Below are 56658 nucleotides of genomic sequence, written 5' to 3' on the forward strand. Positions count from 1 at the left end.
ATGAGCAAAGTCCTGATTATCGGCGCCGGCGGCGTCGGCGGTGTCGTCACCCACAAGTGCGCCCAGCACCCCGAGGTGTTCAGCGAGATCTGTCTAGCCAGCCGCAACCAGGCGAAGTGCCGTGCCATCGCGGCCCAGCTGGAGCGTCCCATCCAGACCGCCGAAGTGGATGCCGACGACGTCGAGGCGCTGGTCGCGCTGATCGAGTCATACGAGCCGGACGTGCTGATCCACGTGGCCCTGCCCTATCAGGATCTGACCATCATGGAGGCCTGCCTGCGCACCGGCGTGCCCTATCTGGATACCGCCAACTACGAGCATCCGGACGAGGCGAAGTTCGAGTACAAGGAGCAGTGGGCCTTCCAGGAGCGCTATGCCAAGGCCGGCAACATGGCCACCCTGGGCTGCGGCTTCGACCCGGGCATGACCAACATCTATTGCGCCTGGGGCCAGAAGAACCTGTTCGATGAGATCCACCGCATCGACATCCTGGATGCCAATGGCGGCGACCACGGCTACCCGTTCGCCACCAATTTCAATCCCGAGATCAATATCCGCGAGATCACCGCCAACGGCCGCTACTGGGAAGAAGGTGAGTGGAAGGAGACCGCACCGCTGGCCGAGAAGCGCTCCTTCGACTTCGACGGCATCGGCGAGAAGGACCTCTACCTGCTCTACCATGAGGAGCTAGAGTCCCTCAGCCAGAACATCAAGGGCCTGCAGCGCATCCGCTTCTGGATGACGTTTTCCGACAAGTACATCACCCATCTCAAGGTGCTCGAGAACGTCGGCATGACCAGCATCGAGCCGATCGAGTTCGAGGGCCGCGAGATCACACCGCTGCAGTTCCTCAAGGCGGTGCTGCCGGACCCGGCCTCGCTCGGACCGCGCACCAAGGGCAAGACCAACATCGGCGTGATCCTCGACGGCATCAAGGACGGCAAGCGTCGCAAGGTGCACATCTACAACATCTGCGACCACGAGGCCTGCTACCGCGAGGTTCAGTCCCAGGCGATCTCCTACACCACCGGCGTGCCGGCAGTGACCGGCGCCATGCTGATGCTGGAAGGCCTGTGGAAAGGCGAGGGGGTGTTCAACGTCGAGCAGCTCGACCCAGACCCCTTCATGGAGCGCATCGGCGACATGGGCCTGCCCTGGCAGATGGTCGAGCTCGACCCCGATGCCGACCCACTGGCCTGAGCACGACATGAGCCAGATCGCCTATCCGATCGATGCTTACCCCTTCGACATTGGGGCCTGCCCGTCGCCCGCCTACGTGGTGGACGACGCCCTGCTGCGCCGCAACCTGGAATTACTGCGGCGAGTCCAGGAGCAGAGTGGCGCACGTATCCTGCTGGCGCTGAAGGGCTTCGCCATGTGGGACACCTTCCCGCTGATCCGTCAGTATCTGGTGGGCACCACGGCAAGCGGCCAGGATGAGGCGCAGCTGGGGGCGGAGACCTTCGGCGGCGAGGTGCACTGCTACTCGCCGGCCTTCAGCGAGGCGGAGATGGCGGTGGTATTGCAGTATGCCGACCACCTCAGCTTCAACTCGCCGGCCCAGTGGCAGCGCTTCCGCGATACCGTCGCGGCCGCGCCGCGGCGGGTCTCCTGCGGCCTGCGCGTCAACCCGGAGTACTCCGAGGGCAAGGTGGCGCTCTACGACCCCTGTGCCCCGGGTTCGCGGCTCGGCACCCGGGCCGTGAACATGGAAGGCGTGGCCCTCGACGGCCTCGAGGGCCTGCATTTCCACACCCTGTGCGAGCAGAACAGTGACGCCCTGGAGCACACCCTGGCCGCCTTCGAGGAAAAGTTCGGTCGGTATCTCGCCGGCCGCACGTGGGTGAACTTCGGTGGCGGCCACCACATCACCCGCCCGGACTACGATGTGGCGCGACTGGTGCGGGTGATCCGCGACTTCAAGGCGCGCCATCCACACCTCACGGTCTACCTGGAACCCGGCGAGGCGATCGCCCTCAACACCGGCTACCTGGTGTGCAGCGTACTGGACATCGTCGAGAACGACGGCCCTATCGCCATCCTCGACACCTCGGCCACGGCACACATGCCCGACGTGCTGGAGATGCCCTACCGGCCGGAGATCATCGGCGCCGGCGAGCCAGACGAAAAGGCCTACACCTACCGGCTGGGCGGGCTGACCTGCCTGGCCGGTGACGTGGTGGGCTATTACAGCTTCGACGCCCCGCTTGCAATCGGCGACCGGCTAGTATTCACCGACATGGCTCACTACACCATGGTGAAGACCACAACCTTCAATGGCATGCGCCTGCCGTCGATCTGCCGGATTGACGAGGCCAGCCGCGAAGTGCACACGGTGAAGTCCTTCGGGTACGAGGATTACCGGCAACGACTCAGCTGAAGGGAGACAAGAGATGACCCAGGTCTTCAAGTTTGGCGGTGCATCGATCCAGGACGTCGCCGCCATCCGTCGGCTAGGCAAACTGCTGACCCATTTCCGGGCGCGCCCCCTGATCGTAGTGGTATCGGCCATGGGCAAGACCACCAATGCTCTGGAGGCCTTGCTGGCTGCAGCGCGGGGCAGCGAGAAGGCCGATTATCATGACCGCCTCGAGACCCTGCGCCGGGACCACCTGGCCACGGTCGAGGCCCTGTTCGGCGCCAAGGCCGGCCCCGTAGCAGAGCGTGTCGAGGCGCTGATCACCGAGCTCGACCAGCGTCATCGCCGGCATGCGAACCGTGAGCGCCCCTTCCACTACGACCAGACCGTCGGTTTCGGTGAGCTGCTCTCCACCACCATCGTCAGTGCCTGGCTCGAAGAGGCCGGCATGGCGACCGAATGGCGGGATGCCCGGGAACTGGTGGTCACCGACGATTGCCATCAGGCGGCCAATGTCGACTGGGAGGCCACCGCGGAGCGGGTGCGTGGCCTGGCGGCAGACGACGGCAGGATCCGGGTCACCCAGGGGTTCATCGGCGGCACCGTCGAGGGCGTCACGACCACCCTGGGCCGCGAGGGCTCCGACTTCAGCGCGGCGATTCTTGCCCATTGCCTTGAGGCGGAAGAGGTCACCATCTGGAAGGACGTGCCGGGGCTCTTCAATGCCGACCCGCGCCGCTTCGACAATGCGGTTCAGCTCGAACGCATCTCCTACGACGAAGCCATCGAACTGGCCTGGCACGGTGCCAAGGTGATCCATCCCAAGACCCTGGGGCCGCTACAGCAGAAATCGATCCCGCTGACGGTGCGCTCCTTCGAGAACCTCGAAGCGCCTCCCAGCACCATAGGGCGGGACACCCGGTTCGACACCCAGACGCCCTCCCTTGTCCTGCGCGAGGAACAGACACTGCTGGAAATCCACCCACGGGACCTCGCCTTCATGGACGAGCCGCGCCAGCACGACATCCTCGGCCGCCTGGTGGAGGCCGGACTGCATGCCAACATGATCGATGCCGGAGCCATGCGCCTCTCGCTCTGCCTGGACGGCCACCCCGAGCGGCTGGAGCCGCTGGTCAGCTCACTGTGTGCCGACTACGCGGTGGTGCGTCACGAAGACCTGACCCTGCTCACCGTGCGCCACGGCGACGATGCACTGCTGTCAGCCCTGAGCGCCGGACGCGACAGCCTCGCCGAACGACGCAACGCCAATACCGCCCAGCGGCTCTTTCCAAGCACCCAGTGCCAGGGTACCTGGCACATCCCCCTGTAAGGCCTGGCCCACCAGAGGGGGTGAGGGAGCGACTATGGCCCTTTCTTGGTTTCATCCCGCACTTGTCACGAAACAACGCCGAGCCACTATAGTGGCCCGGCGTTGTCATGCTGCAGGGGGCGAAATTGGCCATCAGCAATGGCCGGGCATCAGGCGGCGTCGGACTTGCCCCCGGCTGCCGCATGCATCGCAAGGGCGGCATCCAGCATGCGATTGGAGAAGCCCCACTCATTGTCGTACCAGGCCATCACCTTGACCAGGCGACCGTTCACCCGGGTGTGATTGGCATCGAAGGTCGAGGAGTGAGCATCATGGTTGAAGTCGATGGAGACCAGCGGCTGGGCGTTGACCGCCAGTACCGGAGAAGCCTCGGCGGCGTTTGCCACGATCTCGTTGATCTCTTCCCGAGTCGTATCGCGACTGGCGGTAAAGACCAGGTCGACGAGCGAGACGTTGATCACCGGCACGCGCACGGCCAGACCGTCGAACTTGCCTGCCAGCTCCGGCAGCACCAGGCCCACCGCGGCGGCGGCACCGGTCTTGGTGGGGATCATCGAGTGCGTTGCGCTGCGCGCCCGGTAGGGATCCTTGTGGTAAACGTCGGAGAGGTTCTGATCGTTGGTGTAGGCATGAACCGTGGTCATCAGGCCATTCTCGATGCCCACCGCCGCATGCAGCGCCTGGGCCACCGGGGCCAGGCAGTTGGTGGTGCAGGAGGCGTTGGACACCACCTTGTGCTCGGGCGTGAGCACGCCCTCGTTGACACCATAGACCACGGTGGCATCGGCATCGGGGCTGGGCGCGGAGATCAGCACGCGCTCGGCGCCCGCCGCGATGTGCTTGGCGGCGTCCTCGCGCTTGGTGAACAGGCCGGTGCACTCCATCACCAGATCCACGCCAAGGGAGGCCCAGGGCAGCGCCGCGGGATCCCGCTCGGAGAGGATCGCGATGCGCTGACCATCCACGGTCATGCTCTCCTCGTCATGCTCGACGGAGAAGGGAAAGTGACCATGTACGGTGTCATGGCGCAGCAGATGCGCATTAAGGGATGGGTCGCCAAGATCGTTGATGGCGACCACCTCCAGGCGATGGCGATAACCGTTCTCGTAAAGGGCACGCAACACATTGCGGCCGATGCGGCCGAAACCGTTGATGGCGATCTTGAGCGTCATGGCGTTGTTCTCCTCGGTCCAGTAGCGTTCTGTGGGACGTGGCGAAGCCAGTAAGCAGGAGAGCCTTGGTAGAGCCCGGCTCGGACGTGCCTGCGCAATGGGCCACGTGTCATTTACCCCGTAATGTGGACCAGTCATCGACGGGGCTCAAGTACTTTTTAGTAATTTTACAACATGCAGTGCTTCAACCAGCTGTTGGGCGCAAGCACCTCAAACCAAGCGATTAATCAAACCTAGAAGGAGAAAGGCCTCGCTTCACGACCCAAAAGAGGGCTTCAACACTGATCATTATGCAGTAAACTTACCATAAACTGGTATGGTGATCAGATAACAACCAGCATCCACTTGAGGAGCACGATATGTCGGCTACCCCACTGCACACTCCCATCCGTCGCACCAAGATTGTCGCCACCCTGGGCCCAGCCAGCGACCGTGAGGGCATCCTGGAGGCGATGATCGCCGCCGGCGTCGACGTGGTACGCCTTAACTTCTCCCACGGCAGCCCCGATGACCATCGCCAGCGTTTGATTCGGGTCCGCGAGATCGCCGACCGGCAAGGCAAGAGTGTCGCCGTCCTGGGTGACCTCCAGGGGCCCAAGATCCGCATCGCCCGCTTCAAGGAAGGGGCCGTGAAGCTCGAGGAAGGCCAGTCGTTCATCCTCGACATGGGCCTGGGCAGCGATCAGGGCGATGCCAGCCGCGTCGGCTGTGACTACAAGACCCTGGCCGATGACGTCGCCCCCGGCGACCGCCTGCTTCTCGACGACGGCCGGCTGGTGCTCGACGTCAACCGGGTTGTCGACCACCTGATCCACACTAGTGTCGTGGTGGGCGGCACGCTCTCCAACAACAAGGGCATCAACAAGCAGGGTGGCGGTCTCTCCGCTCCGGCGCTCACCGAAAAGGACAAGGCCGACCTCGAGACCGCCGTGGCGATCGGCGTCGACTACCTGGCGATCTCCTTCCCGCGCAGCGCCGCCGACATGCAGGAGGCCCGCGAGCGGCTCGGCGAGGCCGGCAAGGAGATCGGCCTGGTGGCCAAGCTCGAGCGCGCCGAGGCGGTGGCCGACGACGCCACACTGGACGCCATCATCGAGGCCTCCGAGGCGGTGATGGTGGCGCGCGGCGACCTGGGCGTGGAGATCGGCGATGCCCAGCTGATCGGCACCCAGAAACGCATCATCAAGCAGGCCCGCACGCTGAATCGCGCGGTGATCACCGCCACCCAGATGATGGAGTCGATGATCGAGTCCCCGCTGCCCACCCGCGCCGAGGTGTTCGACGTCGCCAACGCGGTGCTCGACGGCACCGATGCGGTGATGCTCTCCGCCGAAACCGCCGCCGGCGACTTCCCGGTGGAGACCGTCGAGGCCGTCAACCGGGTCTGCCTGGGCGCCGAGCGCGAGCGTCGCATCCAGGAGTCCGGCCACCGCATCCACGAGGGCTTCAGCCAGGTCGACGAGACCATCGCGCTCTCCGCCATGTACGCCGCCAACCACCTTTCCGGGGTGGCCGCCATCGCCTGCATGACCGCCTCGGGTTACACGCCGCTGATCGCCTCGCGGATCAGCTCGGGGCTGCCGATCGTCGGCCTGGCCCACAACCCCATAGCCCAGCGGCGCATGGCACTCTATCGCGGGGTCGTCTCGCTGCCCTTCGACACCAGCGAGATGAGCGCCCAGGAGCTCAATGACCGTGCCATCCAGCGACTGGTGGAGCAGGGCATCGCCGACCCCGGCGACCACGTCATCCTCACCCGGGGCGACCACATGAATGCCCATGGCGGCACCAATACCCTGAAGATCCTCGCCGTGGAGGCCAGCCATGAGTGACATCCGCCCACCGCGCAACGTTAAGCGGATCCTGCCGGCCTGCAAGCGCATCGCTCTGGTCGCCCACGACGGCAAGAAGGACGAGATGCTCGAGTGGGCAGGGCGCTGGCAGACTACCCTGGCCCGTCACCAGCTGGTCGGCAGCGGCACCACCGCAACCCGGATCAGCAAGCAGTTGGGCCTCGAGGTGGAGGGCCTGATGAGCGGCCCACTGGGCGGCGACCAGCAGATCGGCGCGCGAATCGCCGAGCAGCGACTCGACCTGCTGATCTTCTTCTGGGACCCCTTCGCGCCGCAGCCCCACGATCCCGACGTCAAGGCCTTGCTGCGCCTGGCGGCACTCTGGAACATCCCGGTGGCCTGCAACCCCGCCAGCGCCGACTTCCTGATCAGCTCCCCCTGGCTCGACCAGGACTACGAGATGACCATCCCCGATGCCGGCGCCTGGATCTCCTCCCGCTCCAGCTGACCGCGCCCGCTGCCAAGGCGTCGACAACGCTACCCACTCATAAGAGGTCGACCATGTTCCAGCTTACCCGCAGCGTCACCTGGCAGGCCCTCAAGGCCCTGCAGGAGAAGACCGCCAACGACCGCATCCGCGACTACTTCGCCGCCGATCCCAAGCGCTTCGAGAAGATGAGCCTGCGCGTTGGTGGTCTTTTTCTCGACTATTCCAAACAGCCGGTCTCAGACGAGGTCCTCGACACCCTGATCGAGCTCGCCGAGCACTCGGCGCTGGTCCAGCGCCGTGCGCAGATGTTCTCCGGTGATATCATCAACGTCACCGAGGACCGTCCCGTGCTGCACACCGCCCTGCGCAATCTCGGCGAAGGGCCGCTGAAGGTCGACGGCCAGGACGTGATGCCGGAGATCCATCGCACCCGTGAGCAGATCCGCGCCTTCTCCGAGGCGGTGCGTAACGGCGAGTGGACGGGCTACAGCGGCCAACGTATCAAGGATGTGGTCAACATCGGCATCGGCGGCTCGGACCTGGGCCCCAACATGGCCTGCCGGGCATTGCTCAAGCACCGCCATCCCGAGCTCAGTTTTCACTTCGTCTCCAACGTCGACGGCGCGCATATCCAGAAGGTGCTCAGCCGCCTCGACCCGGCCACCACCCTGTTCATCGTCTCCACCAAGACCTTCTCCACCCAGGAGACGCTGCTCAACGCTCATACCGCACGCCGCTGGTTCCTGGAGAACGCCGGCCCGGACGCCGATGTGGGGGCGCACTTCATCGCCGCCTCGACCAACAAGGCGGCGGCCACGGAGTTCGGCATCCGCGAGGAGAATGTCTTCGAATTCTGGGCCTGGGTCGGCGGGCGCTACTCGATGTGGTCCTCCATCGGCCTGCCCATCGCCCTGTCGATCGGCTTCGAGGGTTTCATGGAGCTGCTCGAGGGCGCCTACGAAATGGACCAGCACTTCCTGTCGGCACCCTTCGCCGAGAACATGCCCGTTTTGATGGCGCTGATCGGCATCTGGCACATCAATTTCCAGGGCGCCGAGACTCAGGCCATCGTGCCCTACGACCAGGCGCTGCATCAGCTGCCGGCCTTCCTCCAGCAGCTCGACATGGAGTCCAACGGCAAGTCGGTGGATATCTTCGGCCACCCGGTGGACTACAAGACCGGCCCCATCGTCTGGGGCCAGACCGGCTCCAACGGCCAGCACGCCTTCTTCCAGTTGCTCCACCAGGGCACCCGCTACGTGCCCATCGACTTCATCGCCTCGCTGAAGCCCGAGCCCGGCGTCGAGGATCACCACTTCGCGCTGCTCACCAACATGCTGGCCCAGGCCAACGCCTTCATGGAGGGCAGTCAGACCGGCTCTCGCCTGGACCCCTACAGCTGCCCGGGCAATCGCCCCTCCAGCGTGCTGCTGCTCGACGAACTGACACCCAAGAACCTCGGCGCGTTGATCGCGCTCTATGAGCACAAGGTGTTCGTCCAGGGAGTGATCTGGAACATCAATTCCTTCGACCAGTGGGGCGTACAGCTGGGCAAGCGCATCGCCGGCGAGATCAGCGAACGCATCGACGCCCAAAGCCAGGACTTCGATGCTTCCACCCAGGGCCTGCTGGCGCTGGTACGGGAAAATTTCCCCCGCGACAGTGCCACACCACCCTCCCGGAATGCGCAGCGAGGCAAAAGCAAGAGCTGAGGCCTCTCAACCGCGGGCGGCGGCCAGCCACTGCCCAGCATAATGGCCCGCCCAAGCGGCTCCCAGCCAAACGAGGAGACTGGCCACCACGTAGCCCAGGGCCGCCATCTGGTTGCCCTGATGCATGAGAGCCAGGGTTTCCAGGCCAAATAACGAAAAGGTGGTGAAGCCGCCACAGAAGCCACCCACCAGAAAGGGCTGCCAGCGCGCGACCCGACCGTGGGTGCGGCGGGCGGCATAGGCGGCGAAGGCGACGATCAGCCAGGAACCGAGGCCATTCACCGCCAGGGTAGCCCAGGGAAAGGCCGGCCCCGCCAGCGCCAGCGAGACCAGGTAGCGCAGCGAGGAACCCAGGGCGCTGCCCAGCCCCACGGCGCCATAGGCACGCCAGGCGATCACGGCAGGCCTCCCGCCAGCCAGACCCCGACCAGCAGGGCGGCGAACCCGGTCCCCAGAGTCAGGGCGACATAGCCCAGAGCCGCTGCCGTGCGCCCTTTCTGCCAGAGCGTCAGGGTCTGCAGGCTGAAAGAGGATACGGTGGTGTAGCCACCGAGTAAGCCGACGGCCAACAGCGACCATGCCGGCCCTGCCTCGGGGCCGGGCAATCCCAGCGTTCCCGCCAGCATGCCCATCAGCAGGGCGCCACTCAGGTTGACCGCAAGGGTTCCCCAGGGAAAGCCGATTCCCAGGCAACGGCTCACAAGGTCACCCACCGCCAGGCGCGCCATGCCGCCCAATCCCCCGCCGCCGGCCACGGCCAGCAGCAACAATGGGTCGATGCTCATCTACTCCCCAAGCGTTGCAAGAAAGGTCCAAGGGTGGCGGCGGCGATCCGCCAAAAAAAAGCCACCCGGTGAGGGTGGCTAAAGTATCGCATGCTTGCCTTGCAGGGGCAGTGACCCGTGGGTCACCAAGGACAATATTGGCACACTATTGTCGTAATGTACAATACGTGTACATGAAAATAGAGTTTCGGGACCGACTCGTGACCGTGAACCAAAGGCCGTATCATGCTGATACCTGAACGCATCCCCGACATCACATCGACAACACGCCAAGAGACGGAGGTCACAGCGTGAACCCATTGCGAGCCATTCCTGCCATCATCGGCTGGCTACTGATCGCCCTGGTGGCCTTCGCCACCCCTACGCAGGCCCAGCAGGCCGACGCCGGCAGCGAGCCGCCCGCCTACTCAACCCTGGCCGACCTGCTCGAGAACGAGCAGTCACGCCAGCAGTTGATCGACCAACTGCGCGGTATGGCCGGAGACGTCGCCGCCTCGGAGACAGCCGCCGAAGAGAGCGCCGCCATTGCTGAGCCTTCACTACCCCGGCAGTTGGCCCAGGCCACCAGCCGCATCGCCGGTGACATCGGCGGTCAGTTCGGTGATGCCGTTGAAGCGATGGCGGGCCTGTTCACCGGTGGCATCGAGGACAGCACCTTCGACACGGCGGCCTTCACCAGCGCTGCCATGAACCTGGGGCTGGTGATTCTCGCCACCCTGGTGTTCTTCGTCGTGTTCCGGCGCCTGGCCAAGCCGGTATTCACCAGCGTCAGCCAGTGGTCGCTCAACGGTGCCGGCCTCACGCCGGTGCTTCGCCTGATCATCTGTGTGGCCCTGGCCGCCGTGGTGGACGTACTGATCGTGGCATTGGCTTATGTAGGTGGCAACCTGATCGCCACCTTCGCCGTCGGGGAAACCGGCGAACTCTCGACCCGGGCCTCGCTCTTCCTCAACGCCTTCCTGGTGATCGAGCTGCTCAAGGCCGGGGTACGCATGCTGTTCTCGTCTCGCTACGAGGGACTGCGCCTATTGCCCATCTCGGCCGATGAGGCCTCCTACTGGAACCGCTGGCTCGCCCGCCTGATCGGCATGGTCGGCTACGGTCTGATGGTCGTGGTGCCGCTGATCAATGTCTACCTGGCCCCCACCCTGGGCCAGAGTATTGGCACCCTGATCATGTTCGTGGCATTCATCTATGCGGCCACCGTGGTACTGACCAATCGAAAGCGTTTGCGTACCGCCATCAACCAGAAGGCGCGCCGCGCCAGCATGGCGGCGACTCGTGTCTCGCTGCAGTTGTTCGCCCGTACCTGGCACCTCTTCGCCCTGGCCTATTTCCTGATGGTGCTGGTGTTGACCCTCACTCGCCCGGCGGACGCCCTGCCCTTCGTGCTCTTCGCCACCCTCAAGACCCTCGGGGCCGTGGTGGTCGGTATTCTCGCCTCGAGCCTGCTGACCCAGACCATCGGTCGGCGTATTCGCTTAGGTGACGATCTGCGTCACAAGCTCCCACTGCTGGAGCCGCGACTCAACAGCTATGTGCCCAATGCACTGCGCGTGCTGCGCACGCTCATCCTGATCGCTATCGTCATGGTCGTACTCAACGCCTGGGGGGCCTTCGACCTGGCGACCTGGTATGCCTCCGAGGCGGGACGCGGCATGATCGGCAAGGTGATCAGCGTGGCGGTAATCCTGGTGATCGCCGTGGCCGTCTGGCTAGGGCTGGCCAGCCTGATCGAGCACAAGCTCAATCCGGAGACCGGCGACGGCATACCCTCGGCCCGGGCGCAGACCCTGCTTAGTCTATTCCGCAACGCCCTGGCCATTGCCATCATCACCATGACGATGATGATCGTGCTGGCCGAGATCGGCATCAACATCGGTCCGCTGATCGCCGGTGCCGGTGTGCTGGGCCTGGCCATCGGTTTCGGCTCACAGAAGCTGGTCCAGGACATCATCACCGGCATCTTCATCCAGGTGGAAAATGCCATGAACACCGGCGACGTGGTCACGGTGGGCGGTATCACCGGCACCGCAGAGAAGCTCAGCATCCGCTCGGTGGGCATCCGCGACCTCTCCGGCACCTACCACTTGGTGCCCTTCTCCAGTGTGGACACCGTCTCCAACTATATGCGCGAGTTCGGCAATCACGTCGGCGAGTACGGTATCGCCTACCGCGAGAGCATCGACGAAGCTATCGAGCAGCTGAAACTGGCCTTCGAAGACCTCAAGGCCAGCGAAGAGCATGGCCATAAGCTGCTGGAGCCGCTCACCGTTGCCGGCGTCGTGGCCCTGGCCGACAGCTCGGTGAACATCCGGGTGGTTATCAAGACCACGCCGGGCGACCAGTGGGCCGTGGGCCGAGCCTACAACCGCCTGGTCAAGCTGCGCTTCGACGAGGCCGGCATCGAGATCCCCTTCCCGCATACCACGCTCTACTTCGGCGAGGACAAGGAGGGGCGTTCACCGGCTGCCAACGTGAGGGTGCTGGAGCCCAAGGGGCCGCAACGCATGGGAGATGCGCCCCAGGGGGATGATCCCGGGCATGGCATTCAGGAGACCGCCGACCCAGACCATCGCAACCCTTCGGGAGGCGATGTCGAGGAGTCCTGACGACCTGGCAAAACTCTCCGAGTTCAGCGAAAAGCGGGGCTGCCGAAAGGCAGCCCCGTTGACGTTTCGGGTGAAAAACGGGCAACACCTCAGTGGGTAGTCACCAGCATCAGCACGCTGAGCGCCGCCGATACCCACATGGCCGGACGTATCGCCTCCAGGCGCCCGGTGAAGAGCTTGATCAACACGAAGGAGAGGAAGCCGAAGGCGATGCCCAAGGTGATGGAATAGGTCAGCGGCATCAGGATGATCGCCAGGAAGGCCGGAAAAGCTTCGTCGTAGCGGTCCCAGTTGATCTTCGCCACCGGTGCCAACATGAAGAGCCCCACCAGCACCAGAGCCGGTGCCGTGGCGATGCCCGGTACCAGCGAGAGCAGCGGCGAGAGAAACAGAAAGGGCAGGAAAAGCAGGGCGATCGTCACCGCCACCAGCCCGGTTCGCCCGCCCTGGGCGACCCCTGCGCCGGACTCGATGAAGGTCTGGGCCGCGCTCGTACCGAGCGGCGCGGCGATCATCGAGGCGAAGGCATCCACGGTCATCGAGCGCTTGAGGTTGCGGGGGTTACCGTCCTTGTCCTTGAGGTCGGCCGATTCGGAGAGCGCCATGAAGCAGGAGAGGGCATCGAAGAAGTTGGTGAACAGCATCACGAAGATGAACGGCAGGTAGGCCACCTTCAGCGCCCCCCAGATGTCCACCTGCATCACCGCGCTGAAGTCGGGCCAGGCAGCCAGGCCGCTCCACTCCACCATGACCTCCTCGCCCCACAGGCGCCCCATGGGAGCGGCCAGCAGGGTGGTCAGGGCAATGCCGAGGATCAGCGCGCCGTTGAAACGCAGTACCACCATGATGGCCGTGGCCATCATCCCGATGAAGAAGGTCACCAGGCTTGCATCGAAGCTGCCCAGGGTAACCAGGGTAGCATCGCTGCCGACGATGAAGCCGGCATTCTTCAGTCCGATGAAGGTGATAAAGAGCCCGATGCCGCAGGTGATGGCGTAGCGCAGTGAGGCCGGAATCGCCTCGATAATCGCCTGGCGGACGTTGAACATCGCCAGCACAGCGAACAGCACGCCGGACCAGAAGACGCAGCCCAGGGCCACCTCCCAGGAGAGGCCGGCGCCCAGCACCAGGGTGTAGGTGAAGAGCGCATTCATGCCCATGCCGGGAGCCACCAGGATGGGATTGCGCGCATAGAGCCCCATGGCCAGGCTGCTCATGAAGCTGATCAGCACGGTGGCGGAGAGCGCCGCCGAAAAAGGGATACCGGCATCGGAGAGGATCGCCGGATTGACCACGATGATGTACATCGAGGCCAGGAAGGTGGCGATACCGGCGAGCACCTCGGTGCGCAGGGAAGAGCCACGATCGCGTATACGAAAATAGCGCTCGATCCAGCGCCCTTCCGAGGAAGCGGCGGGCGAGGCGGTGGCGGGAGATATCTGTTCCATGACGGGGTCCAGTTGTTGTTGTGGGTGGTGATGAGAAAGGTCGGCCGCCGACTAGGGTATGCAATTCCTGACCGATTGGACAACACCTGTGACACCATCAACGTATACAAAAAGGTCTAATATCTGGCTAACGGAGGACCAGACAGCAGAAGGGGCGCCATCTGGCGCCCCTGTGGAGAGTGAATCACTGGCCGCTCAAGCGGCGGGTCGTTCAGGCCGTCTTGGTCTTTGCCTCGTCCGGCTCCTCGCTTGGCTGGGGCAAGGAAGGCAGCGACTTGTCGAGCAGCTCGACGCTCTGCCGGTAGAAGAGCTGGCTCTTCTGATGCTCGCCCAGGTTGGCATAGAGCCGGGCCAGCTCGGCACAGACCACCCCGCTCGGCCGCTGGCGCTGGCTCGCCTCGAAGTACTCCTGGGCCTTGCCCCAGTAGGCATTGCGCAGCGATAGACGGCCCAGGGTCAACAGCAGGTCCGGGTCGTTGGGCCGCTCCTGCAGCCACTTCTCGGCCAGCACCAGCTGCCTGCGCGCATCCACGTCGAGCAGGCCATAGCGCAGCACCAGGCGGCTGTCCCAATGCTCCTTCAGCGAGTGGCGCAGTAGCCGCTCGGCAATGCCCTCCTCGTTGCCCCGCACCAGCGCCTCGGTGTACAGCACGATCAGGTCGGTGTTGGTACGCAGATGGTCAGGCATGTCGGCCCACAGGTTGCGGACCCGTTCGATATCACCGGGATTGCGCGCTTCCTGGCCGATCAGCTCGCGGTAGGCGCGCTGCTCGAGCTGCTCGCGCTCCTCGCGGGAAATCAGCTGCTGGGCCCCCAGCCGGGGCATCAGGCGACGCAGGCCATCCCAGTCGCTGACGCTGAGGTAGGCCTGTTTGAGCTGCTTGAGCACCTGAGGATGGTTAGGCAGATGGCGGTCCAGACGGGTAAGGATCGCCAACGCCTCCTCGTACTGCTGGCGGTCCAGCATCAGCTGGGCCTGCATCATGCCCACGGCGGTGTCGGCCCCCTCGGTACTCAGATGGGCCCGCTTGAGCAGGGTGTCCGCCTGCTCGTAGCGCCCCTGATAATGCGCCGCCAGGGCTGCCGAAAGGTAGTTGACCAGCGGCGTGCTGGAGTCGTCGGCCGCCTTTACCAGCGACTTCTCGGCCTTCTTCCAGCGGCCTTCGGCCAGTGCCACCAGGCCGCGCACAGTGCGCTTCATGGCGTTCCGGTTGCGGGCACGACTGTTCCACACCTTGAAGCGACTCACCGGTCGCGTCAGGCGCATCAACAGGCGCAGGCCGAAATGCAGCCCGATGAAGACGGCCAGCAGGATGACCAGGCCAAACCAGAAGGAGGTCTGGTAGGAGGTGTCACCCACCCGGACCAACCAGTAGCCCGGCACCGTCATCATCAGCTGGCCGAACAGCGCCCCCAGCGCCAGGCCCAGGACTACGATCAGGATCAGCTTTCTCATGCGTCATCTCCCTGGCCGTCGTCACGACCCTCGAAGCGCCGCTCGATGAAGGTCGCCAGCGCCTGCTGGGAGCCGCTGATATCGGGAAGTTGCGGGCGAATGCTGCGCTGCTTGAGCGCCTCGAGACGCTCGATCACCGCCTGGACACCGCTGGCGCTGGTGTCGTAATAGCCGCGAATCAGCGTCAGGGCCTTGTCGAGGCTGGCCTCATAAAGCTCCTGCTCCTCCTTGAGCAGCGCCAGTTGGGACTGCTCGAGCACCAGGCGCACGCTCTGGCGCAGGTAGGACTCCTGCTCCGGCGAGATCAGCGCCTCCAGGGCCTGATCGTGCTTGCGCACGGTAACCAGATCCTTGAGCTCGCCGCCGAAGCGTGCCAGCTGTTCCTGCCAGCCACCCGAGGGAGTCTCCTCGAGGGCGTCGGCAGCGGCGACCTCTTCGACATCCTGGGCCAGCGGCTGACCGGCGAGCTGCTCCTGCTGGGCATTGAGCGCCAGATAGAGGCCGGTGCGGTCGACCTGCGGCACCGAATCCAGCGCGGCAAGCTCAGAGGCAATCTCGCGGCGCACCGGCACCAAGGCCGGGTTGTCGGCCTCCTGTAACCGCTCGTCGGCGGTGCGCAGCAGGGCGGCGGCGCCCTCCACATCGCGCTCCAGCTGCAGGCGCTGGTTGGCCAGGCGCAGCAGATAGGCGGCTTCGGCATGCAGCCAGTCGCGCTCGTCGGCGCTCTGCTCGCGAGAGAGTTCGTCGAGCACCTTGTCCAGGGTCCCGTTGACGCTTTCGCGATAGTCGGCAAACTCGCTTCGCAGGTCGGAGATAGCCGAGTCGAAGGCCGCGTCACGCTCGCTCTCAGCGCTCTCGAGTCGTCCCTGCAGCTCGCCGAAGTCCGACTGGAGCTCGCCGATATCCGACTGGCTGGCCACATCGCCGGGCAACGAGGCCAGGCGCTGCTGCTGGGAGTCGAGCTTCTGCCAGGCCTGCCAGCCGAACAGCACTACACCGATGGCCAGCAGGATCACCAGCACCAAGGCGAGGATCCCGGCCTTGCCGCCGCCCTTGCCACCGTCACCGGAAGAATCACCAGCAGTTCGTCCGCGCGCACCACTGGCCGCGCCGCCGCCCGAAGAGGCAGACGATGTATCGCCAGGGGCGCTGCCGGACTTGGTAGAGGTGTCGGACTTGGTATGGGTGTCGGACTTTCCGGACTTGTCGGCGCTGCCACCAGGAGTCGCTGGCTTGGCACTGGTCGCCTGACCAGCAGCGGGATTGTCCGCCGTAGACTTGTCTGCGCCGGGCTTATCCGCTGAGGCCTTCTGAGCGGCGGGCTTGTCGCTGCCGGATGCCGGCTTGTCGACCCTTTCCGGACGACTGGCGGAGTTGTCGGCCGCGGCGGGAGGCGACTCGCTGCTCCCGGACTCGCGAGTCGCAGCGGGCGCCTCCGCAACGTCCTGTTTACCCTGTGGCGCGTTACCCTGTGACGCACCCGCGGCCTGCTTGTCGCCGCCCTTGTCATAACGCCGCGATCGGCGCCTGCCGGAAGCGGCCGACTTACCGGCTTCACTCCCCGCACTCGCCGACTCCGCGCCGGAGGGTGCCTGCTGTTCTTCTTGATCGTGTGGTTGCTTGCTCATCTGTCGCTAGCCCTTTTCGAGATCATCATGATCGACATCGGCCTCCTCCGGGGCGCTGCTCCTGGCGACCGCTACCGCCAGGGCGGCAGGCGTGGCGCCCGACGCCACGACGGGGACATTAAACCCCAACCTGCCGGCCAGTGTAGCCAACCGAGCACTGGAAACGATTAGCGGTTGGTTCAAGGCGGCTTCTGTGCACCATCTTGCCAGATGTTCAAGGATTTCTCCGCTGCTGACCACCAGCGCACGATAATCGCCATTTGCCAATCGCGTCTGCATGGCGGGGACAGGGTCGAGAAGACGGCGACGATAGACCGCCAATCGGGTCACCCGAGCACCGCGAGACGCCAGAGTATCGGCAATCAGCGGACGTCCTCCTTCGCCGGCGACCAACAGCACACGCTGCTCGTCGAGGGCATGCAGCGAGGCCAGCTGCAGCAGCGCCTCGCTGGTGTCCTCTCCGGCCGACGGCGACGGCACATGGACCCGCACTCCCAGCCGCCGGTTCAACAGGGCGGCGGTGGAGGCCCCCACGGCATAGTAGTCGATACCGACCGGAAGCTGCGGCCAGTAGCGATCCAGCGACTCGACCAGGCACTCGGCCGCGAAAGGGCTCACCACTATCACCTTGCGGAAATGATCGATGTCCAGCCAGGTGGTGCGCATCGCCGACGTTTCCGACAGCGGCTCGAGGTGCATGACATCCAGGCGCTTGACGGGAAGGCCCCGAGCCTCGATGGCTGCGGCCAGCGGGCCAGCTCGCTCGCCCGGCCGGGAAATCAGTACCGGTAGCTCCGCCATCAGACGGCGCCGTAGACCTCGGCGAGGATCTCGCCGGCACCCTGCTCGAGAAGCTCCTCGGCGACACGAATGCCCAGGGCCTCCGGCTCATATATGGAACCACGCCCCTCGGCACGCAGCACCCAGGTGCCTTCCGGATTGCCCACCAGGGCGCGCAGCCACAGGGTCTGGCCGTCATCCTCGAATACCGCATGCCCGCCGATGGGCACCTGACAGCCACCCTCCAGCCGGGTGTTCATGGCGCGCTCGGCGCGCACGCGGGTCGCGGTGGTTGCATCATCCAGAGGGGTGAGCAGCGCGAGCAGTTCGGGGTCGTGCAGGCGACACTCGATACCCAGCGCGCCCTGGCCGCAGGCCGGCAGGCAGGTCTCGGGAGGCAGCTCCATAGTGATGCGGTCGTCAAGCCCCAGCCGCCGAAGGCCGGAGGTGGCCAGCAGGATGGCATCGAATTCGCCGTCGTCGAGCTTGCCCAGGCGCGTCTGAACGTTGCCACGCAGACTCAGCACCTCGAGGTCCGGGCGTGCCTCGCGCATCTGCAGGCCGCGACGCAGGCTCGAAGTGCCGATGCGTGCGCCCTCGGGCAACGCGTCCAGGGAAGCGTAGTGATTGGAGATGAAGGCATCGGTGGGCTCGGCGCCCTCGAGGATCACCGAGAGCCCCAGGCTCTCGGGAAAGTGCATGGGCACATCCTTCATGGAGTGCACGGCGATATCGGCGCGACCGTCGAGCATCGCCTCCTCCAGCTCCTTGACGAAGAGCCCCTTGCCGCCGACCTTGGCCAACGGCGTATCGAGGATCTTGTCGCCACGAGTGGACATGGCCACCAGCTCCACCTTCAGGCCGGGGTGGGCGGCCATCAGTCGGTCGCGGACATGCTCGGCCTGCCACATGGCCAGTTGACTCTTGCGGGTGGCGATACGCAGGGTATTGATGGCTTGCACGTGGTTCTCCCGTACCGGGTTGACTGCCGTTGGCGCACCATGTGCCGGCGCCCGGTGATGATATGGATAACCTTCATCATAAAGCACCGCGCGGGGCAGGAAAAATTGCGTCGTCCCACGGTGACCTTCCGCTGCCGCCCCTCGCCAGCCGCATGGACTCTGGTACACTTCCCGCCATGTCAAGGCAGCACCGCCCAGGCGGCGCTGCGACCGGTCCTACGGCCGTCACCCATCGCAATCGTCTAGCAGGATGCCCAGCCCGATGAGCCCTAGTTCACCCAGCCCCGGCACCAACCAGTCCTGGGGTGGCCGCTTCAGCGAGCCCACCGATGCCTTCGTCGAACGCTTCACCGCCTCGGTCGACTTCGACCAGCGCCTCGCCCTCCACGATATCCAGGGATCCATCGCCCATGCCACCATGCTGGCCCGGGTCGGCGTGCTGACCGACGAGGAGCGTGACGCGATCATCGAAGGCCTCGGCGAGGTACGCGGCGAAATCGAGCGTGGCGAGTTCGCCTGGTCGGTCGCCCTGGAAGACGTGCACATGAACATCGAGGCGCGACTCACCGAGAAGATCGGCATCACCGGCAAGAAACTGCACACCGGCCGCTCGCGCAACGACCAGGTGGCCACCGACATCCGCCTTTTCCTGCGCGACGAGATCGACGTAGTCGACGCCGAGCTGGCCCGCCTGCGCGAAGGGCTGATCACGCTGGCCGATCGCGAGGCCGATACCATCATGCCAGGCTTCACCCACCTGCAGACCGCGCAGCCCGTCACCTTCGGCCACCATCTGCTGGCCTGGCAGGAGATGGTGGCCCGCGACCATGAACGCCTGCTCGACTGCCGCCGGCGGGTCAACGTGATGCCGCTGGGTGCCGCGGCGCTGGCCGGCACCACCTATCCCATCGACCGCCATGTCACCGCCGAGCTGCTGGGCTTCGAGCGTCCCGCCGAGAACAGCCTCGATGCGGTGAGCGATCGCGACTTCGCCATCGAGTTCACAGCGTTCGCCAGCATCCTGCTGATGCACCTGTCGCGCATGAGCGAAGAGCTGGTGCTATGGACCAGCGCCCAGTTCGACTTCATCGACCTGCCTGACCGCTTCTGCACAGGCTCCTCGATCATGCCGCAGAAGAAGAACCCGGATGTACCCGAGCTGGTGCGCGGCAAGACCGGGCGGGTCTACGGCCATCTGGTGGGCTTGCTGACCCTGATGAAATCCCAGCCGCTGGCCTACAACAAGGACAATCAGGAAGACAAGGAGCCGCTGTTCGACAGCCTGGATACCGTCAAGGGCTGCCTGCGTGCCTTCGCCGACATGGTGCCGGCCATCGAACCCAAGAAAGCGAGCATGGCCGAAGCCGCCCGCCGCGGCTTCTCCACCGCCACCGACCTCGCCGACTATCTGGTACGCAAGGGCGTGGCCTTCCGGGATGCCCACGAGATCGTCGGCCAGTCCGTGGCCTTCGGCCTCAGGGAGCAGAAGGATCTTTCCGAGATGACCCTCGAGGAACTTCGCCAGTTCTCGGATACCATCGAGGCGGACGTCTTCGAGGTGCTGACGCTGGAGGGCTCGGTGGCCGCCCGCAACCATATCGGCGGCACCGCCCCGGACCAGGTGCGCGCCGCCGCCCAGCGGGCGCGTGACGCCCTGATGGGCCAGGCCTGATGCGTCATCTCGTCCCCCTGACCCTGGCCTTGGGCGTGGCCGCGGGACTGGCCCTGGCCGGCTGCGGCCAGAAGGGCCCGCTCTACCTGCCCGGCGATGAGGCGGCCGCCGAGCGCTACGACCCTGCCGGCCAGCAGGAAGCGTCGGACGAGGACGCGGCCCTGCAGGACGACGACACCGCCCGAGACGACGAGAGCTAGGCATGGATCATTTCGAATACCGCGACGGCGTCCTCTACGGCGAGGACATGCCGCTCACACGCATCGCCGACGAATTCGGCACGCCGTGCTACGTCTATTCACGGGCCACCCTGGCACGCCATTTCCGCGCCTACACCGAGGCGCTGGGCAGCCACCCCCACCTGATCTGCTATGCGGTGAAGGCCAACTCCAACCTGGCGGTGCTGGGACTGCTGGCAAGGCTCGGCGCCGGCTTCGATATCGTCTCCGTGGGTGAGCTGGAGCGGGTGCTGGCCGCCGGAGGCGATCCGGCGCGGGTGGTATTCTCCGGTGTCGCCAAGCAGGAGGCCGAGATGACCCGCGCCCTGGAGGTGGGCATCAAGTGCTTCAACGTCGAATCACGCCCGGAGCTCGAGCGCCTCGACGCCGTAGCCGGCCGAGTCGGCAAGGTCGCCCCGGTGTCGCTGCGGGTCAATCCGGACGTGGACGCCGGCAGCCATCCCTATATCTCCACAGGGCTCAAGGACAACAAGTTCGGCATCCCGGTGGACGAGGCGCTGGCCGTCTACCAGCTGGCCGCCACACTCCCCAATCTGCGCATCACCGGCCTGGACTGCCATATCGGTTCCCAGCTCACCGAGCTCTCGCCCTTCCTCGACGCTCTGGACCGCCTGCTGGCGCTGCTCGAGCGCCTGCGCGAGCGCGGCATCGAGGTGCAACACCTGGACCTGGGCGGCGGGCTCGGCGTGCCCTACCGCGACGAACACCCGCCGGCGCCCTTCGACTATGCCACCGCCCTGATCGAGCGCCTCTCCCGCTGGGAGGGCAGCAAGCACCTGACACTGCTCTTCGAGCCGGGCCGCTCCATCGCCGCCAATGCCGGCGTCCTGTTGACCCGGGTCGAATATCTCAAGCCCGGCGAGACAAAGAATTTCGCCATCGTCGATGCCGGCATGAACGACCTGATCCGCCCTGCCCTCTACCAGGCGTGGCAGACGATCCTGGCAGTGGATACTCGCAAGCCGCGTGACACCGCCACCTACGACGTGGTCGGCCCGGTTTGCGAGACCGGCGACTTCCTCGGCAAGGACCGCGCGCTCGCCATCGCCGCCGGCGACCTGCTGGCAGTGCGCTCAGCCGGCGCCTACGGCTTCGCGATGGCCTCGAACTACAACAGCCGCCCGCGCCCCGCCGAGGTAATGGTCGACGGCGACCGGGTCCACCTGGTGCGCCGCCGCGAACGGCTGGAGGAGCTCTGGGCGGGGGAGTCAGTGCTGCCCGACGACCAGGGGGAGTCACGCTGATGCTGCTGCACTTCACCAAGATGCAGGGGCTGGGCAACGATTTCATGGTGGTCGATCTGGTCACCCAGCGGGCACACTTGACGAACGACCAGATCCGCCAGTTGGCCGACCGGCGCTTTGGCATCGGCTTCGACCAGCTACTGGTCGTCGAGCCGCCGCGGGATCCGGAGATGGATTTCCGCTACCGGATCTACAACGCCGACGGCAGCGAGGTGGAAAACTGCGGCAACGGTGCCCGCTGCTTCGCGCGCTTCGTGCGCGATCAGCGCCTGACCCACAAGCACGAGATTCGTGTCGAGACCGCGGGCGGCCCGCTGACCCTGAGGGTCGAGGACGACGGCCGGGTCAGCGTCGACATGGGTGCACCACGCTTCGCGCCCGAGACGCTGCCCTTCGAGGCCGCCGAGGACCGGGTGCTCCACCCGCTGGAGGTAGACGGCGAGCGCCTCGAGGTAGGCGTGGCCTCGATGGGCAATCCCCATGCAGTGCTGCGCGTCGAGGACGTCGAAACGGCCCCCGTCGAGCGTCTGGGGCCGGCCCTCGAGGCTCATCCGTGCTTCCCCCGGCGGGTCAACGCGGGTTTCATGCAGGTGGTGACGCCCCACGAGATCCGCCTGAGGGTGTATGAACGCGGCAGCGGCGAGACCCTGGCCTGCGGCACCGGCGCCTGCGCCGCGGTGGCCAGCGGCATTCGCCAGGGGCTGCTCACGAGCCCGGTCACCGTGCACCTGCGCGGCGGCGACCTGCGTATCGACTGGGCCGGCGACGATGCCTCCCTGATCATGACCGGCCCCGCCGAGTGCGTCTTCGACGGCCGCGTCATCTTGAACTGAGCCGCCCCGCCACCAGAGGAGAAGCTGCCATGACCCGAGCCGCCCCCGACCCGCACAAGACCCTCGACCCCGACCGGGTGGCCCAGTGGCTGGCCTGTCATCCGGACTTCTTCGTCGGGCGCGAGGGCCTGTTGCAGCAGCTCAAGGTGCCGCATCCAGAGGCCCGCGGCACCACCTCGCTGCTCGAACGCCTGGTCCACGATTTGCGCTCCCGTGCCGAGCAAGCCGAATGGCGCCTGGAACAGCTGCTGGAGTCGGCTCGCCACAACGAGGGCCAGTATCGCCGCACCCGGGAGCTGGTGCTGGCGCTGCTCGAGGCCGAGGACAACGATGCCCTGGGCCAGGCGCTGGCCACTCAGCTCGCCGAGCGCTTCAATACCCCGGCGGTGGCATTATGGTGCCCGGCCAGCCTGACCGATGCCGAGCCTCTGCCGCCCCAGCCCCCGCGCCAGGTCCTCGATGACCATGCCGGCCAGCGCCTGGCTGCCCTGCTCGACGGCCGCACCAGCCGCTGCACGCGACTGACGCCGACCGACTGGAAGCGTCTGCTGCCCCATGTCCCGGCGCCCGACAAGGCCGGCTCCTGCGCCCTGTCACGACTCACCCTGGGCGAACCGCTGGGCTACCTGGTGCTGGCGAGTCACGATCCGGACCACTTCCGCGCCAGCATGGACACCCTGTTCACCGAGTATGTAGGCGAGGTGGTAGCGCGGCTGCTGGTGCGCCAGGCGCCGGCCTCCTCGTGACGGGGCGCGCGCTGGACCACGAGGTGGAGGTCTTTCTGGCCGGGTTGGCGCGCACCGCCAGTCCGGCCACGGTGAGCGCCTATCGGCGTGATCTGGCGGCCCTGATGGACTTTCTCGAGGCCGAGGCCGTGGACGACTGGTCCCGGCTGGATGCCGCCCTGCTTCGCCGTTTCCTGGGCAGCGAGCGTATGCGAGGCCAGGCTCCACGCAGCCTGGCCCGACGGCGAGCGGCCATCTCGGGCTTCGCCAGGCATCTGGTAGAGGCCGGTCGGCTCCGCCACAACCCGGTGCCTCTGGTGCGGACGCCGCGCCAGCCCCGGCACCTGCCGCGGCCTCTGGATGTGGACCAGCTGGCCCACTTCCTCGACTCGCCCCACGACGACTCGCCCCTGGCCCGGCGCGACCAGGCGATGCTGGAGCTCTTCTATTCGAGCGGCCTGCGCCTGGCCGAGCTGGCAGCGCTGGACCTCGGCGACCTCCAGCCCCAGCGAGTGCGAGTACTTGGCAAGGGTGGCAAGCCCCGCCAGGTGCCCGTGGGACGGCGAGCGCGCCAGGCCCTAGACGCTTGGCGAGACGTCCGCGATCAGCTGGCCAGCCGCGACACGCAGGCGCTTTTCGTCGGAGTCCGCGGGGCTCGGCTGGGCCATCGCGCCATCCAGAAACGGCTGGCCGAACTGGCAAAGGCCAGAGGCTTGGCCGAGCACCTCCATCCGCACCGGTTGCGCCACTCCTTCGCCAGCCACCTGCTGGAGTCGAGCCAGGACCTGCGGGCCGTGCAGGAGCTTCTTGGCCATGCGGACCTCGCCACCACCCAGGTCTACACTCGGCTCGACTGGCAGCACCTGGCGGCCAGCTACGACGCGGCCCATCCCCGAGCACGCCGCCACTCCGACGATGGCGGGGAGCCCTCATGAGCCTGCAGGCGATCACCTTCGATCTCGACGACACCCTGTGGGACAACCGCGGCGTGATGACGCGCACCGAGACCGACCACTACGCCTGGCTCGACGAGGTCCTGAGCGCCTGGCTGGCGCGCCGCGGAGAAACGCATCTCGGCCGCTTTGCCGAGCGCTTCCCGCTGGCGGCCTACCAGGAGAGTCGCCAACGCCTCGCTGAGCAACATCCGTTACGTCGCGGTGATTTCAGCTGGCTGCGTGAACGCGCCCTCGTCGAGCTCCTGGAGACCTTCGGGCTGCCGCGCAGTGCCGCCTGGCTGTGGGCCGCCGCGACCATGGCTCGCTTCCACGCCCTGCGCATCGATGTATCGCCTCATCCCGAAGTCGAACCCCTGCTCTGCGAGCTCGGCGTCCGCTACCGGCTGGGCTCGATCACCAACGGCAATCTGGCGCTGCATCGCCTGGCGCTGCATCGCCACTTCCGGGTAAGCATCGCCGCCGGGGAGATCCAGGCCCCCAAGCCGGACGCCCGCCCCTTCCTCGCCGCCCTGGCGCGACTCTCCACCCCAGCCTCCCGGGCGCTGCATGTGGGAGATTCCTGGCAGGAGGACGTGTTGCCGGCCCTACGCCTGGGCATGCGTGCGGCCTGGATCGCCCCCGACACGCCCCATGCCGGCGAGCTCCCCGCGGGGGTGTATAGACTGAAGCACGTGCGGGAACTACCGGAGTTGATCCAACGACTGGAACGTTCGGATTAGGCGCCGACCAAGTCTGATTCTGATCGGCCCGCGGGTCAGCCTCGTTCAGGCGCCAGCAGCCACTGGTCGAGGCGCTCGTGCACCTCCTCGATGCCCTGCTTCTTGAGAGCAGAGAAGAGCTGGATGCTCACCAGGTCTTCCCATTCGCGCAGCCGCGAGCGAACCTGTTGCAGGGCGCTCTTCGCTGCACCACTCTTGAGCTTGTCGGCCTTGGTCAACAGTATGTGCACCGGCATGCCGGCCTCATCGGCCCAGCCAAGCAGGGTCTGATCGAATTCGGTCAACGGATGGCGCACATCCATCACCAGCACCAGGCCACGCAGCGAGCCACGGCGGCGCAGGTAATCGGAGAGATGACGCTGCCACTCCAGCTTGACCTGCTCGGGCACCTTGGCATAACCGTAACCCGGCAGATCGACTAGCCGGTGGCCACTGTCTTCGCCCAGCGTGAAGAAGTTGATCAGTTGGGTACGCCCCGGGGTCTTGGAGGTGCGGGCCAATGCCTTCTGCCGCGTCAGGGCATTGATGGCGCTGGACTTTCCGGCATTGGAACGGCCAGCGAAGGCCACCTCGGCACCGTCGTCCGGGGGGCACTTGGCCAGGGTCGGGGCGCTGATGAGAAAGCGCGAAGCCTGATAATTGAGGTGAGCGTTGAGTCGCGACATCGCGGGAAAGTCCTGACGTTGATCGAGGGCATCACGGGTTGCATTCCCGCGGCTCTGGTGTTCCGTTATAATGCAGTGTCTTTGTCTGCGACCCGGGGCGCATCAGTATATCACCGTGCTCCGTCCGTCAGCGACCGACCACAGGGCGTCAGCGACGACCGGCCAGAGGGCACCCGGCCTCGAGGATCGGGCGGCACCCGGGGGACGTACCGGCCAATAACGTAACGGGAAAGTGGAACAGCGATGAGAAATCTACTGGCAAGCCTGGCAATCACCGTGGGCGCCGTCGGCGTGGCCCATGCAGACCTTCAAGCGGATGCCGATGCGGCGGCGGGCAAGGACAAGGCGCAGGCCTGTGCCGCCTGCCACGGCCAGCAGGGCATCAGCCCGTCCGGCGCCTTCCCCAACCTGGCCGGACAGCAGGCCTCCTATCTGGCCAAACAGATCATGGATATCCGAGACGGGCGCAGAGAGGTTGCCCAGATGGCCGGACAGGTGGACAACTTCTCCGACCAGGATGCCTGGGACGTGGCCAAGTTCTACGCCGGGCAGGAACCGGCTCTGGGCCAGGCCGACGCCGACGAAGCGCTGATCGAGCGTGGCCGCGAGCTCTACCGTGCCGGCGACATGGCCAAGGGCGTCCCCGCCTGTGCCGCCTGCCACTCGCCCACCGGCGAGGGCATCGGCACGGCCGTTTATCCGGCGCTCTCCGGCCAACACCCCGACTACATTCTGAGCACCCTCCAGGACTTCGCCTCCGGGGCGCGCAACAACGACCCGGCCAACATGATGGGCAACATCGCCTCCAAGCTGAGCGATGACGACATGGAAGCGGTAGCCAACTACGTGCTCGGTCTGCACTGAAGCTGCTGGCCCGGCGCGCTATACGCTGACACGCCGAGGGCGGCCTATGGTCGCCCTCGGCGTTTGGGTCCCCCCTCGGCGTCGGCGGGGAACCCCACTCTCGGGCAGGAATCAAAGCCGGCGATGTGCCGCCTGTCCAACGATTCATTCAAGGAGAACCCCATGCTCAAGCCCCTGATGCTCGTCCTCGCTGGCCTCGCCCTACCGGGCCTGGCCACCGCCCAGTCCCTCGTCGAGGGCGAGCACTACGAGGTGCTCGACAACCCGGTGGAAACCCAGGTCGAGGAGGGGCGTATCGAGGTAACCGAGGCCTTCTGGTATGGCTGTCCCCACTGTTACAACCTGGAGGAGCCTCTCAACGCCTGGGTTGCCGAACAGCCCGAGGACGTCGCCTTCCAGCGCATGCCTGCCACCATGGGCGGCGACTGGAACACCCATGCCTTCGCCTTCTACGCGGCCCAGCAACTGGGGATTCTCGACGACCTTCATGACGATTTCTTCCACGCCATCCATGAGGAAGGCCGCGACCTGACAGATCCCGACGCCATCGCCGAGTTCTTCAGCGACTACGGCGTCAGCGAGGCCGAAGCCCAGGAGGCGCTGGGCTCCTTTGGCGTCAAGGGCAAGGTGAATCAGGCGCATGCCCGCATGCGCCAGATGCAGTTGATGGGCGTCCCGGCACTGATCGTCGATGGCCGTTACCTGGTCTCGCCGAGCTCAGCCGGTAGCCTCGACAACATGCCGCAGGTAGCGGGCGCCCTGGTCGAAAGAGTCCGTGAGGAGCGCGCAGACTGAAATGTCCCATCTGGCCGAGGCAAGGACGCCGCTGCTCGATGGCGGCCACCTGAAGCTGCTCACCTTCAATCTGCAGGTGGGCATACAGACCTCGGCCTACCATCATTACCTGACGCGCAGTTGGCAGCACCTGCTACCGCACCCGAACCGGCTACGGCGTCTGGACATGATCGGCGAGGTTCTCGGTCGCTTCGACATCGTCGGCCTCCAGGAAGCCGACGGTGGGAGCTTCCGTTCGAATCAGATCAATCAGGTGGAGTACCTGGCCAGCCATGCCGGTTTTCCCCACCACTTCCAGCAGCTCAACCGCAACCTGGGCCGCATTGCCCAGCACAGCAACGGGCTGCTGTCGCGACTGGCCCCGACCCGCATCGAGGAGTACCGCCTGCCCGGCACCCTACCCGGTCGTGGCGCCATCCATGCCCGCTACGGCGAAGGTTCCGATGCCCTGCACCTGTTCGTCGCCCACCTGGCACTGAGTCATCGGGGCCGGGTGCGCCAGCTCGACTACCTCAGCGAGATCATCCAGCCGCTGCGACACGTGGTGGTAATGGGCGACCTCAACTGCACGCCTGAACAGCTCCACGGCCACCAGCGCTTTCGTGCCTCGCTGCCGCTCCATCCGGTGCGCCCGCCGCTCAGCTACCCCTCCTGGCAGCCCCGCCGGGCCCTGGACCATATTCTGCTGTCGGAGTCCCTCCACGCCGACGAGGTGCGGGTACTCGACCACCTCTTCTCGGATCACCTGCCCATCGCCGTGGACGTGCGACTTCCCGAGGCCTGCCTGGAAACCTGCCTGGCCGCCACCCGGCGCGAGGCTGAGAAGCCGAGACACTAACGGCCAACGCGCGAGCACCGTATAGTCATCGTTGGTGCGATTGGCTGCCGCCTGCTCCCCGGTGTGCGACCCTTAATCCTTACCAGATGCAAAGTCCGAAACAGCGAGATCCGTACCTATGGCCCAATCCCGCGAGCTACCAGGCGTCATCGCCTGGCTAGACCGTGCCTCGGAATGGCTCGGCAGGAGCGTCTCCTGGCTTGTCTTGCCGATGATGCTCATCCAGTTCCTGATCGTGGTGCTGCGCTACGCCTTCAACTTCAACAGCATCCCCATGCAGGAGTCGGTGATGTACATGCACGCCGTGGTGTTCATGCTGGCCGCAGCCTGGACCCTGAAGCACGATGGCCATGTGCGTGTGGATATCTTCTACCGTGCCATGACTCCGAAGCGCAAGGCGCTGGTCGACCTCTGCGGCACCCTCTTCCTGCTACTCCCGGTAATGGTCTTCGTGATCCTCACGAGCCTGAACTACGTCGGCAGGTCCTGGAGTATTCTCGAGGGCTCACCCGATACCGGCGGCATCCCCGGCATCTTCCTGCTCAAGACGCTGATCCCGCTCTTCGCCGTGCTGATGCTCCTGCAGGCGCTGGTGGAAGCCAGCCGCCATTTCCTGGTTCTCACCGGGCGCCTGGCGCCACCCGATGACAACGACGACAAACCCCATGTCGAGGAGCGGCTGTAATGCTGGAGTTGATGCCCCTGGTGCTCTTTGTGGTCATCTGCATGGTGCTGATGGCCGGCTATCCCGTTGCCCTGTCGCTGGCCGGTACCGCCCTGGCCTTCGCCGGCCTGGGGCTGGGCCTCGAGGCACTGGGAATCGATGCCCACTTCGATGGCGGCTACCTGGGCGCCTTCCCCAATCGCCTCTACGGCATCATGACCAACCAGACCCTGCTGGCGGTCCCGTTGTTCGTGCTGATGGGCGTGCTGCTGGAGAAGTCCAAGGTCGCCGAGCACCTGCTCGATGCCATGGCGCTGCTGTTCGGCTCACTACGCGGGGGCCTGGGCATCTCGGTGACCCTTGTGGGGATGCTGCTGGCCGCCTCCACCGGCATCGTCGGCGCCACCGTGGTGACCATGGGCCTGATGTCGCTACCGACCATGCTCAAGCGCGGTTACAGCATGCCGCTGGCCACCGGCACCATCTGCGCCACCGGCACCCTGGGACAGATCATCCCCCCCTCCATCGCCCTGGTGCTGCTAGGCGACGTGCTCTCCTCCGCCTACCAGCAGGCCCAGCTCTCCATGGGCATCTTCAGCCCCAAGACAGTCTCGGTAGGCGATCTGTTCATGGGTGCCCTAGTGCCCGGGCTCGCCCTGGTGTTGCTCTACATCGCCTATGTCTCCGTGATCGCCTGGCTCAGGCCGCAATCCGCCCCACCCGCCGATCGCCAAGAGCTGATGGAAGAGCTGGGCCATGAAGGAGGCTTGGGGTTCTTGTTGCTCAAGGGGCTAGTGCCACCCCTCGTGCTGATCGTTGCCGTGCTGGGTTCGATTCTCGGTGGTTTCGCCACGCCCACCGAGGCAGCCGGTGTCGGTGCCTTCGGTGCGATGATCCTGGCTCTAGCCTATCGGCGCCTGAACATCCAGACTCTCAAGGAGGTGCTGCGCTCTACGACCCATGTCACCACCATGGTATTCATGATCCTGATCGGTGCGGCGCTCTTCTCGCTGGTGTTCCGCGCCTACGGCGGCGAGGAACTGGTCACCGACCTGTTCGAGAACATGCCCGGCGGCGTGGTAGGAGCCACCCTCATCGTGATGCTGGTGATCTTCCTGCTCGGCTTCATCCTCGACTTCATCGAGATTACCTTCGTGGTGGTGCCCATCGTCGGGCCGATCCTGCTGGCGATGGGGGTAGACCCCGTCTGGCTGGGCATCATGATCGCCATCAACCTGCAGACCTCTTTCCTGACGCCGCCCTTCGGCTTCGCCCTCTTCTATCTGCGCGGCGTGGCTCCGGACTCGGTGCCCACCTCGGCGATCTACAAAGGGGTGATCCCGTTCATCGGGCTGCAACTCTGCATGCTGCTGGCCCTGGCCTGGTTCCCGGAGCTGGCTACCTGGCTGCCGGATCAGTTCTGACCGGCCGACATGACACCAAGGCTACCGATCCGTGCGAGCCGGTAACGCCGGGACATGTCGTTTTCGGTTCCACCCGGGGCCCCACAAGGGCCACCGGATACATGCCAGCCCCCAAGAGGGCTTTCCAAGACAACACCCACAATATCCAGAGGGAAAGCACATGAAACTCAGATCACTCGCTGTCGCCGTGGCCATGAGCGGCGCCGTCTCCGGCCTGATGCTGGTCTCCAGCGTCGATAACGTGGCCCAGGCCCAGGAAACCTTCGAGTGGAAGATGGTTACTTCCTGGCCGAAGAACTTCCCGGGCGTCGGCCAGGGGCCCGAGCGCCTGGCGAAAATCGTCGAAGAGATGTCCGACGGCCGCCTGACCATCGAGGTCTTCGGGGCCGGCCAGCTGGTGCCGGGCTTCGAGGTGTTCGACGCCGTCTCGCAGGGCACCGCCGAGCTCGGCCACTCCGCCTCCTACTACTGGAAGGGCAAGGCGCCGGCGGCCCAGTTCTTCGCTGCCGTGCCCTTTGGCATGAATGCCCAGGAGATGAACGCCTGGCTGCACTACGGTGGCGGCCTCGAACTGTGGAACGAGCTCTACGACGACTTCGGCGTCGATGTGCTGGTCGCCGGTGCCTCCGGCGTGCAGATGGGCGGCTGGTACAACAAGGAGATCAACTCCGTCGATGACCTGGATGGCCTGAAGATGCGCATGCCGGGCCTGGGCGGCGAGGTGATGGACCGCATGGGCGTGGCCATCGTCAACATGCCTGGCGGCGAGATCTTCACTTCGCTGCAGTCCGGCGCCATCGACGCCACCGAGTGGATCGGCCCCTACAACGATCTGGCCTTCGGCCTGCATCAGGCCGCCGACTACTACTACTACCCGGGCTGGCATGAGCCGACCGTGATGTTCGAGGCGATCATCAACGAGGAGGCCTATGCCTCGCTGCCCGCCGACCTACAGGCGATACTGCGCACCGCGGTGCGTGACATCAACGCCGACGTGCTGGACGAGTACACCGCGCGTAACAACGATGCCCTGGAGACCCTGGTCAATGAGCACGGGGTGGAGCTGCGTCGCCTGCCGGACGACGTCCTGGCCCAGGCCAAGGAGCACTCCGCCGACGTGGTCGCCGAGCTCGCCGAGTCGAGCGAGATGGCGCAAGAGATCTACGACTCCTACCAGGCTTTCCAAAAGAAGGTGGTCGACTACCACGCCATTTCCGAGCAGGCCTACTACAACGCGCGCAACCCCGAGGGGGACACTGCCGAGTAACCGCCTGATCGCCATCGGGCCCGATGCCCGATGGCATGGCACTTCCCTCCTCTCCGCCAGCGGCACGTCAGCCGCTGGCCAGCACGCTGATACTCTGCGCCCACGCGATCATCGGAACCGGATAGATCCCCAGCGCGATCACCAGTGCAGCCGTTCCCAGCACGATCACGCCAGCGGCATGGATCGCCCAGTTCTCGGGGGCGTCACGGCGTTGCATGCCAGGTTCGGCGAGAAACAGCGTAACCATCACGCGCAGGTAATAGAAAAGTCCGATGGCACTCCCCACGATCACCGCGCCCACCAGCCACCAGCGTTCGGCCTCGACGCCCAGGGCGATGATGTAGAACTTGCCGATAAAGCCTGCGGTGAAGGGAATGCCCGCCAATGAGAGCAGGGTGATCGTCAGCACGGCGGTCAGGTAGGGGCGCCGCCAGAACAGTCCGCGATAAAGGTGCAGGCCTGCCGCGTCCGTGCCGTCGTGGGCACCGGCGACATAGGGGCTGGAAATCAGCGTGATCACGCCGAAAGCCCCCAGAGTGGCGAGCAGATAGGTCACCAGATAGACACCGGCGGTCTCGATCGACAGGCCGTCACCGATCACCAGCGCAGTCAGCAGGTAGCCGAAGTGGGCGATCGAGGAATAGCCCAGCAAGCGCTTGAGATTCGACTGGGTCAACGCGAGCAGGTTGCCGACCAGCATGGTGAGAATCGCCAGTACCGCCAGGACGTTGTGCAGCCCGCCATCCTGAAAGACCGGGGCAGCCACTATCAGGCGCAACAGCACGATGAAAACTGCCACCTTGCTGGCCGTGGCCAGGAAGGTGGCCGCCGGAGCCGGGGCGCCCTCGTAGACATCCGGCGTCCACATGTGAAACGGCACCACCGACAGCTTGAAGCTCAGCCCCATCAGCATCAGAGCTGCTCCCGCCAGCCCCCAGGCGCCGATCTCGCCGTCGAGGCGCGCGGCCAGCCCGGCAATATCCAGGCGGCCCGTCTCGGCGTACAACAACGCCATGCCGAACAGCAGAAAGGTGGTCGCCGCGGCGGACAACACCAGATACTTCACACCCGCCTCGAGCGAACGGCGCTCGCCATAGACATACGCCAGCATGCCGTAGAGGGGGATCGACAGCAGTTCCAGGCCGAGGAACAGCGTCGCCAGGTGCGTGCTGGCCACGAGCACCATCCCGCCGGCCGTGGCGCACAGCAGCAGCAGGTAGAACTCCTCGCGAGGGCCGGCGTGGTGCGCCAGATAAGCATGCGCCAGGATCGTACAGGCCAGTGCGGCGACCAGGATCAATGCGGCGGCAAAGATCGTCAGACCGTCGATCGCCAGCATCGGAGCCGCCAGAGGAGCCATCTGCGATACGCCCATCAGCGAGAGCAGGGCCAGAGTGAGCCCCGCCACCGTAATGATGACGATGCCGGTGTGATGGCGTTGCCAGGCGATCGCCAGCATCACCAGGATGGCCGTGGCGCAGACCAGGATCGGTGGCGTCAGGGCCAACAAGTGGGTCGCGGTCAACGTCATGGGGCCCCCGTCGGCAGAGTGGTCGACTGTGAGGCGGCGCCGAACAGGCGCTGAACCTCGCCCATGGCCGCGCCGGTGGTATCCAGCAGGGGCTGGGGGTAGAGCCCGAACAGCAGCACCAGCCCCAGCAGCGAGAGCATCATCAGGTATTCGCGCGCATCGAGATCGGCGAGGCGATCCTCCCCCTGCGGTGGACCGAAGTGCACCCGCTGCATCAACAGCAGCGAGTAGATCGCCGCCAACACCAGGCCGACGCTGGCGATCACCACCACCCACGGGGCCACCGGGAAGCTGCCGAACAGGATCAGGAACTCGCCCAGGAAGTTGGCGGTCCCCGGCATGCCCAACGACGCGGCGACGAAACATAGCGAGAAGCCCGGCAGGCTACCCAGACGTCCCCACAGGCCGCCCATCTCGCGCATGTCACGAGTGTGCAGGCGCTCGTAGAGCTGTCCACTGAGAATGAACAGGCCCGCCGTGGAGAAGGCATGCGCCACCATCAACAGCACCACCCCCTGCAGGGCCAATTCGGTGCCAGCATAGATACCGATCAGCACGAAGCCCATGTGGGCGATGCTGGTATAGGCGATCAGGCGCTTGATGTCCTGTTGGCTGCAGGCCAGCAGTGCGCCGTAGAAGATGCCGATCAGCCCCAGGGTCATGGCCACCGGCGCGAAGGCCTGCGAGGCCTCGGGAAACAGGGGCAAGGCAAAGCGCAGCATCCCATAGGCCGCGGTCTTGAGTAGAATGCCTGCCAGATCGACGCTGCCCGCGGTGGGCGCCTGGGCATGGGCATCGGGTAGCCAGCCATGCAGGGGAACCACGGGCAGCTTGACGGCGAAGGCGACGAAGAAGCCCAGCATCAGCCACATCGCGGTCGACTCGGAGAGCGGCGTCTGCATCAGCTCGGCGTAAGCGAAGGTGAACTCGCCGGTGTGGGCATGATGCACGAACACCAGACCGAGGATCGACACCAGCATCAGCAGCCCGCTGGCCTGGGTGTAGATGAAGAACTTGGTCGCGGCACGGATGCGGGTGCGCCCTTCCGAGCCACTGTGTCCCCACAGCGCAATCAGGAAGTACATCGGCACCAGCATCATTTCCCAGAAAAGGAAGAACAGGAAGAGGTCGATGGCCAGGAACACCCCCACCACCCCGCCGAGGATCCATAGCAGGTTGAGATGGAAGAAGCCGACCCGCTGCACGATCTCGTGCCACGAGCAGAGTACCGCCAGTACCCCCAGAAAGCCGGTCAGCGCGATCAGCACCAGGGACAAGCCATCGAGCGCCAAGTGCACATCGATGCCGAAACGCGGAATCCATGCCACCTGCCACTCCATCGACCAGCGTAGCGAATCGCCGGCCATGCCGGCGTTGGCCAGATGGTAGTCGCCCTGGAACCATAGCCCCAGCGTGATCAATAGCTCGATCAGCATCGTCGCCAGCGCAATCCAGCGCGGCGCCTGATCGCCGAAGCGTTCGCCCTGCCAGCACAGCAGGCCCCCCAGGAAGGGGATCAGGATCAGCCAGAGCAGCGTCATAGGCAGTGCCTTCCCTGTCGTTGAAACATCGGCAGCGCCTGCCTGTCGGCGGGGGGCTGAGGCATCATCATCCCCACAGCACCAGCACCAGCAGTACCAGCGCCACCCCGGTCGCCATCATGCCGGCATAGAAGCGCAGCCTGCCGGTCTGGGTCGCGCTCAGGCCACGGTGCAACACCCAGGACAGCCAACCCGCCAGCAGCAGGAAACGGTCGAACAGGTCGTGGCGCAACAGCCTGACCAGGCCGCGATAGGGCCGCACGAACAGCCGATCATAGGCGATATCGAATCCCCAGGCGTGATTCCAGAGACGCCATAACCGTGCCTCCCATCCGCCGGCGACGCGCTCGGCCAGCCACTGCTGGCGAGCCAGGTACAGCCAGGCTGCGATGGCCACCCCGCTCAGCGAGACGACCGCGGCGACGATGCCCAGTGCCGTGTGTCCCATGCCATGGGCCTCGGCCCCGGCTCCGGAGGGCAGCACGCCGGACAGTGGCGGCTCGATCCAGGCGCCGAGAAAGGTCGACAATACCGCCAGCACGATCAACGGCAGGCCATGCGCCGGGCCACGGCCCGTCTTGGCATGCCGGGCATGATCGCTTTGTGGCTGGCCATGGAAGGTTCCGATGATCAGCCGCACCGTGTACAGCGAGGTCAGCAAGGCACCGACCAGCCCCGCCAGCAGCAGCCCCCCCTGGCCGGCGGCCAGCGCCTCCCAGAGGATCTCGTCCTTGCTGTAGAAGCCGGCGGTGACCAGCGGCAGCGCCGCCAGCGCCGCACCGCCGATCACGAAGCCCGCGTAGGGCAGCGGCAACCTGCGCCACAGCCCCCCGAGCCGGCGCATGTCCTGCTCGTGATGGCAGCTGACGATCACGGCGCCGGCAGAGAGGAACAGCAGCGCCTTGAAGAAGGCGTGAGTCATCAGATGGAAGATGGCCGCGTCATAGGCACCGACGCCCAGGGCCAGGAACATGTAGCCGATCTGGCTCATGGTCGAGTAAGCCAGCACGCGCTTGATGTCGGTCTGGGCGAGCGCGGCGAAGCCTGCCATGAGAAGCGTCAACGCACCGATCACCGCGACCAGGGTGAGCACGTCCGGCGCCAGCTCGAAGATGCCGTGCATGCGGGCTATCAGATAGACCCCGGCGGTGACCATGGTGGCCGCATGGATCAGGGCCGAGACCGGGGTGGGGCCCGCCATGGCGTCGGGCAGCCAGGTATGCAGCGGCAACTGGGCCGACTTGCCCAGCGCGCCGCCGAGGATCAGCAGCGCCGCCAGCCGGGGCTGCCAGTCTCCCTCCTGCCAGACTTCGGGGGCACGAACGAGGATCTCGCCGATATCCAGGGTGCCCAGCTCGCGGAACAGCAGGAACAGGCCAAGCGCCAGGAAGACATCGCCCAGGCGAGTGACGATGAAGGCCTTGAAGGCCGCCCAGCCGTTGGCCGCGGTCCGGTAGTAGTAGCCGATCAGCAGGTAGCTGCACAGCCCCACGCCCTCCCAGCCCAGATAGAGCAGCAGCAGGTTATCGCCGAGCACCAGCAGCAGCATGCTGGCCACGAACAGGTTCATGTAGGCATAGAAGCGCCGCAATCCATGCTCGCCATTACCCTCGCCGACGCTTTCAGCCTGCATGTACCAGGCAGCGAAGAGGTGGATCAGGAAGCCCACGCCGGTGATGATGCCCATCATGGTCAACGACAGCCCATCCAGATAGAGACCGATGGTGGGCCGAAAGTCGCCGACCGCGACCCAGGTCCACAGCGTCATGCCAACACCCTGGCCGCCATCCGCCAGGAAACGCCAGCCGACCCAGGCGGTGACTAGAGCCGCCAGCCCCGAACTGCTCACCCCGATGCCCACGCTGGTACGGGCATCGAGCCGCCCGCGCGACAGCGCGAGGATCAGGGTGCCGATCAGCGGAAGTAAAAACGTCAGTGGCAACAACGACATCGACAGCTCCCTTAGCCGCGCATATGGTTCGCGGCGTCCACATCAAGCGACTTGAAGCGACGATGGAACTGGATCAAGAACGCCAGGGCGATACTGGCCTCGGCCGCTGCCAGGGTGATCACCAGCAGGAACATCGCCTGCCCCTCGGGTTGCCCCCAGGCGGTGCCGGCGACGATGAACGCCAGGCCCGTGGCATTGAGCATGATCTCCAGGCTCATCAACACGAACAGCAGGTTGCGCCGGCAGATCAGCCCGGCGAGGCCCAGGACGAACAGGATCGCCGCCAGCACCAGGCCATGCTCCATGGGAATGCCGCTCATGACACCTCCTTGCGTGCTCCGGCTTCGCGACGGGACGTCGTTCCTGGCAGACGCCCGACATGCGAGGCAGTCACCAGAGCCGCCAGCAACAGCATGGCGGCGAGCTCGACGACCAGCAGCCAGGGGCCGAACAGCAGCGTACCCACGGCCTTGGCGGTCAGCATCTCGCCGTCGATCATCCGTCCGACCTCGCCGCTCCACAAGGTGGCGACCAGGGTCACCAGCAGCACGGCCGAGAGTATCGCCGGACCCAGCCAGACCCCCGGTCGCAACCAGACACGTTCCTGAGCGATGCCCTCCTGGCCCAGATTCAGCATCATCACCACGAACACGAACAGCACCATGATCGCCCCGGCATAGACGATCACCTCGAGCGCCCCGGCGAAGGGCGCACCCAGCGCGAAGAACACCAGCGCCACACTGATCAGCGAGACGATCAGATAAAGCAGCGCATGCACCGGATGGGTATTGGTGACCACTCCCAGAGTGGCCAGTACCGCCACCAGTCCGCTCAGATAAAAGGTAATTTCCATGGCGGTTCCTTTTACGCGTATCAGGGCAGCAGGGTCTTGACGTCGATCGGCTCGGCCTCGTCCTGCGCCTGGCCCTTGTCCTTGCCGGCGATCGCCAGCCCCGCCACCTTGTAGAAGTGGTAGTCGTGATCCTTGCCCGGCCCGTTGATCAACAGGTCTTCCTTCTCGTAGACCAGCTCCTGGCGGCGGTACTCGCCCATCTCGACGTCGGGGGTGAGCTGGATCGCCGAGGTTGGGCAGGCCTCCTCGCACATCCCGCAGTAGATGCAGCGCGAGAAGTTGATGCGAAAGAACTCCGGGTACCAGCGGCCGTCTTCGCGCTCGCCCTTCTGCAACGCGATACAGGCCACCGGACAGGCGACCGCGCAGAGATTGCAGGCCACGCAACGCTCCTCGCCATCAGGGTCGCGGGTCAGCACGATGCGCCCCCGATAGCGGGGCGGCAGTTCGAGGGGCTCCTCGGGATAGTTGTGCGTTTCCCGCTTGCGAAAGCTGTGCATGAAGATCATGCCGAGCGTCCTCAGCTGCGAAACGCTGCCCTCGATCATCTTCTTCAACATCAGGTTCGCTCCTCTTTATACGGCGGCTCGTTCACAGCGGGTCGACGAGCAGGATCACCGCCCCGGTCACCAGCAGATTGATCAGGGTCAGCGGCAGGCAGAACATCCAGCCAAAGCGCATCACCCGGTCATAGCGTGGCCTGGGCAGCGAGGCGCGCAGCAGCATGAACAACATAAGGAAAGCGCCCGTCTTGAGCGCAAACCAGACGACCGGCGGTAGCCAGGGGCCATGCCAGCCGCCGAAGAACAGCGTGACGAGCAACGCCGAGACCAGCACCATGCCCACGTACTCGCCGATGAAGAACATGCCGAACTTCATGCTCGAGTACTCGACGTGATAGCCATCGGCCAGCTCCTGCTCGGCTTCGGGTTGATCGAAGGGCGGGCGATGGGTGACCGCGATACCGGCGATGAGGAAGGTCACGAAACCGAAGAACTGGGGTATCACGAACCACAGGCCTTGCTGGGCGTCAACGATCTCGCGCATGTTGAAGGTCCCCGCCATCGCCACCACGCCCATCAGCGAGAGCCCAATGAACACCTCGTAGGAGAGGGTCTGTGCCGAGGCCCGCATGGCACCGAGCAGGGCATACTTGTTACCGCTCGACCAGCCGCCGAACAGCACCGCATAGACATTGATGCCGGCCATGGCGAGGAAGAACAGCAAGCCGATGTGCAGATCCGCCACGCCCCAGTCCGGCGTGATGGGAATGATCATGAACGACAGCAGCAACGAGGCCATGGCGATCGCCGGCGCCAACACGAACAGCACTCGGTCGGCGAACGGCGGGATCCAGTCCTCCTTGAAGAGGATCTTGATGATGTCGGCGACCAGCTGCAGTGAGCCGAACGGCCCAACCCGATTGGGGCCATGGCGGTCCTGCCAGAGCCCCAGCAGGCGACGCTCAACCACTGTCAGCACCGCCCCCAGCAGCACGATCCCCGACAGGATCACGCCGGCCTGCAGCATGGCGATCAGGCGGGCAACGAAAGGCTCGGACAGCCAGTTCATGCCTGCCCCTCCTCGTCGGAGGCGGGGATGAGCCGCACCCACTCCCCCACCACCAACCCAGGGGCAAGGCCGGCCGGTACGCCGACCACCCCATTGGGCTGGCTCGCGTCCCGATATACCGGCAGCATAAGCGACTCCCTATGGCCGACAATCTCGAGCCGGTCGTCATCGCTCACGCCCAGGTACGTGGCATCATCGAAGGCGAGGCTCACTGCCGCCGGCGCCGCCCGCGCGAGGATCGGGGCGGCCCGCGACGAGGTCTCGTCGCCGCCGAACAGCCGCGGCAGGATCACGACCTGCCATTGATCCTCACGGGCGCAAAATCGTTCAGGGATCGCCATCGCATAGTCATGATCACCGGGGTGCGGTTTGATCAGGCGCACGCCGGGATCGCCGGCCCGCAGGTGGCCGCCGACCTCGTCGGTGAACTTGTTCCAGGCCTGTGGAGAGTTCCAGCCCGGCGCCCAGGCGAAGGCGACCTCCTCGCGAGGACGATCGAAGCCGCTATAGCCCTCCATCGAGAAGGTAAAGGGCGAATCCAGGTCCCTCGGGGTGCGCGGCTCGCTGACGTCGACATGGGCGCGCATGGCGGTGCGTCCGCTGTAGCGGTGGGGTTCTCGGGCCAGCTTGAGCCCGCTGACCCGATCATCGGCATCCGGTGCGGCCTCGACGATGGCACCGAGCGCAGGATAGCGACGCGCACATTCACGGGTCACGTCATCGAAGGCGATGTCGCCGATATCCTGGCGCAGCAGGTCGGCACGCAACGCATGCAGCCAGCGCCAACTCTCGCGGATACGCGCCTCGGGACGCAGATAGGCGGGATTGAAGACCTGGTAGAAGCGCTGGGCGCGTCCCTCGAGGCTGACCAGGGTGCCATCGGCCTCGGCGAAGCTGGCGGCCGGCAGGCCGAGATGCGCCTGCTCCCAGGTGGCGGTGCGCTGATGGTCGAGCACCACCAGGGTTTCGGCTGCAGAAATCGCGGCATCGATACGTGCCGCAGGCAGCCGCTGGTAGAGATCATTCTCGAGAATCACCACGGCATCGGCGCGCTGGCTTACAAGCTCGTCGAGCGCCCACTCCAGAGGCTCGCCACCGATCATCGCCAGGCCCGTGCTGTTGGCCTCACGACGCACCAACAGCAGCCCTCCCGAAAGGGCGCGGCGTGACAGGGCACGGGCCACGTTTCCGGCTGCCTCGAGGATCGCCTCCGAGCCAAGCGACCCGCCGCTGATCACCAGAGGGCGCTCGGCCGCCATCAGCCGCGAGGCGATGTTGCTGGCCGCCTCCCGCGTCGCCGCGTCGAGTCCCGCGACGGCCGGCGCCTTGGCGTCGATCTCGTGAGCCACGGCGAATCCCAGCCGCGCGATGTCGTCCGGGGCTAGGGCCCAGCGGGCCTCGGTCACGTCATCAAGCTCGGTGGTGGTCGGATAGGCGATGAACACCGGATGGTAGCTGTCCTGCCCCAGGGTGCGCACCGCGGCATCGTGCCAGTAGGGAATCTCGCGCTCGCCGGCCAGCGCCGCTTGGCGCGCCTGAGCGGCCTGGCGCACCGCCAGGCCGAGGCGCGCCGCGCTCTGGATCAGGTCCTCGCCGAGTACGAGGATGGCGTCGTGGCGCTCGACATCGCGAAGCGTCGGCGTGGGCAGCCCGCAGCCGTGGTTGAGGGACTGCATCAGGGCCAGGCAGCGCTGCTCGGCGGCGGCGACGCCGGTGGAGAAGTTGTCGTCGCCGACCAGCGCGCGCAGCCGATGGTTGCTTTCGAGACTCGCCCGCGGCGAGCCGATGCCGATCACGCGCCGGGCTCGACGCAGCCGGTCGGCACCCAGGTTCAGGGCGGCATCGACCTCCAGGGTCACGCGGTCCTCGTCGCGATGACTCCGCCACTCAGGCCGGCGCGGTCGGTCGTCGCGATTGACATAGCCGTAGCCGAACCGGCCGCGATCACAGAGGAAGTAGCGATTGACCTCGCCGTGGTAGCGATTCTCGATGCGCCGGATGTCGCCATAGCGCTCGCCTGGGCTGATGTTGCAGCCCACCGCACACTGGTGGCAGACGCTCGGGGCGAACTGCAGGTCCCACTTGCGGGTATAGCGCTGCGAGTGGGTCTGGTCGGTGAACACCCCGGTGGGACAGACCTCGGTGAGGTTGCCGGAGAAAGGACTCTCCAGCACACCCTCCTGTGAACGACCGAAATAGATGTTGTCGTTGGCACCGAAGGCGCCCAGGTCCTCGCCACCGGCATAGTCGCGATAGAAGCGCACGCAGCGATAGCAGGTGATGCAGCGGTTCATCTCGTGGGCGATGAACGGCCCCAGGTCCTGGTTGCGGTGGGTGCGCTTGCTGAAACGGTAGCGCCGCCGGTCATGGCCGGTCATCACCGTCATGTCCTGCAGGTGGCAATGGCCGCCCTCCTCGCACACCGGGCAGTCGTGGGGATGGTGGATCATCAGCCACTCGATGACGCTGGCACGGAATTCCCGCGCCTCATCGTCGTCGATCGAGATCCGGGTGCCGTCGGCGGCCGGTGTCATGCACGACATCACCAGCATGCCCTGGGTGTCATCGGCATCCTTGTACTGCTTCACGGCGCACTGGCGACAGGCCCCGACGCTGCCCAGCGCCGGATGCCAGCAGAAGTAGGGCACGTCGAGGCCCAGCGACAGGCAGGCGTTCAGCAGGTTGTCCGCTCCGTCCACCTCAAAGCGCTGCCCGTCCACATGAATCGTCGCCATCGGTTACCTCGCTTGCTGATGGGTGAAGTCCCCATCTTCCGCCACCGAATCGGCATGAGCGACGCTCTGCGGCTGAGCCACGCCCTGCTCGAACTCATCGCGGAAGTATTTGAGCGCCGATTGCAGCGGCATCGCCGCCCCGGGCGCATGGGCACAGAAGGTCTTGCCCGGCCCCAGGTCGTCGGCGAGCTTGTCGAGCATCTCCAGGTCGCCGGGTTTGCCCTCACCTCGCTCGAGCGCCTTGAGCAACTTGGCCGTCCACGGCAGGCCATCGCGACACGGCGTACACCAGCCGCAGGATTCTCGGGCGAAGAACTGTTCAAGATTACGCACCAGGGAGAGCATGCTCTGATCCGCGTCGATCACCGTCAGCAGCCCGGTGCCCAGGCGGCTGCCCAGTTCACCGATGGTGTCGAAGTCCAGCGGCTCGTCGAGATGCTCCGGCAACAGGAAGCCGGTGCTGGCGCCGCCGGGCAGCCAGGCCTTGAGGGTAAGGCCGTCGCGCATGCCGCCGGCCCGCTCTAGCAACTCGCGTCCCGAAGTGCCGATCGGCAACTCCCACAGGCCGGCGCGCTCGACCTTGCCGGAGATGCCGTACAGCTTGGTGCCGCCGTCGTCGCTAAGCTCCCCGGAGAGGTCCTGATACCAGCGGGCCCCATGAAGCATCACCCCCGGGGCGTTGCACAGCGTCTCGACGTTGTTGACCACGGTGGGCTTGCCCCAGGCCCCCGACTGCCCCGGGAAGGGGGGCTTGTCGCGGGGATTGGCGCGCTGGCCCTCCAGCGAGTTGATCAGCGCGGTCTCCTCGCCGCAGATGTAGCGTCCGGCACCGGTATGCAGGGCGATGTCGAAGTCGAAGCCGCTGCCGGCGATGTCGCTGCCCAGCCAGCCGGCGGCGCGGGCCTCCTCGAGCGCCCGGGCGATGGCGTGCGCCGCCTCGACATACTCGCCGCGCAGGAAGATATAACCGAAGTAGGAGTGGTTGGCGTAGGCCCCCAGAATCATGCCCTCGATCAGCAGATGGGGCTGCTGTTCGAGCAACAGGCGGTCCTTGAAGGTGCCCGGTTCCATTTCATCGGCGTTGCACACCAGATAGCCGCGCGGAATCCCCGGTCCCTTCATGGTCAGGCTCCACTTCATGCCGGCCGAGAAACCGCCACCACCACGCCCGCGCACGTTGGCCTCCTTCATGGTCGTCACCACGTCGTCGGGCGACTGGCGGTTGAGCACGTCGTGCACGGCGGCATAGCCATCCTTCGCGACATAGTCCTCGAGTCCCACCATGGCGCCGTCCTCGCGCAGCCGCCAGGTCAGCGGATGCGTCTCGGCACGGCGTTCCTCGGCGCTCTGGCGCAGCTGGCTGTGATAGCGCCTGACGCTCATGAGAAGCCCTCCAGGAGGTCGGCCACGTCTTCCGGGGCGACGGGGCCATAGGTCTGGTCATCGATCATCAATGCCGGACCGCGGTCGCAGGCGCCCAGGCAGCATACCGGCAGCAGCGTGAAGCGGCCGTCCTCGGTGGTCTGGCCGAACTCGATGCCAAGCCGTGCCGACAGCGCCTCGCGCAGGGCCTCAAAGTCGTTGAGAAAACACACGCTGCTGTCGCAGACCAGGATCACGTGACGCCCCACCGGCTGACGGAAGATCAGGCTATAGAAGGTCGCCACGCCCTCGACATCGGCGGGGCGGACACCCAGCACCTGGGCGATGGCGGGGATGGCCGCGTCGGGCACCCAGCCGTGACGGCGCTGGACGATCTTAAGGGCCTCGATGCAGGCCGCCTGGGGCTGCTCGTAATGGTCTCGCTCGTGCTCGATGGCACGACGCTGTTCGTCGTCGAGGCTGAAGCCGTCGCTGGCAATCCGTTGTCCTGTCTCGTTCATGGGTCAGCGGTCCACGTCAGCCATCACGAAATCGAGGCTCCCCAGGTGGGTGATCAGGTCGGGCACGAAGCCGCCGCGCATCACCGCAGGAATCTGCTGCAGGTGCGGGAAGCTCGGCGTGCGGATGCGTGTACGGTAGCTCATGGTATTGCCATCGCTGGTGAGGTAGTAGCCGTTGATGCCCTTGGTCGCCTCGATCATCGCCAGCGACTCGCCCGGTTCGAGCACCGGCCCCCACGACACCTGCAGGAAGTGGGTGATCAGCGTCTCGATGTGCTGGAGCATGCGCTCCCGGGGCGGCGGCGTGGTCAACGGATGGTCGGCCTTGTAGTCGCCTGCCGGCATATGGTCGACGCACTGCTGAATGATACGCAGGCTCTGGCGCATCTCCTCGATGCGCACCTGGCCGCGGTCGAAGGCATCGCCGTTGCGGCCAAGCGGGACCTCGAAGTCGAAGTGCTCGTAGCCGCCATAGGGGCGTCGCTTGCGCAGGTCGAAATCACAGCCGGTGGCGCGCAGGTTGGGGCCGGTGACACCCCATGCGAGCGCCTCCTGGGTGGTGAAGGCGGCGACATGCCGAGTGCGGTCGCGCACGATGGCATTGTCCATCATGGCCCGTTCGTATTCGCGCAGGCGCCTGGGCATCCAGTCGAGGAAGCCCTGGACCAGGGTCTCCCAACCCCGGGGCAGGTCCTGGGCGGTGCCGCCGATACGATACCAGGCCGGATGCATGCGAAAGCCGGTGATCGCCTCGATCACCTCATAGGCCTTCTGGCGGTCGGTGAAGGTGAAGAACACCGGCGTCATCGCCCCCAGATCCTGCAGGTAGGTGCCCAGAAACAGCAGATGGCTGGAGATGCGGAATATCTCGGCCAGCATCACGCGGATGACCCTGGCACGCTCGGTCACCTCGATGCCCGCGAGCTTCTCCACCGCCAGGATGTAGGGGAGGTTGTTCATCACCCCACCGGTGTAGTCGACCCGGTCGGTGTAGGGAATATAGCTGTGCCAGGTCTGGCGCTCGCCCATCTTCTCGGCGCCGCGGTGGTGATAGCCGATGTCCGGCACGCAGTCGACGATCTCCTCGCCGTCAAGCTGCAGCACGATACGAAAGGCCCCGTGCGCCGAGGGATGGTTGGGCCCGAGGTTGAGGAACATGAACTCGGCCCCCTGCCGTTCGCGCTGCATTCCCCACGCCTCGGGGTCGAACCGCAACGCCTGCTGCTCGACCTCCTGGCCTTCGACGGTCAGGGTGTAAGGGTCGAACTCCGTGGCCCGGGCACCGTGATCCTTGCGCAGCGGATGGCCCCGCCAGGTCGGCGGCATGAGGATTCGCGTGAGGTGCGGATGGCCGATGAAGTCGATGCCGAACATGTCCCACACCTCTCGCTCATACCAGTTGGCATTGGGGTAGAGGGCGACGACGGTGGGAAGCGCCAGATCATCTTCATGCAGGGCCACCTTGAGCATCAGATCCCGATTCCGCGACACCGACAGCAAATGGTAGAAGACCGTGAAATCGGACTCGGGCTGGCCGTGACGATGGGTACGCAGCCGCTCGTCGATCGCCGACAGATCGAAGAGCATCTCGAACGGCTCGGGCATGTCGCGCAGGAAGCCCAGCATGCCGTTGAGGGTCTGGCGGGCGACCCACAGCACCGGCATCCCGGTCAGGGTCGGTTGCAGATGGATGGCGTGATCACCGAAACGCTGCCTGAGGGCGCCGACGATCGGATCATCGGCGAAGGCAGGCTCGGTGGTCGAGATATCAACGCTCATGGACGTCGGCAAGCTCCTGCGGCAGAAGAAAGGGCTAGGGGGGAACCTCAGAGGCTGTCGGGGCTGCGCAATTCGGTGGCCTGGATACGACGGTCACGGTGCTTCTCGCGCTGCGATGGCATCTCAGCCTGGTACACCCCCTGGTCGCCGACCACCCAGGAGAGGGGGCGGCGCTCCTGCTGGATCGAATCCTGTAGTAACTGCAGCCCCTGCAGAAAGGCCTCCGGGCGAGGCGGGCAGCCCGGCACGTAGACATCGACCGGCAGAAACTTATCGACGCCCTGGACCACCGAATAGATGTCATACATGCCGCCAGAGTTAGCGCAGGAGCCCATTGAGATCACCCACTTGGGCTCGAGCATCTGATCGTAGAGCTGCTGGATCACCGGCGCCATCTTAATGAAGCAGGTGCCGGAAATGACCATGAAGTCGGCCTGGCGCGGCGAGGCACGGATCACCTCGGCGCCGAAGCGAGCGATATCGTGTGGCGCGGTGAAGGCGGTGGTCATCTCCACATAGCAGCACGAGAGGCCGAAGTTGTAGGGCCACAGGGAGTTTTTGCGTCCCCAGTTGACCGCCGAATTGAGCACATCTTCCAGCTTGCCGGTAAAGACGTTGCGCTGAAGCTGCTGCTTCATCGGGTCATCCTCGACTCGACGGGTCCTGCTCAATGGATAGCGGGCGTCCGCTGCTGGCATGTCTTCGGCGCGTGTCAGGGTATAGGGCATGCCACTCCTCCAACGACATTCGGCTGATTGATGGTGCCTAGCAGCGATCCGACCGCTGGTGCGGTCAGGCTTGGTCGTCGTGCGACTTGCGCCCCGGCGCCCAGTCGAGGGCGCCGACGCGACTGTCGTAGACCAGCCCGGCCAGCAGGATGAAGATGAACACCGCCGCGCCGGCGAAGCCCGTCCAGCCCACCTCACGGACGGCCACCGCCCAGGCGAACAGGAACACGGCTTCGAGATCGAAGATCACGAACAGCATCGCGACCAGGTAGAACTTGACGGAAAAGCGCTGGCGGGCACCGCCGGTACCTACTATGCCGGATTCGAAGGGCAGCGACTTGCTGCGGCCCCGGCTGCGCCCGCCGAGCAGGTAGGAAAGGCCGATCATAACGGTACACAAGAGGATCACCGCCAGGATGAAGAACCCTATCGCCCAGTGCTCGGCCACCCGGGCCGCGATATCCCCTTCCATGACACTTCTCCTCGACGTGAGCTCCCCGTCCGGCTAGCTACCTCCGGTGCGTCGCGATCCCCGCTCGCAGACCAGCATCGTATTTTGATAACCAGCCTATAGGGTGATGAGCCATTTTCCGAGCCCCAGGCTCAACGATGATCGTCAGAGTGCGCTGGCCGGCGCCACCAGGAACCGGGTCAGCATGGCAGCGCGCCCGTTCCTTGCAGTAGGCTGGTGGTCCACTTCGACCGCAATGACGTGACGCCGATGGCCACCTCCCGCTGCATACCCAACACTCTGACCATCGCCGGCTCCGACCCCAGTGGCGGCGCCGGTATCCAGGCCGACCTCAAGACCCTCTCGGCCCTGGGGACCTATGCGACTAGCGTGATCACCGCCCTGACCGCCCAGAACACCCGCGGCGTCAGCGGGGTTCACCCGGTACCGGTGGAGTTCATCGCCGCGCAGCTCGAGACGCTGCTCGCTGACGTCGCCATCGACGCCGTGAAGATCGGCATGGTGGCCAGCCGCGAGGTGGCCGAAGTGATCCGCGACGCCCTAACTCCCCAACGGCCGGGCTGGATCGTGCTCGACCCGGTGATGGTGGCAAAGAGCGGCGACATCCTGGTCGACGATGTCGGCATCGCGGCAGTGAGAGAATGCCTGGTGCCCCTGGCCGACCTGATCACCCCCAATCTGCCGGAGGCCGCCGTACTGCTGGGCTGCCCGGTACCCGAGAATCGCGCCGGCATGGAAGCGTTGGCCCCCGGCCTGCGTGCTCTGGGGGCCGGGGCGACCCTGCTTAAGGGGGGCCACCTGAGCGGCGGCGAGTGCCCCGACCTGCTGATCACCTCCAATGCGGTAACCTGGATCGAGGGACACCGAATCGATACCACCAACCTGCACGGCACGGGCTGCACTCTCTCCTCGGCGATCACCGCTCGCCTGGCCCATGGCGATGCCCTGCCCGACGCCGTGGCCACCGCCAAGACCTGGCTCTCGCAGGCGCTCGAGGAGAGCCACCGACTTGATGTGGGTCAGGGACGCGGCCCGGTGCACCACTTTCACGCCAGGAGGTAACCCTCCAGGCTTGCGCCCTCTCAACCTGCCGCTCATGCTGAGGAAAATGCCATGGGGATCAACCTCCGGGAGGTAGCCGTCATGAGCCAGACCCTGCTGTTCGCCAGTGACCTCTCCGCCGAGAACCGGGCCGCCTTCGCTCGAGCCATACGCCTGGCGGTTGAGAGCGGCGCCCGACTCGATGTCATCCATGTGCTCGACCCCTACCTGCCGCGGCGGGTCCTGCATGATCTGGAAGCAGCCGTGGTGGAGGACATCCGCGCCACCCTCATCGACATCCGTGAGGACTATGCGCTGCCCGAGCCCCAGTGCCTGATCCAGACCATGGCCGGCGCACCTTATGCCGAAATCATCCGTGAGGCCCATGAGCGCGATGCCGACATGATCATCCTCGGTGCCCATCGCAAGCGCGGCCAGCCCGACCTGGTCGCCGGCACTACCCTCGCCCGGGTGCTGCGTAGCGCCCCCTGCCCGGTCCTCTCGGTCAGCCATCTGGCCACCCAGGAGTGGCAGGACATCCTGGTGCCGGTGGACTTCTCGCTGACCTCTCGGCATACCCTGCGCGAGACCCTCAAGCGATTCCCCGACGCCCGGCTGACCCTGCTGCATGCCTGGGACATCCCCGGCGAACGGGAACTGGGCTCGGACGGCGGCTATGCCCGCTGGCGCGACCGCGAGGTGGAGCGGCTGCGTACCCAGCTCGAGCGCGAGACCGAGCAGCTGATGAGCGAGCTCGACGATGTCCCGGAGCTCGAGCTGGTGCTGGAGCAGGGCGACCCCCTCGAGGTTTTGATGACCCGCTTGCGCCGTCAGCCGCCGGACCTGCTCGCCTTGGGCAGCCGCGGCCCGCTGGGTCGCCAGAGCCAGATCACCGAGCGCCTGCTCGCCGAGCCCCACTGCGACATCATGCTCTGTCGCGCCTGGTAGTAAGCGGCAAATAGCTGTACAGAACCTTTACAAAAGGATATTCTCCGTAAGGAAATATCCCGTGTCGTGAGAGGTTCTCCATGTCGCTGCTCCATACCCTGAGCGCACTCCTGCTGGCGGCCATCGCCACGACAGCGACGGCCGAAACGGTCGAGATCAAGGGCGCTCGCTTTCCGGCCTCACTCGAGACCGATGAGCGCCGCTACGAGCGGATCGGCTATGGGCTCTTCCAGTACATGATCTGGGATGCCTATGCCGGCGCCTACTATCAAGCCCAGGGCTTCCCGCGCCCGGCTCCCCTGTCCGAGGTACCACGCCGCCTGGAGCTGGAATACTTCCACGCCATCGAGGCCGAGGAGTTCGCCGAGGCGACCCGCAAGAGCGTGCGCGAGGCCCTCGATGATGCTCACTACGCCAAGCTGGCGTCGCCGCTGAAAACCTTCAATGAGCGCTATCGCGACGTCACGCCCGGCGACCGCTACGCCCTGAGCTGGGACGGCGACCGACTGACCCTGGCGCTGAACGGCGAGACCCTCTACGAAGGCAGCGACCCGGATCTTGCTAGTGCCCTGTTCGGCATCTGGCTGGGCGAGAACCCGTTGGGCAAGGACTTCCGTGACGACCTGCTAGGGCGCTGATAGGCTTGGCGTTCCGTGACGGCAGCCAAGGAGACTTCGCCCGATGAAGGCCCTGATCCAGCGCGTGAAACGCGCCAGCGTCGAGGTGGACAATCGTGAGGTGGGTGCCATCGGCGCCGGACTGCTCGCCTTGGTGGGGGTTGAGAAGGGCGACGAAGAAGCGGCGGCCGACCGCTTGCTGCACAAGCTGCTGCACTACCGGGTGTTCCCCGACGCCGAGGGCAAGATGAACCGCAACCTGCAGCAGGCCGAAGGTGGCCTGCTGCTGGTCTCCCAGTTCACGCTGGCCGCCGACACTCGCAAGGGATTGAGGCCCAGCTTCTCCAGCGCTGCCGCGCCCGCCGAGGGCGAACGTCTCTTCCACTATCTGCTGGAACGCGCCGAGGCGGCCTGGCCACGGGTCGCCAGCGGCGAATTCGCTGCCAACATGCAGGTCTCGCTGATCAACGACGGCCCGGTGACCTTCCTGCTGGAGAGTTAGCTACTTAGCTCGGCTTCCATGGCCTCCAGCGCTTCCTCGGCCTCCAACCAGTCCTGTTCCAGCTCTTCCAGACGCGACTTGAGTTCACCCTGGCGACCGAGACGTTCGGTGAGCTCCGCCTTGCGCCCGGGGTCAGTATAGAGCTCGGCGTCACCCAGTGCCTCCTCCACCGCGGCCAGGTCCTTCTGGACCTTCTCCATAGCCTGCTCGGCGCGGTCGCGCTGCTTCTTCAGCGGCCGCAGCTTTTCGCGCAGCTCGGCGGCGGCACGGCGCGTTGTCTTGCGATCCTCCCTAGGAGCTTCGGCCACGGCCTGGCGGTCGGCCTTGTCGGCCCGGGCCTCGCGGCGCTCGCCCTCGAGACGCGCCTTGAGCCAGGCCCGGTAGTCCTCCAGGTCGCCATCGAAGGGGGCGACGCGATGGTCGGCCACTCGCCAGAACTCGTCCACGGTAGCCCGCAGCAGGTGTCGGTCGTGGGAGACGATGATCACCGTCCCCTCGAAGCTCGCCAGCGCTTCGGTTAGCGCTTCGCGCATCTCCAGGTCCAGGTGGTTGGTGGGCTCGTCCAGCAGCAGCAGGTTGGGCTTGTGCCAGGCGACCAGCGCCAGGGCCAGGCGCGCCTTCTCACCACCCGAGAAGCGCCCCACCTCGGCGAAGACGTCGTCCCCGTGGAAGCCGAAGCCACCCAGGAACTTGCGGATATCCAGATCGGCGGTCGTGGGGGAGAGGCGCTGCACATGCATGAATGGCGTAGAGGCCAGGTCCAGCCCCTCCAGCTGGTGCTGGGCGAAGTAGCCGATCGCCAGGTGCTCACCGGCCACCCGCTTTCCGGACAGCAGCGGCAGGTCGCCGGTCAGCGACTTGATCAGAGTCGACTTGCCGGCACCGTTGGGTCCCAGCAGGCCGATGCGCTGGCCGGGCAGCAGGGTCAGCTTGACGTCGTCGAGCTGCACCGTTTCCTGACCGGCAGCGTCGCGGTAGCCCAGGCGCGCCTCGTCCAGTACCAGCAGCGGGTGGGAGACCTTGTCGGCACAGGGAATGGTGAAGTGGAAAGGCGAGTCGGCATGGGCCACGGCGATATCGCCCATGCGCTCGAGGGTTTTCAATCGGCTCTGGGCGGCACGGGCCTTGTTGGCCTGGTAGCGAAAGCGTGCCACGAAGCGCTCTATCTCCTCACGGCGCGCATGCTGCTTGGCGGCCTCGGCCTGCTGCAAGGCCAGTTTCTCGGCGCGGGTGCGCTCGAAGGTGGAGTAGTTGCCGCGATAGAGCACCAAGCTCTGGCGATCGAAGTGCGCGATGTGGTCACACACCGCATCGAGAAAGTCGCGATCGTGGGAGATCAGTAGCAGGGTGCCAGGGTAGCGGGTGAGCCACTGCTCGAGCCACAGCAGGGCATCCAGGTCCAGGTGGTTGGTGGGCTCATCCAGCAGCAACAGGTCGGAGGGCTTGAACAGCGTGCGCGCCAGGTTGACGCGCATCCGCCAGCCACCCGAGAAGTCTGCCAGCGGCCGCTCCAGATCGGACTGGACGAAACCCAGACCCACCAGCAGCTGGGCCGCCCGAGCCGGGGCGCTGTAGCCGTCCAGCGACTCGATGGCGCCATGCAGCTCCGCTTCGCGATGGGGGTCACCCTGCTCGCGTGCGGCCGTCAGGGCCGCCTCGGTGTGGCGTAGCTCGCGGTCGCCATCCAGCACATAGTCGACGATAGCGCGTTCCAGCGCTTCAACCTCCTGGTCCATATGGGCGATGCGCTGGCCACCGCTCATCTCCACCTCTCCCTTGTCCGGGGATAGCTCTCCGAGCAGCAGCTTGAACAGGCTCGACTTGCCCGCCCCGTTGGGCCCGACGATGCCCGCCTTGTGGCCGGCGTGCAGGGTCAGGTCGGCCCCCTCGAGCAGGGTCTGGGTGCCGCGTTGCAGGGAAACTTGGCGCAGTGCGATCATGCAGGCTCCACTCGGCAGTCAGTGAGGCTGCCGCCCAGCGGGACGACAGTCGCGTCATGACCCACGATTCTACCCAATTGACGTCCGCTCTGCGGGCTAGACTGCTCGACACCCCACTATGGGAGTTTGCTCTGGCACTCTATGCCCGCAGAGGCGTCGAAGCCGCCTGTCTGGTGCTTCAGGACGAGGCGGGTGTGGACGTCTGCGAACTGCTCTGGCATTGCTGGCTGTATCATCACGGGCTGGCATGCGAGGAGTGCCCCGATCATGTCCGCCGTTGGCAGCAGCAGGTCACGGCTCCCCTGCGCCGGCTGCGTCGGGACCTGAAGCCCGAAGCTCGTCTGCACGAGCCCGTTGCCGCATTGCGTCGGACGCTCCAGCAGGCCGAGCTCCAGGCGGAGCGCGAGACCCTGTCGCGCCTGGAACGGCTGGCGCTCGAGAGCGATCGGCTATGGGCCCTCCCAAGCCCTTCTCCCCGCCTGGAGGATCATCTCTCCAGGCAACTACAAGTGCAGAAAAAACCACACCTTAGCGCCCTGCAAGGCCTGGAAAGCCAGCTTGACCCTTCATGACGGCCAGGCTAGCCTGAAAACAGTTTAGTGAATGTCATATTCACTAGAACCCGCTGATGGACGCATCTTCCATCACAGGACAAACCTGCAGAGGGACCACGTATGAAGTCACATAAGCTGTTGACGGGCGCCGGTATTGGCGCACTGATGTTCGGCATGTCCACCGCGGCCTTTGCCGACAACTGGCGCTACGCCCACGAGGAATACGAGGGCGACGTTCAGGATGTCTTCGCCGTAGCCTTCAAGGAGTATGTCGAGGAGAACTCCGATCATAGCGTCCAGATCTACCGCTTCGGTGAGCTCGGCGAGTCCGACGACATCATGGAGCAGACCCAGAATGGTATCCTGCAGTTCGTCAATCAGTCGCCCGGCTTCACCGGCTCGCTGATTCCCGAGGCACAGATCTTCTTCATCCCCTATCTGATGCCCACCGACATGGATCAGGTGCTCGAGTTCTTCGAGGAGAGCAAGGCCATCAACGAAATGTTCCCGAAGCTCTATGCCGAGCACAATCTAGAGTTGCTGAAGATGTACCCGGAAGGCGAGATGGTGGTCACCGCCGACGAACCGATCACCTCGCCGGAGGACTTCAGCAACAAGAAGATCCGCACCATGACCAACCCGCTGCTCGCGGAGACCTACAACGCCTTCGGCGCGACGCCAACGCCGCTGCCCTGGGGTGAGGTCTATGGTGGCTTGCAGACCGGCATCATCGACGGTCAGGAGAACCCGATCTTCTGGATCGAATCAGGCAAACTCTACGAGGTCTCCCCTCACCTGACTTTCACCAGCCATGGCTGGTTCACCACCGCCATGATGGCCAACCAGAACTTCTTCGAGGGCCTCTCCGAGGAAGACCAGCAGCTGGTAAGGGATGCCTCCGATGCCGCCTATGACCACACCATCGAGCACATCCAGGGCCTGGCCGATGAATCCCTGGACAAGATCATGGAAGCCTGCGACGAGTGCACCGTGACGCGCCTGAACGAGGAGCAGATCCAGGCCTTCAAGGAAAAGGCGCCCCAGGTCGAGGAGGAGTTCATCGAGATGACCGGTGAGAGCGGCCAGGAACTGCTCAACCAGTTCAAGGCCGACCTCGAAGCCGTGACCGAAGACGCGGAGTAATCACCGCCGACTTCGACCTTCAGGGGGGGTGGCCTGTCCGGGCCGCCCCCCTGTTGTTTCTGGAGATGCGTTTCCAGGCATCAGCTTTGCTGACATGGCAGCGTGCACCCAGCGTTGATATCGACGGCTCCGTTGCCACTGATCCACACGTATGCTGGCTATAAGGGAATCCTGATTTTCCCGCATCGCATGCTGAAAAGGGAGTGCGGACATGTCCGATGAAGAGTCCGAAAAGCACTATCGCTCGGGCCTGCCCGGCCCACTCGGGGTCATCGATACCCTGATAAGCAAGCTCGAGGCGGTGATTCTGGCGCTTGGCGTGCTGCTGATGGCAGTCAATACCATCGCCAATGTCATCGGCCGTTTCGTCTTCGGTGAAAGCATCATGATCTCCGGCGAGATCAACCGCATCCTGATCATCATGATCACCTTCGCCGGTATCGGCTACGCGGCACGCCACGGCCGCCATATCCGCATGTCGGCCATCTATGATGCCCTGCCGGCAGGAGGTCGCAAGGCGTTGATGATCGTCATTGCGCTGTTCACCTCGCTGGTGATGTTCTTCCTGCTCTACTACTCGATCATCTATATCCTCGATATGTATTCCAAGGGCCGCGTGTTGCCGTCGACGGGCCTACCGATCTGGATCATCTATGTCTGGGCGCCCCTGGGCTTTCTGATCACCGGAATCCAGTACCTGCTTACTGCCATCAAGAACCTGACATCACGAGACGTCTACCTGTCGACCAGCGTGCTCGACGGCTACAAGGACACGGAAACGGAAGTCTGACGCAGGGCAGCATGCCCGGGGGAATGCACGATGACGACAATAATGGTTACTACCATGATCGCCCTGCTATTGCTGGGCTTTCCCATGATGATCCCGCTGATCACCGCGGCGATCATCGGTTTCTTCATAATGTTCGACGGCTTCGGCCAAATGGGTACCCTCATCCAGCAGATGATGGCGGGTATACGTCCTGCCTCGCTGATTGCCGTGCCCATGTTCATTCTCGCCGCCGACATCATGACCCGGGGCCAGTCGGCCGAACGCTTGATCGCCATGGTGATGTCCTTCATCGGCCATGTGAAGGGCGGCCTGGCTGTCTCCACGGCCGCCTCCTGCACCCTGTTCGGCGCGGTGTCGGGCTCCACCCAGGCCACGGTGGTGGCCGTCGGCTCACCCCTGCGCCCCAAGCTGCTCAAGGCCGGCTATTCGGATTCTTTCACCCTGGCGCTGATCATCAACTCCAGCGATATCGCCTTCCTGATCCCGCCGAGCATCGGCATGATCATCTACGGGGTCATCTCGGGGACCTCCATCGCCGAACTGTTCATCGCCGGCATCGGGCCCGGGCTGCTGATCCTGCTGATGTTCTCGATCTACTGCGTGATCTACGCCACCGTGCGCAAGGTGCCCACCGAGCCGAAGTCGAACTGGGGCGAACGCCTGACCGCGGTCCGCCAGGCGTTGTGGCCGCTGGGCTTTCCGGTGATCATCGTTGGCGGCATCTATGGGGGGATATTCAGCCCTACCGAGGCGGCGGCGGCCTGTGTGCTCTACGCCATCTTCCTGGAGTTCCTGATCTTTCGCTCGCTGAAGGTCAACGATATCTACGCCATCGCCAAGTCCACCGGCCTGATCACCGCCGTGGTGTTCATCCTGGTGGCGGTAGGCAACGGCTTCTCCTGGATCATTTCCTTCGCCCAGATCCCTCAGGAAATCCTGGCGGCAGCCGGCATCAACGAGGCCGGTCCCACGGGCGTGCTGATCGCCATCTGCGTCGCCTTCTTCGTGGCCTGCATGTTCGTCGACCCCATCGTGGTAATCCTGGTGCTGACACCGATCTTCGCCCCGGCCGTGGCGGCCACCGGTCTCGATCCGGTGCTGGTGGGTATCCTGATCACCCTGCAGGTAGCCATCGGCTCGGCGACGCCACCCTTCGGCTGTGACATCTTCACCGCCATCGCCATCTTCAAACGGCCCTACTGGGACGTGATAAAGGGGACACCACCCTTCGTATGCATCCTGATCTTGGCGGCAGCCCTGCTGATCATGTTCCCGCAAATCGCCCTCTTCCTGCGCGACGTGGCCTTCCGCTGATCCAAGGAGTAACGAGCATGTTCAATCGGATACTGGTCCCGGTAGATGGCTCCAAGGGCGCCCTCAAGGCGCTGGAAAAAGGTGCTGGGCTACAACTGCTGACCGGGGCAGAGCTCTACATCCTGTGCGTCTTCAAGCACCACAGCCTGCTCGAGGCCTCGCTCTCCATGGTGCGGCCCGAACGGCTCGATCTGCCCGATGACGTCCTCAAGGACTACGCCACCGAGATCGCAGTGCACGCCAAGTCCCATGCCGTGGAGCTCGGGGTGCCGGCCGAGAAGGTACGTGGCTTCGTCAAGGGTGGGCGGCCGTCGCGCATCATCGTGAGGTTCGCCCGCAAACGCGAATGCGACCTGATCGTGATCGGCTCCCAGGGGACCAACGGTGACAAGAGCCTGCTGCTGGGCAGCGTTTCCCAACGAGTCGCCGGCTCTGCCAGCTGTCCGACCCTGATCGTTTGATCCTCAGGAACAACCCTCGTCGGGCCGGTTCCCCCCGCATGCCATGCGGGTGCGGAACTGGCCCGGCCCTGTTAGTGTCCTAGGGTTTCGATGGCATTAGCGTACACACATCCAAGGCGTTTCAGCGCCAACGCAAAAAGGTATTTCATGAAGACACTGCTGACTTCCGCCTCCCTGGCGGCCCTGCTGGCTACCGCTCCCATAGCATTGGCCGCCGCCCCCGAGACCGACGACGAAAAACTCGGATACAGTCTCGGCGTGACCCTGGGCCAGAGCATCCAGCAGGATGTCGAGGACCTCGACATCGATGCCTTCACCCAGGCCATTCGTGACGTCTTAGATGGCGACGAGCTGGAAATGAGCGATGAGGAGATGGCTGAGGCCCTGACGACATTCCAGCAGAAGGCCATGGCCGCTCGCAAAGCCGAAGCTGAACAGCTGGCCGCAGCCAATCGCGCCGAGGGCGAGGCCTACCTGACCGAGAATGCCGAACAGGACGGGGTGACGGTCACCGACTCTGGCCTGCAGTATCGCGTGCTCGCATCCGGTGACGGCCCCTCTCCGGACGCCGACGACACTGTCGAGGTCCATTACGAGGGCACCCTGATAGACGGTACCGTCTTCGACAGCTCTTATGAACGTGGCGAGCCGGTCAACTTCCAGGTCGACCAGGTCATCGAGGGCTGGCAGGAAGCCCTGCAACTGATGAGCGTGGGCGATACCTGGGAGGTAGTGATTCCTTCCGATCTCGCCTACGGCGCCCAAGGACAGGGTCCCATCGGCCCCCATGAGACGCTGATCTTCGAGGTCGAGCTGCTCGACGTGGCTGGTGAATGACACTGACCCGATGAGCGCCTTTCGCTGCCTGGCC

53 protein-coding genes and 1 pseudogene (1 of these 54 only partly in view) are annotated in these 56658 nt (G+C 65.3%); 31 read left to right on the forward strand and 23 right to left on the reverse strand.

Annotated elements, in window-relative coordinates:
* From U5L98_RS14320 to U5L98_RS14330, 3 genes are all read left to right on the forward strand, one after another.
* The coding region (locus tag U5L98_RS14320) for a saccharopine dehydrogenase family protein (protein WP_322558982.1) at positions 1-1200 on the forward strand (1200 nt) is incomplete at its 5' end.
* A gap of 7 nt (positions 1201-1207) precedes the next feature.
* Positions 1208-2380, forward strand: a complete 1173-nt coding sequence (gene nspC, locus U5L98_RS14325; protein ID WP_322558983.1) for a carboxynorspermidine decarboxylase — start codon at positions 1208-1210, stop codon at positions 2378-2380.
* A gap of 13 nt (positions 2381-2393) precedes the next feature.
* On the forward strand, positions 2394-3689 hold the full coding sequence (locus U5L98_RS14330) for an aspartate kinase (protein ID WP_322558984.1): 1296 nt from the start codon (positions 2394-2396) through the stop codon (positions 3687-3689).
* A gap of 149 nt (positions 3690-3838) precedes the next feature.
* On the opposite strand, the gene gap is transcribed toward U5L98_RS14330, so the two are convergent.
* Positions 3839-4861 (reverse strand): type I glyceraldehyde-3-phosphate dehydrogenase, encoded by a 1023-nt coding sequence (gene gap, locus U5L98_RS14335; protein ID WP_322558985.1) that lies wholly within the window; start codon positions 4859-4861, stop codon positions 3839-3841.
* Positions 4862-5220: 359 nt separating this feature from the next.
* On the opposite strand from gap, the gene pyk reads away from it, so the two are divergent.
* The 3 genes from pyk to pgi are packed head-to-tail and all read left to right on the forward strand — an operon-like array spanning position 5221 to position 8856.
* Positions 5221-6693, forward strand: coding sequence for a pyruvate kinase (pyk, locus tag U5L98_RS14340; protein ID WP_322558986.1), 1473 nt, complete (start codon positions 5221-5223; stop codon positions 6691-6693).
* Positions 6686-7162, forward strand: a complete 477-nt coding sequence (locus U5L98_RS14345; RefSeq protein ID WP_322558987.1) for a methylglyoxal synthase — start codon at positions 6686-6688, stop codon at positions 7160-7162. Before pyk ends, U5L98_RS14345 begins: the two co-directional genes overlap by 8 nt.
* Before the next feature lie 53 nt (positions 7163-7215).
* Complete coding sequence (gene pgi, locus U5L98_RS14350; RefSeq protein WP_322558988.1) at positions 7216-8856, forward strand: glucose-6-phosphate isomerase; 1641 nt, start codon at positions 7216-7218, stop codon at positions 8854-8856.
* A 6-nt stretch (positions 8857-8862) separates the two neighbouring features.
* On the opposite strand, the gene U5L98_RS14355 is transcribed toward pgi, so the two are convergent.
* Together U5L98_RS14355 and U5L98_RS14360 are read right to left on the reverse strand one after the other, a co-directional pair.
* Positions 8863-9255 (reverse strand): CrcB family protein, encoded by a 393-nt coding sequence (locus U5L98_RS14355; protein WP_322558989.1) that lies wholly within the window; start codon positions 9253-9255, stop codon positions 8863-8865.
* A complete protein-coding gene (locus tag U5L98_RS14360; protein WP_322558990.1) occupies positions 9252-9641 on the reverse strand; it encodes a CrcB family protein in 390 nt (129 codons plus the stop codon). The genes U5L98_RS14355 and U5L98_RS14360 overlap by 4 nt, the downstream gene beginning before the upstream one ends.
* A 290-nt stretch (positions 9642-9931) precedes the next feature.
* On the opposite strand from U5L98_RS14360, the gene ybiO reads away from it, so the two are divergent.
* Complete coding sequence (gene ybiO / locus U5L98_RS14365; protein WP_322558991.1) at positions 9932-12253, forward strand: mechanosensitive channel protein; 2322 nt, start codon at positions 9932-9934, stop codon at positions 12251-12253.
* Positions 12254-12342: 89 nt separating this feature from the next.
* Here the strand turns inward: ybiO and U5L98_RS14370 are convergent, their stop codons facing one another.
* The 5 genes from U5L98_RS14370 to hemC form a co-directional block, all read right to left on the reverse strand.
* The gene (locus U5L98_RS14370) at positions 12343-13701 is read right to left on the reverse strand and encodes an NCS2 family permease (RefSeq protein WP_322558992.1); all 1359 of its coding nucleotides are present in this window, start codon (positions 13699-13701) and stop codon (positions 12343-12345) included.
* A 211-nt stretch (positions 13702-13912) separates the two neighbouring features.
* Entirely contained in the window at positions 13913-15157 is a 1245-nt protein-coding gene (locus tag U5L98_RS14375) for a heme biosynthesis HemY N-terminal domain-containing protein (RefSeq protein WP_322558993.1), read from the reverse strand.
* Entirely contained in the window at positions 15154-16785 is a 1632-nt protein-coding gene (locus U5L98_RS14380) for a uroporphyrinogen-III C-methyltransferase (protein WP_322558994.1), read from the reverse strand. Before U5L98_RS14380 ends, U5L98_RS14375 begins: the two co-directional genes overlap by 4 nt.
* Positions 16786-16791: 6 nt before the next feature.
* Positions 16792-17586, reverse strand: a complete 795-nt coding sequence (locus tag U5L98_RS14385) for a uroporphyrinogen-III synthase (protein WP_322558995.1) — start codon at positions 17584-17586, stop codon at positions 16792-16794.
* Entirely contained in the window at positions 17586-18527 is a 942-nt protein-coding gene (gene hemC, locus U5L98_RS14390) for a hydroxymethylbilane synthase (protein ID WP_322558996.1), read from the reverse strand. Before hemC ends, U5L98_RS14385 begins: the two co-directional genes overlap by 1 nt.
* A 262-nt stretch (positions 18528-18789) precedes the next feature.
* Here hemC and argH point away from each other — a divergent pair, with 262 nt between their 5' ends.
* The 7 genes and pseudogenes from argH to U5L98_RS14425 all read left to right on the forward strand — a co-directional run bounded on the left by argH (position 18790) and on the right by U5L98_RS14425 (position 24915).
* Complete coding sequence (gene argH / locus U5L98_RS14395; protein ID WP_322558997.1) at positions 18790-20199, forward strand: argininosuccinate lyase; 1410 nt, start codon at positions 18790-18792, stop codon at positions 20197-20199.
* A pseudogene (gene lptM, locus U5L98_RS19070) lies at positions 20199-20315 on the forward strand (LPS translocon maturation chaperone LptM); the annotation flags it as partial. The gene argH and the pseudogene lptM, both read left to right, overlap by 1 nt.
* A gap of 86 nt (positions 20316-20401) precedes the next feature.
* Positions 20402-21682, forward strand: coding sequence for a diaminopimelate decarboxylase (gene lysA, locus U5L98_RS14405; protein WP_322558999.1), 1281 nt, complete (start codon positions 20402-20404; stop codon positions 21680-21682).
* Entirely contained in the window at positions 21682-22515 is an 834-nt protein-coding gene (dapF, locus tag U5L98_RS14410; RefSeq protein ID WP_322559000.1) for a diaminopimelate epimerase, read from the forward strand. The genes lysA and dapF overlap by 1 nt, the downstream gene beginning before the upstream one ends.
* A 29-nt stretch (positions 22516-22544) precedes the next feature.
* Positions 22545-23261 (forward strand): DUF484 family protein, encoded by a 717-nt coding sequence (locus tag U5L98_RS14415; protein ID WP_322559001.1) that lies wholly within the window; start codon positions 22545-22547, stop codon positions 23259-23261.
* Entirely contained in the window at positions 23258-24175 is a 918-nt protein-coding gene (locus U5L98_RS14420) for a tyrosine recombinase XerC (protein WP_322559002.1), read from the forward strand. Before U5L98_RS14415 ends, U5L98_RS14420 begins: the two co-directional genes overlap by 4 nt.
* The gene (locus tag U5L98_RS14425; RefSeq protein ID WP_322559003.1) at positions 24172-24915 is read left to right on the forward strand and encodes an HAD family hydrolase; all 744 of its coding nucleotides are present in this window, start codon (positions 24172-24174) and stop codon (positions 24913-24915) included. The genes U5L98_RS14420 and U5L98_RS14425 overlap by 4 nt, the downstream gene beginning before the upstream one ends.
* Before the next feature lie 35 nt (positions 24916-24950).
* On the opposite strand, the gene yihA is transcribed toward U5L98_RS14425, so the two are convergent.
* Entirely contained in the window at positions 24951-25580 is a 630-nt protein-coding gene (gene yihA / locus U5L98_RS14430) for a ribosome biogenesis GTP-binding protein YihA/YsxC (protein ID WP_322559004.1), read from the reverse strand.
* Positions 25581-25823: 243 nt separating this feature from the next.
* Here yihA and U5L98_RS14435 point away from each other — a divergent pair, with 243 nt between their 5' ends.
* The 6 genes from U5L98_RS14435 (at position 25824) to U5L98_RS14460 (ending at position 31432) form a co-directional block, all read left to right on the forward strand.
* A complete protein-coding gene (locus tag U5L98_RS14435; protein WP_322559005.1) occupies positions 25824-26444 on the forward strand; it encodes a c-type cytochrome in 621 nt (206 codons plus the stop codon).
* 162 nt (positions 26445-26606) lie between these two features.
* Positions 26607-27239: a thiol:disulfide interchange protein DsbA/DsbL gene (locus U5L98_RS14440; protein WP_322559006.1), complete on the forward strand. Its 633-nt coding sequence runs from the start codon at positions 26607-26609 to the stop codon at positions 27237-27239.
* Position 27240: 1 nt separating this feature from the next.
* A complete protein-coding gene (locus U5L98_RS14445; RefSeq protein WP_322559007.1) occupies positions 27241-28077 on the forward strand; it encodes an endonuclease/exonuclease/phosphatase family protein in 837 nt (278 codons plus the stop codon).
* 118 nt (positions 28078-28195) lie between these two features.
* Entirely contained in the window at positions 28196-28762 is a 567-nt protein-coding gene (locus tag U5L98_RS14450) for a TRAP transporter small permease subunit (RefSeq protein ID WP_322559008.1), read from the forward strand.
* The gene (locus U5L98_RS14455) at positions 28762-30165 is read left to right on the forward strand and encodes a TRAP transporter large permease subunit (RefSeq protein WP_322559009.1); all 1404 of its coding nucleotides are present in this window, start codon (positions 28762-28764) and stop codon (positions 30163-30165) included. The genes U5L98_RS14450 and U5L98_RS14455 overlap by 1 nt, the downstream gene beginning before the upstream one ends.
* Positions 30166-30325: 160 nt before the next feature.
* Complete coding sequence (locus U5L98_RS14460; protein WP_322559010.1) at positions 30326-31432, forward strand: TRAP transporter substrate-binding protein; 1107 nt, start codon at positions 30326-30328, stop codon at positions 31430-31432.
* A 67-nt stretch (positions 31433-31499) separates the two neighbouring features.
* Here U5L98_RS14460 and nuoN read toward each other — a convergent pair whose 3' ends face one another.
* The 13 genes from nuoN to ndhC form a co-directional block, all read right to left on the reverse strand.
* Positions 31500-32963, reverse strand: a complete 1464-nt coding sequence (gene nuoN, locus U5L98_RS14465) for an NADH-quinone oxidoreductase subunit NuoN (RefSeq protein ID WP_322559011.1) — start codon at positions 32961-32963, stop codon at positions 31500-31502.
* Complete coding sequence (gene nuoM, locus U5L98_RS14470; RefSeq protein ID WP_322559012.1) at positions 32960-34504, reverse strand: NADH-quinone oxidoreductase subunit M; 1545 nt, start codon at positions 34502-34504, stop codon at positions 32960-32962. The genes nuoN and nuoM overlap by 4 nt, the downstream gene beginning before the upstream one ends.
* A gap of 67 nt (positions 34505-34571) precedes the next feature.
* Entirely contained in the window at positions 34572-36455 is a 1884-nt protein-coding gene (nuoL, locus tag U5L98_RS14475) for an NADH-quinone oxidoreductase subunit L (RefSeq protein ID WP_322559013.1), read from the reverse strand.
* Between the two features lie 11 nt (positions 36456-36466).
* On the reverse strand, positions 36467-36775 hold the full coding sequence (nuoK, locus tag U5L98_RS14480; RefSeq protein ID WP_322559014.1) for an NADH-quinone oxidoreductase subunit NuoK: 309 nt from the start codon (positions 36773-36775) through the stop codon (positions 36467-36469).
* Positions 36772-37308, reverse strand: a complete 537-nt coding sequence (gene nuoJ, locus U5L98_RS14485; RefSeq protein ID WP_322559015.1) for an NADH-quinone oxidoreductase subunit J — start codon at positions 37306-37308, stop codon at positions 36772-36774. Before nuoJ ends, nuoK begins: the two co-directional genes overlap by 4 nt.
* A gap of 20 nt (positions 37309-37328) precedes the next feature.
* On the reverse strand, positions 37329-37868 hold the full coding sequence (gene nuoI / locus U5L98_RS14490) for an NADH-quinone oxidoreductase subunit NuoI (protein ID WP_416208263.1): 540 nt from the start codon (positions 37866-37868) through the stop codon (positions 37329-37331).
* A gap of 31 nt (positions 37869-37899) precedes the next feature.
* Entirely contained in the window at positions 37900-38880 is a 981-nt protein-coding gene (gene nuoH, locus U5L98_RS14495) for an NADH-quinone oxidoreductase subunit NuoH (RefSeq protein ID WP_322559016.1), read from the reverse strand.
* Complete coding sequence (gene nuoG / locus U5L98_RS14500; protein WP_322559017.1) at positions 38877-41615, reverse strand: NADH-quinone oxidoreductase subunit NuoG; 2739 nt, start codon at positions 41613-41615, stop codon at positions 38877-38879. Before nuoG ends, nuoH begins: the two co-directional genes overlap by 4 nt.
* 3 nt (positions 41616-41618) lie before the next feature.
* Positions 41619-42998, reverse strand: coding sequence for an NADH-quinone oxidoreductase subunit NuoF (gene nuoF / locus U5L98_RS14505; protein WP_322559018.1), 1380 nt, complete (start codon positions 42996-42998; stop codon positions 41619-41621).
* Positions 42995-43498: an NADH-quinone oxidoreductase subunit NuoE gene (nuoE, locus tag U5L98_RS14510; protein ID WP_322559019.1), complete on the reverse strand. Its 504-nt coding sequence runs from the start codon at positions 43496-43498 to the stop codon at positions 42995-42997. Before nuoE ends, nuoF begins: the two co-directional genes overlap by 4 nt.
* A gap of 3 nt (positions 43499-43501) precedes the next feature.
* The gene (gene nuoC / locus U5L98_RS14515; protein WP_322559020.1) at positions 43502-45277 is read right to left on the reverse strand and encodes an NADH-quinone oxidoreductase subunit C/D; all 1776 of its coding nucleotides are present in this window, start codon (positions 45275-45277) and stop codon (positions 43502-43504) included.
* A 47-nt stretch (positions 45278-45324) separates the two neighbouring features.
* A complete protein-coding gene (locus U5L98_RS14520) occupies positions 45325-46005 on the reverse strand; it encodes an NADH-quinone oxidoreductase subunit B (protein WP_322559021.1) in 681 nt (226 codons plus the stop codon).
* Positions 46006-46069: 64 nt separating this feature from the next.
* Positions 46070-46477, reverse strand: coding sequence for an NADH-quinone oxidoreductase subunit A (gene ndhC, locus U5L98_RS14525; protein WP_322559022.1), 408 nt, complete (start codon positions 46475-46477; stop codon positions 46070-46072).
* Positions 46478-46726: 249 nt separating this feature from the next.
* On the opposite strand from ndhC, the gene thiD reads away from it, so the two are divergent.
* From thiD to dtd, 4 genes are all read left to right on the forward strand, one after another.
* On the forward strand, positions 46727-47539 hold the full coding sequence (thiD, locus tag U5L98_RS14530) for a bifunctional hydroxymethylpyrimidine kinase/phosphomethylpyrimidine kinase (RefSeq protein ID WP_322559023.1): 813 nt from the start codon (positions 46727-46729) through the stop codon (positions 47537-47539).
* A gap of 81 nt (positions 47540-47620) precedes the next feature.
* Entirely contained in the window at positions 47621-48466 is an 846-nt protein-coding gene (locus U5L98_RS14535; RefSeq protein ID WP_322559114.1) for a universal stress protein, read from the forward strand.
* An 80-nt stretch (positions 48467-48546) separates the two neighbouring features.
* The gene (locus U5L98_RS14540) at positions 48547-49104 is read left to right on the forward strand and encodes a chalcone isomerase family protein (protein WP_322559024.1); all 558 of its coding nucleotides are present in this window, start codon (positions 48547-48549) and stop codon (positions 49102-49104) included.
* A 43-nt stretch (positions 49105-49147) separates the two neighbouring features.
* Positions 49148-49585, forward strand: a complete 438-nt coding sequence (dtd, locus tag U5L98_RS14545) for a D-aminoacyl-tRNA deacylase (protein ID WP_322559025.1) — start codon at positions 49148-49150, stop codon at positions 49583-49585.
* On the opposite strand, the gene U5L98_RS14550 is transcribed toward dtd, so the two are convergent.
* A complete protein-coding gene (locus tag U5L98_RS14550; RefSeq protein WP_322559026.1) occupies positions 49582-51525 on the reverse strand; it encodes an ATP-binding cassette domain-containing protein in 1944 nt (647 codons plus the stop codon). The two genes, dtd and U5L98_RS14550, sit on opposite strands and share 4 nt — an antisense overlap.
* 56 nt (positions 51526-51581) lie before the next feature.
* Here U5L98_RS14550 and U5L98_RS14555 point away from each other — a divergent pair, with 56 nt between their 5' ends.
* From U5L98_RS14555 to U5L98_RS14585, 7 genes are all read left to right on the forward strand, one after another.
* Positions 51582-52097, forward strand: coding sequence for a TIGR02444 family protein (locus tag U5L98_RS14555; RefSeq protein WP_322559027.1), 516 nt, complete (start codon positions 51582-51584; stop codon positions 52095-52097).
* Positions 52098-52199: 102 nt separating this feature from the next.
* Entirely contained in the window at positions 52200-53222 is a 1023-nt protein-coding gene (gene dctP, locus U5L98_RS14560) for a TRAP transporter substrate-binding protein DctP (protein WP_322559028.1), read from the forward strand.
* A 211-nt stretch (positions 53223-53433) separates the two neighbouring features.
* A complete protein-coding gene (locus tag U5L98_RS14565) occupies positions 53434-54012 on the forward strand; it encodes a TRAP transporter small permease (RefSeq protein WP_322559029.1) in 579 nt (192 codons plus the stop codon).
* Between the two features lie 30 nt (positions 54013-54042).
* The gene (locus U5L98_RS14570) at positions 54043-55326 is read left to right on the forward strand and encodes a TRAP transporter large permease (protein WP_322559030.1); all 1284 of its coding nucleotides are present in this window, start codon (positions 54043-54045) and stop codon (positions 55324-55326) included.
* A gap of 17 nt (positions 55327-55343) precedes the next feature.
* Entirely contained in the window at positions 55344-55787 is a 444-nt protein-coding gene (locus U5L98_RS14575) for a universal stress protein (RefSeq protein WP_322559031.1), read from the forward strand.
* Between the two features lie 147 nt (positions 55788-55934).
* The gene (locus U5L98_RS14580) at positions 55935-56624 is read left to right on the forward strand and encodes an FKBP-type peptidyl-prolyl cis-trans isomerase (RefSeq protein WP_322559032.1); all 690 of its coding nucleotides are present in this window, start codon (positions 55935-55937) and stop codon (positions 56622-56624) included.
* 10 nt (positions 56625-56634) lie between these two features.
* Positions 56635-56658 carry the 5' end (the start) of a prolyl oligopeptidase family serine peptidase gene (locus U5L98_RS14585; RefSeq protein ID WP_322559033.1) on the forward strand. The gene runs 1026 nt beyond the window's last position, so the window shows 24 of its 1050 coding nt (coding positions 1-24); its start codon is at positions 56635-56637; its stop codon lies beyond the right edge, outside the window.

The sequence above is a fragment of the Halomonas sp. genome, from assembly GCF_034520545.1.
GTDB lineage: Bacteria > Pseudomonadota > Gammaproteobacteria > Pseudomonadales > Halomonadaceae > Halomonas.

What these genes read in the sequence shown, in the direction of transcription:
- pyk (WP_322558986.1), top strand. Translation starts at nt 5,221, where the DNA reads ATGTCGGCTACCCCACTGCACACTCCCATCCGTCGCACCAAGATTGTC.
- nuoM (WP_322559012.1), bottom strand. Translation starts at nt 34,504, where the DNA reads ATGACGCTGCTCTGGCTGATCCTGATCCCCTTCCTGGGGGGCCTGCTG.
- U5L98_RS14450 (WP_322559008.1), top strand. Translation starts at nt 28,196, where the DNA reads ATGGCCCAATCCCGCGAGCTACCAGGCGTCATCGCCTGGCTAGACCGT.
- U5L98_RS14575 (WP_322559031.1), top strand. Translation starts at nt 55,344, where the DNA reads ATGTTCAATCGGATACTGGTCCCGGTAGATGGCTCCAAGGGCGCCCTC.
- U5L98_RS14570 (WP_322559030.1), top strand. Translation starts at nt 54,043, where the DNA reads ATGACGACAATAATGGTTACTACCATGATCGCCCTGCTATTGCTGGGC.
- U5L98_RS14555 (WP_322559027.1), top strand. Translation starts at nt 51,582, where the DNA reads ATGACCCACGATTCTACCCAATTGACGTCCGCTCTGCGGGCTAGACTG.
- U5L98_RS14345 (WP_322558987.1), top strand. Translation starts at nt 6,686, where the DNA reads ATGAGTGACATCCGCCCACCGCGCAACGTTAAGCGGATCCTGCCGGCC.
- ndhC (WP_322559022.1), bottom strand. Translation starts at nt 46,477, where the DNA reads ATGGAAGGGGATATCGCGGCCCGGGTGGCCGAGCACTGGGCGATAGGG.
- U5L98_RS14370 (WP_322558992.1), bottom strand. Translation starts at nt 13,701, where the DNA reads ATGGAACAGATATCTCCCGCCACCGCCTCGCCCGCCGCTTCCTCGGAA.
- pgi (WP_322558988.1), top strand. Translation starts at nt 7,216, where the DNA reads ATGTTCCAGCTTACCCGCAGCGTCACCTGGCAGGCCCTCAAGGCCCTG.
- nuoK (WP_322559014.1), bottom strand. Translation starts at nt 36,775, where the DNA reads ATGAGCGGCATTCCCATGGAGCATGGCCTGGTGCTGGCGGCGATCCTG.
- argH (WP_322558997.1), top strand. Translation starts at nt 18,790, where the DNA reads ATGAGCCCTAGTTCACCCAGCCCCGGCACCAACCAGTCCTGGGGTGGC.
- nspC (WP_322558983.1), top strand. Translation starts at nt 1,208, where the DNA reads ATGAGCCAGATCGCCTATCCGATCGATGCTTACCCCTTCGACATTGGG.
- U5L98_RS14380 (WP_322558994.1), bottom strand. Translation starts at nt 16,785, where the DNA reads ATGAGCAAGCAACCACACGATCAAGAAGAACAGCAGGCACCCTCCGGC.
- nuoN (WP_322559011.1), bottom strand. Translation starts at nt 32,963, where the DNA reads ATGACGTTGACCGCGACCCACTTGTTGGCCCTGACGCCACCGATCCTG.
- U5L98_RS14455 (WP_322559009.1), top strand. Translation starts at nt 28,762, where the DNA reads ATGCTGGAGTTGATGCCCCTGGTGCTCTTTGTGGTCATCTGCATGGTG.
- nuoF (WP_322559018.1), bottom strand. Translation starts at nt 42,998, where the DNA reads ATGAGCGTCAGGCGCTATCACAGCCAGCTGCGCCAGAGCGCCGAGGAA.
- nuoJ (WP_322559015.1), bottom strand. Translation starts at nt 37,308, where the DNA reads ATGGAAATTACCTTTTATCTGAGCGGACTGGTGGCGGTACTGGCCACT.
- U5L98_RS14565 (WP_322559029.1), top strand. Translation starts at nt 53,434, where the DNA reads ATGTCCGATGAAGAGTCCGAAAAGCACTATCGCTCGGGCCTGCCCGGC.
- dapF (WP_322559000.1), top strand. Translation starts at nt 21,682, where the DNA reads ATGCTGCTGCACTTCACCAAGATGCAGGGGCTGGGCAACGATTTCATG.
- U5L98_RS14445 (WP_322559007.1), top strand. Translation starts at nt 27,241, where the DNA reads ATGTCCCATCTGGCCGAGGCAAGGACGCCGCTGCTCGATGGCGGCCAC.
- yihA (WP_322559004.1), bottom strand. Translation starts at nt 25,580, where the DNA reads ATGTCGCGACTCAACGCTCACCTCAATTATCAGGCTTCGCGCTTTCTC.
- thiD (WP_322559023.1), top strand. Translation starts at nt 46,727, where the DNA reads ATGGCCACCTCCCGCTGCATACCCAACACTCTGACCATCGCCGGCTCC.
- U5L98_RS14535 (WP_322559114.1), top strand. Translation starts at nt 47,621, where the DNA reads ATGAGCCAGACCCTGCTGTTCGCCAGTGACCTCTCCGCCGAGAACCGG.
- U5L98_RS14435 (WP_322559005.1), top strand. Translation starts at nt 25,824, where the DNA reads ATGAGAAATCTACTGGCAAGCCTGGCAATCACCGTGGGCGCCGTCGGC.
- nuoC (WP_322559020.1), bottom strand. Translation starts at nt 45,277, where the DNA reads ATGAGCGTTGATATCTCGACCACCGAGCCTGCCTTCGCCGATGATCCG.
- nuoE (WP_322559019.1), bottom strand. Translation starts at nt 43,498, where the DNA reads ATGAACGAGACAGGACAACGGATTGCCAGCGACGGCTTCAGCCTCGAC.
- U5L98_RS14415 (WP_322559001.1), top strand. Translation starts at nt 22,545, where the DNA reads ATGACCCGAGCCGCCCCCGACCCGCACAAGACCCTCGACCCCGACCGG.
- U5L98_RS14425 (WP_322559003.1), top strand. Translation starts at nt 24,172, where the DNA reads ATGAGCCTGCAGGCGATCACCTTCGATCTCGACGACACCCTGTGGGAC.
- dtd (WP_322559025.1), top strand. Translation starts at nt 49,148, where the DNA reads ATGAAGGCCCTGATCCAGCGCGTGAAACGCGCCAGCGTCGAGGTGGAC.
- U5L98_RS14580 (WP_322559032.1), top strand. Translation starts at nt 55,935, where the DNA reads ATGAAGACACTGCTGACTTCCGCCTCCCTGGCGGCCCTGCTGGCTACC.
- lysA (WP_322558999.1), top strand. Translation starts at nt 20,402, where the DNA reads ATGGATCATTTCGAATACCGCGACGGCGTCCTCTACGGCGAGGACATG.
- dctP (WP_322559028.1), top strand. Translation starts at nt 52,200, where the DNA reads ATGAAGTCACATAAGCTGTTGACGGGCGCCGGTATTGGCGCACTGATG.
- U5L98_RS14385 (WP_322558995.1), bottom strand. Translation starts at nt 17,586, where the DNA reads ATGGCGGAGCTACCGGTACTGATTTCCCGGCCGGGCGAGCGAGCTGGC.
- U5L98_RS14440 (WP_322559006.1), top strand. Translation starts at nt 26,607, where the DNA reads ATGCTCAAGCCCCTGATGCTCGTCCTCGCTGGCCTCGCCCTACCGGGC.
- nuoL (WP_322559013.1), bottom strand. Translation starts at nt 36,455, where the DNA reads ATGTCGTTGTTGCCACTGACGTTTTTACTTCCGCTGATCGGCACCCTG.
- U5L98_RS14330 (WP_322558984.1), top strand. Translation starts at nt 2,394, where the DNA reads ATGACCCAGGTCTTCAAGTTTGGCGGTGCATCGATCCAGGACGTCGCC.
- U5L98_RS14540 (WP_322559024.1), top strand. Translation starts at nt 48,547, where the DNA reads ATGTCGCTGCTCCATACCCTGAGCGCACTCCTGCTGGCGGCCATCGCC.
- U5L98_RS14520 (WP_322559021.1), bottom strand. Translation starts at nt 46,005, where the DNA reads ATGCCCTATACCCTGACACGCGCCGAAGACATGCCAGCAGCGGACGCC.
- gap (WP_322558985.1), bottom strand. Translation starts at nt 4,861, where the DNA reads ATGACGCTCAAGATCGCCATCAACGGTTTCGGCCGCATCGGCCGCAAT.
- U5L98_RS14360 (WP_322558990.1), bottom strand. Translation starts at nt 9,641, where the DNA reads ATGAGCATCGACCCATTGTTGCTGCTGGCCGTGGCCGGCGGCGGGGGA.
- nuoH (WP_322559016.1), bottom strand. Translation starts at nt 38,880, where the DNA reads ATGAACTGGCTGTCCGAGCCTTTCGTTGCCCGCCTGATCGCCATGCTG.
- nuoI (WP_416208263.1), bottom strand. Translation starts at nt 37,868, where the DNA reads ATGTTGAAGAAGATGATCGAGGGCAGCGTTTCGCAGCTGAGGACGCTC.
- U5L98_RS14550 (WP_322559026.1), bottom strand. Translation starts at nt 51,525, where the DNA reads ATGATCGCACTGCGCCAAGTTTCCCTGCAACGCGGCACCCAGACCCTG.
- U5L98_RS14460 (WP_322559010.1), top strand. Translation starts at nt 30,326, where the DNA reads ATGAAACTCAGATCACTCGCTGTCGCCGTGGCCATGAGCGGCGCCGTC.
- U5L98_RS14375 (WP_322558993.1), bottom strand. Translation starts at nt 15,157, where the DNA reads ATGAGAAAGCTGATCCTGATCGTAGTCCTGGGCCTGGCGCTGGGGGCG.
- nuoG (WP_322559017.1), bottom strand. Translation starts at nt 41,615, where the DNA reads ATGGCGACGATTCATGTGGACGGGCAGCGCTTTGAGGTGGACGGAGCG.